Annotated in this window: 51 protein-coding genes (1 of these 51 only partly in view); 21 read left to right on the forward strand and 30 right to left on the reverse strand. The window is 62.3% G+C overall.

The window, feature by feature from the left end; genetic code table 11:
• From V3C40_RS23840 to V3C40_RS23855, 4 genes are all read right to left on the reverse strand, one after another.
• On the reverse strand, positions 1-168 hold a 168-nt coding region (locus V3C40_RS23840; RefSeq protein WP_442907310.1), incomplete at its 3' end, for a flagellin N-terminal helical domain-containing protein.
• Positions 169-310: 142 nt separating this feature from the next.
• Positions 311-1,039 carry an acetyltransferase gene (locus tag V3C40_RS23845; protein ID WP_072454557.1) on the reverse strand — a complete coding sequence of 243 codons (729 nt, stop codon included), beginning with the start codon at positions 1,037-1,039 and terminating at the stop codon, positions 311-313.
• Entirely contained in the window at positions 1,039-2,193 is a 1,155-nt protein-coding gene (locus tag V3C40_RS23850; protein WP_331778695.1) for a DegT/DnrJ/EryC1/StrS family aminotransferase, read from the reverse strand. The genes V3C40_RS23845 and V3C40_RS23850 overlap by 1 nt, the downstream gene beginning before the upstream one ends.
• The gene (locus V3C40_RS23855) at positions 2,190-5,399 is read right to left on the reverse strand and encodes a tetratricopeptide repeat protein (protein WP_331778696.1); all 3,210 of its coding nucleotides are present in this window, start codon (positions 5,397-5,399) and stop codon (positions 2,190-2,192) included. Before V3C40_RS23855 ends, V3C40_RS23850 begins: the two co-directional genes overlap by 4 nt.
• A 274-nt stretch (positions 5,400-5,673) precedes the next feature.
• Here V3C40_RS23855 and V3C40_RS23860 point away from each other — a divergent pair, with 274 nt between their 5' ends.
• Positions 5,674-6,336: an acetyltransferase gene (locus V3C40_RS23860; protein ID WP_034752356.1), complete on the forward strand. Its 663-nt coding sequence runs from the start codon at positions 5,674-5,676 to the stop codon at positions 6,334-6,336.
• A gap of 53 nt (positions 6,337-6,389) precedes the next feature.
• On the opposite strand, the gene V3C40_RS23865 is transcribed toward V3C40_RS23860, so the two are convergent.
• A complete protein-coding gene (locus tag V3C40_RS23865) occupies positions 6,390-8,066 on the reverse strand; it encodes an electron transfer flavoprotein-ubiquinone oxidoreductase (protein WP_175444538.1) in 1,677 nt (558 codons plus the stop codon).
• A gap of 264 nt (positions 8,067-8,330) precedes the next feature.
• On the opposite strand from V3C40_RS23865, the gene V3C40_RS23870 reads away from it, so the two are divergent.
• Positions 8,331-9,107, forward strand: coding sequence for an SDR family oxidoreductase (locus V3C40_RS23870; protein ID WP_034752351.1), 777 nt, complete (start codon positions 8,331-8,333; stop codon positions 9,105-9,107).
• Here the strand turns inward: V3C40_RS23870 and V3C40_RS23875 are convergent.
• Positions 9,104-9,670 (reverse strand): PAS and helix-turn-helix domain-containing protein, encoded by a 567-nt coding sequence (locus tag V3C40_RS23875; protein ID WP_034752350.1) that lies wholly within the window; start codon positions 9,668-9,670, stop codon positions 9,104-9,106. The genes V3C40_RS23870 and V3C40_RS23875 overlap by 4 nt on opposite strands.
• A gap of 147 nt (positions 9,671-9,817) precedes the next feature.
• Between V3C40_RS23875 and V3C40_RS23880 the strand changes: the two genes are divergently transcribed.
• Positions 9,818-10,519, forward strand: coding sequence for a CoA transferase subunit A (locus V3C40_RS23880; RefSeq protein WP_070303098.1), 702 nt, complete (start codon positions 9,818-9,820; stop codon positions 10,517-10,519).
• A gap of 20 nt (positions 10,520-10,539) precedes the next feature.
• Positions 10,540-11,190: a CoA transferase subunit B gene (locus tag V3C40_RS23885; RefSeq protein ID WP_072454554.1), complete on the forward strand. Its 651-nt coding sequence runs from the start codon at positions 10,540-10,542 to the stop codon at positions 11,188-11,190.
• A gap of 53 nt (positions 11,191-11,243) precedes the next feature.
• Here the strand turns inward: V3C40_RS23885 and V3C40_RS23890 are convergent, their stop codons facing one another.
• Both V3C40_RS23890 and V3C40_RS23895 read right to left on the reverse strand, forming a co-directional pair.
• The gene (locus V3C40_RS23890) at positions 11,244-11,654 is read right to left on the reverse strand and encodes a DoxX family protein (RefSeq protein WP_046684927.1); all 411 of its coding nucleotides are present in this window, start codon (positions 11,652-11,654) and stop codon (positions 11,244-11,246) included.
• A 233-nt stretch (positions 11,655-11,887) separates the two neighbouring features.
• Entirely contained in the window at positions 11,888-13,225 is a 1,338-nt protein-coding gene (locus V3C40_RS23895; RefSeq protein WP_331778697.1) for a dicarboxylate/amino acid:cation symporter, read from the reverse strand.
• Positions 13,226-13,484: 259 nt separating this feature from the next.
• Between V3C40_RS23895 and V3C40_RS23900 the strand changes: the two genes are divergently transcribed.
• Genes V3C40_RS23900 through V3C40_RS23910 form a run of 3 tightly spaced genes read left to right on the forward strand, consistent with a single transcriptional unit; the run spans position 13,485 to position 17,056 of the window.
• Positions 13,485-14,366, forward strand: a complete 882-nt coding sequence (locus V3C40_RS23900; protein ID WP_219328396.1) for an alpha/beta fold hydrolase — start codon at positions 13,485-13,487, stop codon at positions 14,364-14,366.
• A 47-nt stretch (positions 14,367-14,413) separates the two neighbouring features.
• Positions 14,414-14,764, forward strand: coding sequence for a RidA family protein (locus V3C40_RS23905; RefSeq protein ID WP_034752339.1), 351 nt, complete (start codon positions 14,414-14,416; stop codon positions 14,762-14,764).
• A gap of 39 nt (positions 14,765-14,803) precedes the next feature.
• Positions 14,804-17,056, forward strand: coding sequence for a RelA/SpoT family protein (locus V3C40_RS23910; RefSeq protein WP_034752338.1), 2,253 nt, complete (start codon positions 14,804-14,806; stop codon positions 17,054-17,056).
• Positions 17,057-17,129: 73 nt separating this feature from the next.
• Here V3C40_RS23910 and V3C40_RS23915 read toward each other — a convergent pair whose 3' ends face one another.
• The 3 genes from V3C40_RS23915 to V3C40_RS23925 form a co-directional block, all read right to left on the reverse strand.
• A complete protein-coding gene (locus V3C40_RS23915) occupies positions 17,130-18,086 on the reverse strand; it encodes a cation diffusion facilitator family transporter (RefSeq protein WP_331778698.1) in 957 nt (318 codons plus the stop codon).
• A gap of 118 nt (positions 18,087-18,204) precedes the next feature.
• Positions 18,205-19,080 carry a pirin family protein gene (locus tag V3C40_RS23920; RefSeq protein ID WP_072454022.1) on the reverse strand — a complete coding sequence of 292 codons (876 nt, stop codon included), beginning with the start codon at positions 19,078-19,080 and terminating at the stop codon, positions 18,205-18,207.
• 75 nt (positions 19,081-19,155) lie between these two features.
• A complete protein-coding gene (locus tag V3C40_RS23925) occupies positions 19,156-19,755 on the reverse strand; it encodes an FMN-dependent NADH-azoreductase (RefSeq protein WP_102294713.1) in 600 nt (199 codons plus the stop codon).
• A 115-nt stretch (positions 19,756-19,870) separates the two neighbouring features.
• Between V3C40_RS23925 and V3C40_RS23930 the strand changes: the two genes are divergently transcribed.
• Positions 19,871-20,776, forward strand: coding sequence for a LysR family transcriptional regulator (locus tag V3C40_RS23930; RefSeq protein WP_046684934.1), 906 nt, complete (start codon positions 19,871-19,873; stop codon positions 20,774-20,776).
• A 17-nt stretch (positions 20,777-20,793) separates the two neighbouring features.
• On the opposite strand, the gene asd is transcribed toward V3C40_RS23930, so the two are convergent.
• Positions 20,794-21,642, reverse strand: a complete 849-nt coding sequence (gene asd, locus V3C40_RS23935) for an archaetidylserine decarboxylase (protein ID WP_331778699.1) — start codon at positions 21,640-21,642, stop codon at positions 20,794-20,796.
• Positions 21,643-22,036: 394 nt separating this feature from the next.
• Here asd and V3C40_RS23940 point away from each other — a divergent pair, with 394 nt between their 5' ends.
• From V3C40_RS23940 to V3C40_RS23965, 6 genes are all read left to right on the forward strand, one after another.
• Positions 22,037-24,118, forward strand: a complete 2,082-nt coding sequence (locus V3C40_RS23940; RefSeq protein WP_331778700.1) for a TonB-dependent receptor plug domain-containing protein — start codon at positions 22,037-22,039, stop codon at positions 24,116-24,118.
• 119 nt (positions 24,119-24,237) lie between these two features.
• Positions 24,238-25,476, forward strand: coding sequence for a DEAD/DEAH box helicase (locus V3C40_RS23945; protein ID WP_070303106.1), 1,239 nt, complete (start codon positions 24,238-24,240; stop codon positions 25,474-25,476).
• A 66-nt stretch (positions 25,477-25,542) separates the two neighbouring features.
• Complete coding sequence (locus tag V3C40_RS23950; RefSeq protein ID WP_083292699.1) at positions 25,543-26,160, forward strand: LON peptidase substrate-binding domain-containing protein; 618 nt, start codon at positions 25,543-25,545, stop codon at positions 26,158-26,160.
• A gap of 142 nt (positions 26,161-26,302) precedes the next feature.
• Positions 26,303-27,046, forward strand: coding sequence for a DNA-binding protein (locus V3C40_RS23955; protein WP_034752328.1), 744 nt, complete (start codon positions 26,303-26,305; stop codon positions 27,044-27,046).
• A gap of 129 nt (positions 27,047-27,175) precedes the next feature.
• The gene (locus tag V3C40_RS23960) at positions 27,176-28,168 is read left to right on the forward strand and encodes a chemotaxis protein CheB (protein WP_072454017.1); all 993 of its coding nucleotides are present in this window, start codon (positions 27,176-27,178) and stop codon (positions 28,166-28,168) included.
• 52 nt (positions 28,169-28,220) lie between these two features.
• The gene (locus tag V3C40_RS23965; RefSeq protein WP_331778701.1) at positions 28,221-29,168 is read left to right on the forward strand and encodes a cupin-like domain-containing protein; all 948 of its coding nucleotides are present in this window, start codon (positions 28,221-28,223) and stop codon (positions 29,166-29,168) included.
• Here the strand turns inward: V3C40_RS23965 and V3C40_RS23970 are convergent.
• Positions 29,165-30,076 carry a DMT family transporter gene (locus tag V3C40_RS23970; RefSeq protein ID WP_331778702.1) on the reverse strand — a complete coding sequence of 304 codons (912 nt, stop codon included), beginning with the start codon at positions 30,074-30,076 and terminating at the stop codon, positions 29,165-29,167. The genes V3C40_RS23965 and V3C40_RS23970 overlap by 4 nt on opposite strands.
• Positions 30,077-30,127: 51 nt before the next feature.
• On the opposite strand from V3C40_RS23970, the gene V3C40_RS23975 reads away from it, so the two are divergent.
• Positions 30,128-30,685 (forward strand): helix-turn-helix domain-containing protein, encoded by a 558-nt coding sequence (locus tag V3C40_RS23975; RefSeq protein ID WP_331778703.1) that lies wholly within the window; start codon positions 30,128-30,130, stop codon positions 30,683-30,685.
• 8 nt (positions 30,686-30,693) lie between these two features.
• Here V3C40_RS23975 and V3C40_RS23980 read toward each other — a convergent pair whose 3' ends face one another.
• The 4 genes from V3C40_RS23980 to trpS form a co-directional block, all read right to left on the reverse strand.
• On the reverse strand, positions 30,694-31,425 hold the full coding sequence (locus V3C40_RS23980) for a class I SAM-dependent methyltransferase (RefSeq protein WP_331778704.1): 732 nt from the start codon (positions 31,423-31,425) through the stop codon (positions 30,694-30,696).
• Positions 31,422-32,663 carry a voltage-gated chloride channel family protein gene (locus tag V3C40_RS23985; protein ID WP_331778705.1) on the reverse strand — a complete coding sequence of 414 codons (1,242 nt, stop codon included), beginning with the start codon at positions 32,661-32,663 and terminating at the stop codon, positions 31,422-31,424. Before V3C40_RS23985 ends, V3C40_RS23980 begins: the two co-directional genes overlap by 4 nt.
• Positions 32,664-32,699: 36 nt before the next feature.
• The gene (locus V3C40_RS23990; protein WP_331778706.1) at positions 32,700-34,289 is read right to left on the reverse strand and encodes a pyridoxal-dependent decarboxylase; all 1,590 of its coding nucleotides are present in this window, start codon (positions 34,287-34,289) and stop codon (positions 32,700-32,702) included.
• Between the two features lie 119 nt (positions 34,290-34,408).
• On the reverse strand, positions 34,409-35,485 hold the full coding sequence (gene trpS, locus V3C40_RS23995; protein ID WP_217494627.1) for a tryptophan--tRNA ligase: 1,077 nt from the start codon (positions 35,483-35,485) through the stop codon (positions 34,409-34,411).
• Positions 35,486-35,803: 318 nt separating this feature from the next.
• Between trpS and V3C40_RS24000 the strand changes: the two genes are divergently transcribed.
• A complete protein-coding gene (locus V3C40_RS24000; protein ID WP_331778707.1) occupies positions 35,804-37,756 on the forward strand; it encodes a CocE/NonD family hydrolase in 1,953 nt (650 codons plus the stop codon).
• Here the strand turns inward: V3C40_RS24000 and V3C40_RS24005 are convergent.
• From V3C40_RS24005 to V3C40_RS24025, 5 genes are all read right to left on the reverse strand, one after another.
• Positions 37,753-38,610 (reverse strand): DMT family transporter, encoded by an 858-nt coding sequence (locus V3C40_RS24005; protein ID WP_331778708.1) that lies wholly within the window; start codon positions 38,608-38,610, stop codon positions 37,753-37,755. The two genes, V3C40_RS24000 and V3C40_RS24005, sit on opposite strands and share 4 nt — an antisense overlap.
• Before the next feature lie 7 nt (positions 38,611-38,617).
• Positions 38,618-39,439: a substrate-binding periplasmic protein gene (locus V3C40_RS24010; protein ID WP_331778709.1), complete on the reverse strand. Its 822-nt coding sequence runs from the start codon at positions 39,437-39,439 to the stop codon at positions 38,618-38,620.
• A gap of 100 nt (positions 39,440-39,539) precedes the next feature.
• Entirely contained in the window at positions 39,540-40,823 is a 1,284-nt protein-coding gene (locus V3C40_RS24015) for a TCR/Tet family MFS transporter (RefSeq protein WP_070303117.1), read from the reverse strand.
• Positions 40,824-40,942: 119 nt separating this feature from the next.
• Positions 40,943-41,593, reverse strand: a complete 651-nt coding sequence (locus V3C40_RS24020) for an HD domain-containing protein (RefSeq protein ID WP_331778710.1) — start codon at positions 41,591-41,593, stop codon at positions 40,943-40,945.
• A gap of 3 nt (positions 41,594-41,596) precedes the next feature.
• Positions 41,597-41,875, reverse strand: coding sequence for a hypothetical protein (locus V3C40_RS24025; protein ID WP_139143373.1), 279 nt, complete (start codon positions 41,873-41,875; stop codon positions 41,597-41,599).
• A 48-nt stretch (positions 41,876-41,923) separates the two neighbouring features.
• Here V3C40_RS24025 and V3C40_RS24030 point away from each other — a divergent pair, with 48 nt between their 5' ends.
• From V3C40_RS24030 to V3C40_RS24045, 4 genes are all read left to right on the forward strand, one after another.
• Positions 41,924-42,415 carry a chemotaxis protein CheW gene (locus V3C40_RS24030; RefSeq protein WP_034752308.1) on the forward strand — a complete coding sequence of 164 codons (492 nt, stop codon included), beginning with the start codon at positions 41,924-41,926 and terminating at the stop codon, positions 42,413-42,415.
• A 42-nt stretch (positions 42,416-42,457) separates the two neighbouring features.
• Complete coding sequence (locus V3C40_RS24035; protein WP_331778711.1) at positions 42,458-42,649, forward strand: hypothetical protein; 192 nt, start codon at positions 42,458-42,460, stop codon at positions 42,647-42,649.
• Between the two features lie 4 nt (positions 42,650-42,653).
• Positions 42,654-44,261 carry a methyl-accepting chemotaxis protein gene (locus V3C40_RS24040; RefSeq protein ID WP_219328412.1) on the forward strand — a complete coding sequence of 536 codons (1,608 nt, stop codon included), beginning with the start codon at positions 42,654-42,656 and terminating at the stop codon, positions 44,259-44,261.
• Between the two features lie 81 nt (positions 44,262-44,342).
• Positions 44,343-45,980 carry a methyl-accepting chemotaxis protein gene (locus tag V3C40_RS24045; RefSeq protein ID WP_331778712.1) on the forward strand — a complete coding sequence of 546 codons (1,638 nt, stop codon included), beginning with the start codon at positions 44,343-44,345 and terminating at the stop codon, positions 45,978-45,980.
• Here the strand turns inward: V3C40_RS24045 and V3C40_RS24050 are convergent.
• The 6 genes from V3C40_RS24050 to V3C40_RS24075 form a co-directional block, all read right to left on the reverse strand.
• Positions 45,977-46,543 carry a ribonuclease HI family protein gene (locus V3C40_RS24050; RefSeq protein WP_331778713.1) on the reverse strand — a complete coding sequence of 189 codons (567 nt, stop codon included), beginning with the start codon at positions 46,541-46,543 and terminating at the stop codon, positions 45,977-45,979. The two genes, V3C40_RS24045 and V3C40_RS24050, sit on opposite strands and share 4 nt — an antisense overlap.
• The gene (locus V3C40_RS24055; RefSeq protein WP_331778714.1) at positions 46,540-46,881 is read right to left on the reverse strand and encodes a hypothetical protein; all 342 of its coding nucleotides are present in this window, start codon (positions 46,879-46,881) and stop codon (positions 46,540-46,542) included. Before V3C40_RS24055 ends, V3C40_RS24050 begins: the two co-directional genes overlap by 4 nt.
• 36 nt (positions 46,882-46,917) lie before the next feature.
• Entirely contained in the window at positions 46,918-49,602 is a 2,685-nt protein-coding gene (gene mgtA / locus V3C40_RS24060) for a magnesium-translocating P-type ATPase (protein WP_331778715.1), read from the reverse strand.
• A 379-nt stretch (positions 49,603-49,981) separates the two neighbouring features.
• Positions 49,982-50,641, reverse strand: a complete 660-nt coding sequence (locus V3C40_RS24065) for an Asp/Glu/hydantoin racemase (protein WP_070304002.1) — start codon at positions 50,639-50,641, stop codon at positions 49,982-49,984.
• Entirely contained in the window at positions 50,638-51,255 is a 618-nt protein-coding gene (locus V3C40_RS24070; RefSeq protein WP_331778716.1) for a TetR/AcrR family transcriptional regulator, read from the reverse strand. Before V3C40_RS24070 ends, V3C40_RS24065 begins: the two co-directional genes overlap by 4 nt.
• A 25-nt stretch (positions 51,256-51,280) precedes the next feature.
• Entirely contained in the window at positions 51,281-52,498 is a 1,218-nt protein-coding gene (locus tag V3C40_RS24075; protein ID WP_219328417.1) for a Bcr/CflA family efflux MFS transporter, read from the reverse strand.
• Between the two features lie 144 nt (positions 52,499-52,642).
• Between V3C40_RS24075 and V3C40_RS24080 the strand changes: the two genes are divergently transcribed.
• On the forward strand, positions 52,643-52,801 hold the full coding sequence (locus V3C40_RS24080) for a hypothetical protein (protein ID WP_331778717.1): 159 nt from the start codon (positions 52,643-52,645) through the stop codon (positions 52,799-52,801).
• Between the two features lie 187 nt (positions 52,802-52,988).
• Here V3C40_RS24080 and gcvP read toward each other — a convergent pair whose 3' ends face one another.
• Both gcvP and gcvH read right to left on the reverse strand, forming a co-directional pair.
• Positions 52,989-55,889, reverse strand: a complete 2,901-nt coding sequence (gene gcvP, locus V3C40_RS24085; protein ID WP_331778718.1) for an aminomethyl-transferring glycine dehydrogenase — start codon at positions 55,887-55,889, stop codon at positions 52,989-52,991.
• Between the two features lie 118 nt (positions 55,890-56,007).
• Positions 56,008-56,211: the 3' portion of a glycine cleavage system protein GcvH gene (gene gcvH / locus V3C40_RS24090; protein WP_034752282.1), read on the reverse strand. It continues 177 nt past the right edge of the window; the window shows 204 of its 381 coding nt (coding positions 178-381); its start codon lies off the right edge, out of view; its stop codon occupies positions 56,008-56,010.

Raw genomic sequence — 56,211 nt, forward strand, 5'->3', positions numbered from 1 at the left:
TTGTGCTTTCAGGCGGGTGGCGATCTGCAGGCCTGCAGCGTCGTCCATGGCCGAATTGATACGGAAGCCGGTGCTCAGGCGCGTCATCGAAGTCGACAGTTTGGATTGGGTATTCGAGATCGAATTTTGTGCCGACAGGGAAGCAGCGTTAGTGTGAAGACTCAGCATGGTGTCATTCCTAATTGGGTGGTTATGGTGAGGAGCGACGGTTTATCTGCTCCTACCAGTACAAGACGACCATTCCTTCCGCTTTATTAAATGCCGCGTGGAAATATATTTTTTCTTTCCTTAGTGGCAAGTTGCATCAGGTTCAATCGGCCACGCCGCCGTGTTCCGCTTCCCATTGCTGGCGGCTGCTTTTCAGGATGTTAATGACCAGCAATGCCTTCGCTTCGTCTGCGCACAGGTCCTCCAGGAACATGGCGTTGTTGTTGCGTACCCATTCCAGCGGCATTTCCCACCAGGCCAGCTCCAGCAGCGCGGCACGGACTTTTTCCGTGAAGCGGTAGCGGATCAGGCGCGCTGGCGAACCCGCATAAATTCCATAGGGTTCCGAACGGAAATTCGGTGGCAGCAGCGAGCGGGCGCCGATGACGCAGCCGTTTTCGATCACGCTGCCGCCCAGCACCATCACTTCGTCGCCGATCCACACATCGTTCTTGATCACCGTGTCGGCATACTGTGGCGGCGGCGTATTTTTCAATCCGCCGCCAAGGATCGACAGCATGAAGGTCGAGACCGTGCGCATTTCATGCTGGCCATTGAGGATGAAACTCAGGCGCGAGCCACCGGCTACATAGCGTCCGACGCACAGGCTTTGCTGTCCGCTGTCATATTTCACCAGCGAACCGACGCCGAAACAGGAGCCGCGCCCAATATAAAAGTGGCCGTTCTCCGGTTCCTGGTCCAGCCAGTTGCGGAAAAATTGATGGGGCAGGGTGCTGATGGCGCCATCCGCGTAGCCCAGCACCGTGAATTGGCCCGACCAGGCATGGTTCTCCGCTACGCCGGAAAAATTGGTTTCGGTGGAAATTTGCATCAGGCGATGTTCCGTATCACTTCTTGTTGCAGTGCGGGCGCGGCGATCATGGCGATAATGGCGTCCACGGTCGCCATCTCCAGATCCGGATAGATGGGCAGGCAGATCACTTGCGATGAGGCGAGCCGCGCCACGGGCAGGTTCGCGTGCGCGGCGGACGACATGCCGCGGTACATGGGGAAGTCGCTGATGAGCGGGTAAAAATAGCGGCGCGCATAGATTTCCTGGTCGCGCAGCAACTGGAACAGGGCGTCGCGCGACAGCGGATAATCGGGGCCGACCAGGATGGGGAAATACGCGTTGTTGGCGGCCTCGGCATCACCTTGCTGCACGCAGGTGATGCCACCGATGCCGGCCAGCTGCTGGCGGTAATGCGCATCGATCGCCTTGCGCTTCTGGCGCGCGCCGTCAATGCCCTTGAGCTGCAGCAAGCCGAAGGCGGCATTGATTTCGCTCATCTTGCCGTTGATTCCAGCGGCCACAACCGTGACTTCATCGACGAAGCCGAAGTTTTTCAGATGGTCGATGCGTTGCTTGGTCTTGGCGTCGGGGCAGACGATGGCGCCGCCTTCGAAGGTGTTGAAGATCTTGGTGGCGTGAAAGCTGATCACGGAAAGGTCGCCGTGATTGAGCACGCTGCCGCCCCGGTGGCGCACGCCAAACGCATGCGCCGCATCGTAGATCACCTTCAGGTTGTAGTTGTCGGCAATTTTCTCGATGGCTTCGATGTCGCATGGCCGGCCGTAGCAGTGCACGGGCATGATGGCGGTGGTCTGCGGCGTGATGGCCGCCTCGATTTTGCTCGGGTCGAGGTTCAGGCTGTGCGGCTCGATGTCGGCAAAGACGGGCTTGATATTGTTCCACAGCAGGGAATGGGCGGTGGCGACAAACGAGTACGGCGTCGTGATCACTTCGCCATTGATGCGCAGCGCCTGCAAGGCCGTCATCAATGCCAAGGTGCCATTGGCGAACAGGCAGATATGCTTGACGCCCAGGTAGTCGCACAGCGCCTGCTCGAGCTGCTGGTGGAACGGGCCGCCATTGGTCAGGATCTTGTTATCCCAGATCGTTTCCAGATACGGCAGGAAATCCTCCAGCGGCGGCAGCAGGGGCTGGGTGACATAGACTGGTTTGTTTTTTTGAGTGCTCATCATAATCCGATCGGCGGGTTGGGCACGGCCACGGGTGCTTCGAACGAAACTGGCGGCAAGCCTTCGCACCAGCGTTGCCAAGCCATGCGCAGGCCATTTTCCAGCCCTTCCGTGATCAGCTTGGGCTTGCCCAGGATCGAGCGCTCCAGGCGGTGCCGCATGCTGAAACGGTAGGCGCCCAGCAGCATGGGGTTGGCCGCCATGGACACGCTCTTGCGCACGAAATCCTCTTCGTCAGTGGCGATGAAGTCATCGAGTTCGACCTGGCGCATGATCATGTTGCCGGCGCGGCTAGGCATGGTGCGACCTGCCGTCGTGAGCGTGGGCACGCCCATCCACAGCGCATGCAGGGTCGTCGTGCTGCCGCAATACGGGAAGGCATCGAGGCAGATATCGATGCGGTGATGGATGGCCATGAATTGGGCCATGCTCGTGCGTCCTTCGAAGGTCAGGCGCTCCGGCGCAATGCCTTCTTCCGCGAACCAGGCAGCCAGTTGTGGCGGCGCTTCCGATTTCGGCATGGCCGCCACGATCATTTTGGAATCGGGGACGGCGCGCAGCACCCTGGCCCAGCGCGCGATGACCTGGCGATTGATTTTGTTGGTACGGTTGAAGCTGCCAAACGTGATATAGCCATTTGCCAATACGGGCGCCGGCTCAATGCTGGGCGCAAGCTCGGATGGCAGGAATGGCACGCAGGCGGGGAGCAGCATCAGTTTCTCGGAGAACTGGCTGCCCAATTCGTCCGGTGGTGTGAAGTACTGATCGCTCAGATAGTAATCGATCGCCTGCAGTCCCGTCGTGAGCGGGTAGCCGATCCAGCTGGCCTGGACTGGGGCGGGCTTGGCGGCAAACATGAGCAGCCGGTTCTTGCCCGTGTGTCCGGACAAATCGATCAGGATGTCGATGCCATCGTCGTGGATCAGCTGGCCCAGGTCCGGATCGGACAGGTGCTCGACCTGGCGCCAGTGGGGAATGACTTCCCGCAAGCGCTCCGTGATATCGTCGTTTTGCGGATTGTTATGGTAGGCATATAGTGACAGCCGGGCGCCATCGGCGATATTTTCCAGGATCGGGATGAGGAAATGCGGTACCGGATGGTTGAGCAGATCGCCTGATACGAAGCCTACCTTCAAGGTGCGCAGCGGGTCGCGGGTATTGCTGTGCGGGAGCGTGTTCTTGATAACGTGTTTTTCGAAGGTATCGCTAAAGCGCTGATGCTCGGCAAACAGTGTCTCGGCGTCAATGTTGGCGCTATGCGACAGCAAGAACAGGTAGTTGCTGAACAGGGTTTCCCACAGCGGGCAAACGGCCAGCCCCTTGCGGCACGTTTCAATGGCTTCGTCTATCCGGCCGATATTGCTGAAAGTGGCGCTGATATTGACGTAGGCATCGCGATAGTCTGGGTTGATTGCCAGCGTCTTGTGATAGCACTCGAGGGCCAGCAGGGGTTCATTCATGATCACATGGCAATTGCCGAGTGCAAAGTGAGCGCGATCGAATTCGGCGTCGATAGCGAGAGCGGCAAGATAACTTTGCTTGGCCAGTTCGATTTGATTCTGCGCCTGCTGTGTCGATCCCCGGTTAATGAGCGCCGAGATGTTTTTTGGATTCAGTTCCAGCGCGCGCGCGTACGCAGCGGTCGCTTCGTCGTATGCCTTCAATTCCTGTAGAACGACCCCGAGGTTGTTATGCGTCTCGCTATTGTCTGGTTCATACTTGAGTGCCTGGCGATATGGCGCGACAGCTTGCTCGAAGCGCTTGATGTTGTTGTAGTAGTCGCCCAGATGCTTGTGCATTGCGGCGTTCTCAGGTGCGATATCGATGGCTTGCTGAAAGTACTTCAGCGCATTGTCCCTGTCCTCGGCGGCTCCGTAGGCGATGGCGAGCTGGGCGCTGGCTGGTCCATCGTCTGGTTGCAGGTGGTAGGCGCGCGTGCAGTACTCAATGGCTGCTGCGTAGTTTTTCTGTTTGCATTGAAGCAAGCCCAAATTGCTTAGCGCCTGGGGGAAATCGCCATCGAGCGCGATCGCCTGTTCATACGCGGCGATGGCTTCCTCAGCCTTCCCCAGCCACTGAAACGCGCGTCCCAGGTTATTGTGCAGCTTGGCGTCGTCCGCATGCAAAATGATGCCAGATTGGCAAATTTTCACCGCACTCTCGTACTCTCCGGCCTCATGCAGCGCCGCCGCCAAGTTGGCATGTGCCGCCTTGGTGCGTGGCGCCAGTTGCAGTACGGCCCGATAGCTGACGATGGCCGCTTGCCATTGTTTCAGGTCTAGCTGCGCATTGCCCAGATTCAGATAAATTTCCGCGTCGCCCGGCAGCAGGGCCAGCGCGCTTTGATAGCACGCGATGGCTTCGGCGCTGCGCTGCATGAGCTGTAATGTATTGCCGAGATTGAAGTGGCCCTTGGCATAATCGGGACGCAACGCCAGCGCTTGACGGTAGGCCTGTTCGGCCTGTTTCAGCTTGCCTTGCGCCTGCAGGGCCGCCGCCAGGTTGCCATGCGCCTCGACAAAATCCGGATTCAGTTCCAGCGCCCGGGCATAGCTGTCGATCGCCTGGTCGTACATGCCCCGTTCCTGCCATGCGGTGCCCAGGTTGCCATGCGCTTCGGCATCGTTGGGCGCCAGTTGCACGGTTTTTTGCAGGGCCTCGAAGGCATCCTTGCCCTGTAATTGCAGGGCGGTGCCCAGCACGCTCCAGGCAAAGTCCGAGTCGGGATAGCGCTGCGTCAGGGCGTGGCTGGCCATTTCCAGTTCGGCATGGTGGCCGGCTTGATACAGTGCAATGACGTGCTGCGTTTCCTGCGCAGTGGGCGTGCTGGCGATCGCCGTTTCAATGCGGCTGCGCAAGCCTTGCGACTGTTCGTTGTCGAGCCCGCGCGCGATGGCCGCCGTCACGATCTCCAGCGCCTGTTCGCGTTCGCCCGCCTTGAGCAAGCCATCCGCATACGACAGCCAGAACTGGCCTTCGTCGGGGTTCACCGACAGCGCCTTGTGCAGATACGGCAAGCCGGCCTCGTATTGCCCGACCTGTCCCGCCAATAAACCCATATTGTGGTTGGCGATGGCGTGATAGGGATGCGCTTGCAAAATCGCCAGGTAAAGCTCTTCCGCCTCGGCAAAACGGCCAGCCTGGTGTTCGGTAATTGCCTGCTGCAATTCGGCGTCGAGGGGCACTGCGGGAAGGGCGTTTGCGTTCATGGGCGGGCGGAAGGTGAAATAGTTAGCAGAGGGAATTGTAACTGGTGAAAGTGCTTCTGAGAAACTTTCCAGATGGAATTTATCCAGGAATGCTGTCGCAATGCAAACTTGGTGTTGCTGGCTGGTCAAAGCGCGGGGAAAAGTGGCTGTTTTAAAAACCTTGCAGGCGGATGGGCGGCATGCCTTGTGCCGGGCTGCTGGTATGATGCCCGTGAATTGGCGCCTTCCTTGCCGGGCGGTCGCTGTCCGATATCGTTCACTTTTCAGCTGGGATATGCAAAACATTTTAATCATTGGCTCGTCGGGCCATGCGAAGGTCGTCATTGACGTGGTCGAACGCCAGGGGGTCTTTCATATCGCCGGCTTGATCGATGCGTTCCGGACGATCGGTGAGGAAACCTCGGGCTATCGCGTCCTGGGCGCCGAGTCCGATCTACCGGTCCTGGTGGAGCAGCTGGCCGTGGCAGGATTACTGGTGGCCATCGGCGACAACTTCGTGCGGGCAAGCGTGACGGCCCGCGTGGCGGCATTGTGCCCGCAACTGCCATTCGTCAGCGCCGTGCATCCGCAGGCCTGTGTCGCCAGGACCGTGCACATCGGTGCGGGCAGCGTGGTGATGGCAGGGGCGGTGATCAATCCCGGCTGCGACGTCGGGCATGGCTGTATCGTCAACACGCGCGCCTCGCTTGATCACGATTGCGTGATGGAGGCGTTTTCCAGCCTGGCGCCTGCCGCTGCGACAGGCGGCAGTTGCTTCATCGGCACGTGCAGCGCCCTGGGCATGGGCGCCTTGCTGCTGCAGCGCATGCGCATAGGCAGTCACTGCGTGGTCGGCGCCGGTGCCGTGGTGACGCGGCCCGTGGCCGATTTGTGCGTCAGCTATGGCGCGCCGGCAAAAACGATACGCAGCCGCCTGGCTGGCGACAAGTATCTGTAAGCTCGCGGCAGCCGCAGCGCGGTAGCGCTGCCGCTGCATGCCGGGCGACCGGCTTACATATTCGGATAGTTCGGCCCGCCGCCGCCTTCCGGTGTCACCCACACGATGTTCTGCGTCGGATCCTTGATGTCGCAGGTTTTACAGTGCACGCAGTTCTGCGCATTGATCTGCAGGCGTTCGGCGCCGTCGTCGTTCTTCACGAACTCGTACACGCCGGCGGGACAGTAACGCGCTTCCGGACCCGCATACGTGGCCAGGTTGACGTCGACGGGCACGCTGGCGTTCTTCAACGTCAGGTGGATGGGCTGGTCTTCCGCGTGGTTCGTGTTCGAGATGAACACGGACGACATCTTGTCGAAAGTCAGCTTGCCGTCGGGTTTCGGATACACGATCTTTTTCGACTGGGCCGCCGGTTTCAGGCATTCGTGGTCGCCATGCGAGTGGTGCAGGGTCCATGGCGCCTTGCCGCGGAAGATCAGCTGGTCGATGCCCGTCATCAGGCTGCCCAGGTACAGACCTTTCGACAGCCATGGCTTGACGTTGCGCGCCACGTGCAGCTCTTCATGCAGCCAGGATTTTTCAAAGGCGACAGGGTAGCTCGTCAGTTCATCGTGCTGGCGCTGTTCGCCCAGCGCGCCAAAGGCCGCGTCCGCCGCCAGCATGCCGCTCTTGATGGCCGCGTGGCTGCCCTTGATGCGGCTCATGTTCAAAAAGCCCGCATCGCAGCCGATCAGCGCGCCGCCGGCAAACACCAGTTTCGGCAACGATTGCAGGCCGCCGGCCGCGATCGCGCGCGCGCCGTAGGAAATACGCTTGCCGCCTTCGAAGAACTTGCGGATTTCCGGATGCGTCTTGTAGCGCTGGAATTCCTCGTACGGCGACAAATACGGGTTTTCGTAGTTCAGTCCGACCACGTAGCCCACCATCACCTGGTTGTTTTCCAGGTGGTACAGGAAGGAGCCGCCATAGGTTTTCGTATCCAGCGGCCAGCCGCTCGAGTGGATCACCAGGCCAGGCTTGTGCTGGGCCGGGTCGATTTCCCACAATTCCTTGATGCCGATGCCGTACGATTGCGGATCCTTGCCGGCGTTCAAGTCATACTTGGCCATCAATTGCTTGCCCAGGTGGCCGCGCGCGCCTTCGGCGAACAGCGTGTACTTGGCGTGCAATTCCATGCCCAGCTGGAAGTCGGGACCCGGTTCGCCATCGCGCTTGACGCCCATGTTGCCGGTCGCCACACCTTTCACGGAGCCGTCGTCGTTGTAGAGGATTTCCGCGGCAGGGAAGCCCGGGAAGATTTCCACGCCCAGGTTTTCCGCCTGCTGGCCCATCCAGCGCACCACATTGCCCAGCGAGACGATGTAGTTGCCGTGGTTTTCAAAGCAGGCCGGTACGGCGAAGCCTGGCGTTTTATACGCTTTCGTTTCGGTCAGGAACAGGATGCGGTCTTCCGTCACTTCCGTGTTCAGGGGCGCGCCCAGTTCTTTCCAGTTCGGAATCAGTTCCGTGAGCGCTTTCGGGTCCATGATGGCGCCCGACAGGATATGCGCGCCCAGTTCGCCGCCTTTTTCCAGCACGCAGACGGACACTTCCTGGCTCTTTTCAGCGGCCAGCTGCTTCAGGCGGATCGCCGCGGCCAAGCCTGCGGGGCCACCGCCGACGATCACCACGTCATACTCCATGGTTTCGCGCGGTCCGTACTGTTCAACTAAGTTATTAGGCTGTGTCATGGTCTCGATTGTCAGTCACTCAATTAGGTAGCAAGGATAGGGAATAAAGCATCATCGGGGAAATTTAAGCACGAGTGTGCTTGTTTTTGGCGAGGATTGCAACTTTGGCGCCATTTTGCGTGACATTGCCCCTCGCCGCAATCTAAATCCGGCCATTTTGTGTAATGATGGCGTTTACTTTTGCTCGAGTGCGCTGCGGGGGAATTTGCCCGATTGCCATAGGCACGGCGTAAAGTGTTGTCTAAAATAAAACAGGAGTAGCTCGTGGGCATAGAAGTCAATTTCGAGGGCAAGATTGCCCTGATTACCGGCGCATCGAGCGGCCTCGGCGCGCGCTTTGCAAAAGTGCTGGCCCAGGCCGGCGCACAGGTCGTGCTGGCGTCGCGCCGCACCGAACGCCTGAAGGAATTACGCGCCGAAATCGAAGCGGACGGCGGCGCCGCGCACGTGGTGTCGCTCGACGTGACCGACTTCGCCAGCATCAAGTCGGCCATCGCGCACGCGGAAACGGAAGCGGGCCCCATCGATATCCTCGTCAACAATTCCGGTGTCTCCACCACGCAACGCCTGGTCGACGTCACGCCCGAAGATTACTCGTTCGTGATGGACACCAATCTGCGCGGTTCGTTCTTCGTGGCCCAGCAAACGGCCAAGCGCATGATCGCGCGCGCCAAGGGCGACCCGAAGAAACAGCACCGCATCATCAATATCGCTTCGATGGCGGGCTTGCAGGTGCTGCCGCAGATCGGCGTGTATTGCATGAGCAAGGCGGGCATGGTGCACATGACGCGCGCCATGGCCGTGGAGTGGGGCAAATACGGCATCAACACGAACGCCATCTGCCCCGGCTATATTTCCACGGAAATCAATGAAGATTACTTTGCCACCGAGCAGGGCAAGAAGCTGATCGAAATGCTGCCGAATAAACGTCCGGGCAAGCCGGAAGACCTCGACGGCCTGCTGCTGCTGCTGGCGGGCGAGGATTCGCATTTCATCAACGGCGCCATCATTTCCGCTGACGGTGGCATGAGTACCTTCTAGCGCTGCAGCTGCAGTCCCACCAGCTTGTGCACGAGCTCCGATGATGTCGATGCAGCGAACTTGCGCATCAGCTTGGCGCGGTGCATTTCCACCGTGCGGGGGCTGAGGTCGATCTGGCGGGCGATGACCTTGCTCGTCTTGCCTTCCACCAGCAGGGCGGCGATTTCGCGCTCGCGCGGGGTCAGTTCCGCCGTCACGGGACGTTTCTCGCTGACATCCTCGAACGTCCAGATGCCCGGCCCCAGCGGTTCCTGCGGCAGCATGGCGTGGCCCGTGACGTGGCACCAGAACAATTCTCCATTACTGCGGCGCATGATGCGCTCGTCCGAATAGCGTCCCCTGGCGTTCATGATGGGAATGATGCGGTCACCGGTGCGCAGGAATTCGTCGTGCGTGGGGTAGAGTACTTCGAACGACTGGTCGTCCAGTTGGGCGCGCGCATAGCCGAACATGGCCGCCAGCGCTTCGTTGCAGCTACGCATGATACGGTTTTCCGACATGCACATGCCCACGGGCGCGTGCAGGAAGATGCTTTCATAATCGATGGCTGACGCGGCGTTCATCTGATACGTATCACTCTCACAGGGGGATTGCCGGCACGGCGCCGGTAGTTCTACGGTATTGTACTTTCCACTCGCGTATTTTATGCTGAGTCGCTGCCTGAGTCATGGACTCAAGACCAAAGCTTAACAAAAGATAGAGGGACACCCATGAATAAAGTTTATCCTGACGCCGCCTCGGCGCTGGCCGGTATCGTCCAAGATGGCCAGACCATCGCCGTCGGCGGCTTCGGCCTGTGCGGCATTCCCGAAGCCCTGATCGGCGCCTTGCGCGATTCGGGCGTGACGGGCCTGACCGCCATCTCCAACAATGCAGGCGTGGACGGTTTCGGCCTGGGCCAGCTGTTGACCACGCGCCAGATCAAGAAAATGATCGCCTCCTACGTGGGTGAAAACAAGGAATTCGCGCGCCAGTACCTGGCCGGCGAACTGGAACTGGAATTCACGCCGCAAGGCACCCTGGCCGAAAAACTGCGCGCCGGCGGCGCGGGCATCCCGGCCTTCTTTACCAAGACGGGCGTGGGCACCATCGTTGCCGACGGCAAGGAACTCCGCGAATTCGACGGCGAGCAATATGTGATGGAGCGCAGCCTCGTGGCCGACGTGGCGCTGGTCAAAGCCTACATGGCCGACCGCGCGGGCAATTTGGTCTACCGCAAGACGGCGCGCAATTTCAACCCGAACGTGGCCATGGCCGGCAAGATCACCATCGTCGAAGTGGAAAAACTGGTCGAAGTGGGCGAGATCGACCCGGACCAGGTCCACACGCCGAGCATCTTCGTGCACCGCATCGTGGTCAACGCGAACCCGGAAAAACGCATCGAGCAGCGCACCGTGCGCACCGAAGCATAAAACAGAATACGGAGATTACTATGGCTTGGACACGTGACGAAATGGCCGCGCGCGCGGCAAAGGAATTGCAGGATGGTTTTTATGTGAACCTGGGTATCGGCTTGCCGACCCTGGTCGCCAACTATGTGCCGGACAACATCGAAGTATTCCTGCAGTCGGAAAACGGGTTATTGGGCATCGGCCCGTTCCCCACCGACGCGGAAGTCGATGCCGACCTGATCAACGCCGGCAAGCAGACGGTGACGGCCTTGCCTGGCGCCGCCTACTTCAGCTCGGCTGATTCGTTTGGCATGATTCGTGGTGGCAAGATCAACCTGGCCATCCTGGGTGCCATGCAAGTGTCGGAAAAGGGCGACCTGGCCAACTGGATGATTCCAGGCAAGATGGTCAAGGGCATGGGCGGGGCGATGGACCTCGTCGCCGGCGTCAAGAGAGTCGTCGTGCTGATGGAACACGTGGCCACGGCCAAGGATGGCACGACGTCGCACAAGCTGCTGAAACAGTGCGACTTGCCGCTGACGGGCGTGGGCGTGGTCGACGTCATCATCAGCGACCTGGGCGTGATCGACGTGACGGAAAACGGCTTGAAGCTGGTGGAACTGGCGCCGGGCGTGACCAAGGAGCAGGTGCAGGCGGCCACGGGCGCGGAACTGGACGTCTCCGCCGTGTAAGCTCGGCGGATCGTCGTATCGAAGCGGGGCGGACAGCGATGTCCGCCCTTTTTTTATGCGCTCGCCTTGCCGCGCAATGCGTCCAGGCTGTAGGCGCCGGCGCCCGCTGCCGCGAAGTACAGGAAGGTGAAGCAATACATGACGGCCATTTCGCCGCCGTTCAGGATCGGCAGGAAGCCGGCGGGCGCGTGCGCCATGAAATAGGCGGCCGCCATCTGTCCCGACAGGATGAAGGCGACGGGGCGCGTGAACAGGCCGACCAGCAGCAAGGTGCCGCCGACCAGCTCGATGACGCCGGCCGCGCCCATCACGGAAAACAGTTGCAAGCCGTCGAACATGGCCACGTGCGGCGCGCCGAACAGCTTGGCCGTGCCGTGTTGCAGGAAGAGAAAGCCGAGGATGATGCGCAGCAGGCCCAGCAGGCGTGGGCTCCAGGTGGCGTAAAAGGCGGGCGAGAGGGACATGCGTGCTCCATTCAAAAGTGAGGATGGTTCGGTGTCAGGCTTGCATTAGCGCAATGTCATTATGCGGGAGCTTGACGGCGAACAGGTGACAGTACTGTAATAGTTTTTCATTCATTGATCATCGTAATAAATATTGATGCATGATTTACTGTATGTTGATGATGCGAGAAGCGCGCGCACAACGAAAAAGCCCCGCAGATCGCTCTGCGGGGCTTTGCAATGGAGAGTACGGCTTACTTGACGATATTCACGGATGGGGCGACATACGCGTCTTCGGTCGGGTGGGTGGGGTGGGCCAGCTCGCTATGCAGCTTGTCCATGTCCAGTTCTTTTTCCCATTTCGACACGACGATGGTGGCCACGCCGTTGCCGACGAAATTCGTCAGCGCACGGCATTCGCTCATGAAGCGGTCGATGCCCAGGATCAGCGCCATGCCGGCCACGGGGATCGTCGGCACCACGGCCAGGGTCGCGGCCAGGGTGATGAAGCCGGCTCCCGTGATGCCGGACGCGCCTTTCGAGGTCAGCATCGCCACGCCCAGGATGGTCAGTTCCTGCCAGATGGTCAGTTCCGTGTTGGTCGCTTGCGCCACGAACAGGGCGGCCATGGTCATGTAGATATTGGTGCCGTCCAGGTTGAACGAGTAGCCGGTCGGCACGACCAGGCCGACGACCGGCTTGGAGCAGCCCAGGCGCTCGAGTTTTTTCATCAGGGCCGGCAGGGCCGATTCCGACGAGCTGGTACCGAGCACGATCAGCAGTTCTTCCTTGATGTACAGCAAGAAGCGGCCGATCGAGAAGCCCGTGTACTTGGCGATCAGGCCTAGCACGACGAAGACGAACAGGAAGCAGGTCAGGTAGAAGGAACCCATCAGCTTGGCCAGCGGAATCAGCGAAGCCAGGCCGTATTTGCCGATGGTAAAGGCCATCGCGCCGAATGCGCCGATGGGAGCGACTTTCATGATGATGTTGACCATGCCAAAGATGGCATGCGACAGTTCGTCGATCAGCTTGGTGACCGGACGGCCGCGCTCGCCCAGCAGGGACAGCGAAAAGCCGAACAGGATGGCGATCAAGAGCACTTGCAGGATGTCGCCCTTGGCGAAGGCGTCAACGAAGGTTTTCGGGATAATGTTCATCACGAAGTCGATGGTCGACATGCCTTCGGCATGCGTGTATTGCGCGATCGACTTGGCGTCGAGGTGGGCCGGATCGGCGTTGAAGCCGGCGCCCGGTTTGAGGATGTTAGCAACCAGCAAGCCGATGGCCAGCGCGAAGGTGGAGACCACTTCAAAGTACAGCAGCGCCTTGCCGCCCACTCGGCCGATTTTCTTGACGTCCTGCATGCCGGCGATGCCGGAGACCACGGTACAGAAGATCACCGGGGCGATGATCATCTTGATCAGTTTGATAAAGCCGTCACCCAGCGGTTTCATGTCGACGGCGTTCGAGGGGTAGAACACCCCCAGCAGCACGCCGGCCACGATGGCGAACAGCACCTGTACGTACAGGATTTTATAGAATGGTTTTTTCACGAGTGGTCTCCTCTTGCGGGTTGATGCTGCGATCATCCGCGCATTGCCAGGCCGGCTCAATTGTGGATAACCGCAGATATGCATTTTCGCTATATCGGGTATTGCGCCATGGCGAGCGTGCCAGTAGTGTGCTGCGGCGCAGCATTTCAGCCGCGCGCTTGGAGCATTGCCCGCGCTGCGCTACACTGCCGAAGAGTCGCGCGTGGGGCATCCGGCAAATTGCCGGTTTCTTTGTTTTTTACTACCAAATAACGACGCCGGACAAAACCGTAGCTCCGGTGTTATAAGGAATCGCATGATCGAAGCGAGCATCAAATCCGTGCAATGCATCTCCCCCGCAGGCTTGCATACCATGTCGTACAAGGAGTGGGGCGCTGCCGATAATCCGAACGTGCTCGTTTGCGCCCACGGCGTGACGCGCGTGGCGGACGACTTCGACAACCTGGCGCGCGCCATGGCCAGCGATTACCGCGTGATCTGCCCCGACGTGGTGGGCCGCGGTCGCTCGGGCTGGCTGGCCAATCCGCAGTTCTACCGCGTGCCGCAATATGTGAGTGACATGGTGACCCTGCTGGCGCGCGTGCTGGCCAATGGCGAGCGCCAGACGGTGGACTGGTTCGGCACGTCGATGGGCGGCTTGATCGGCCTGGGCCTGGCATCGTTGCCGCACAGCCCGATCAGCAAGCTGGTCCTGAACGATATCGGCCCGACCCTGGCGCCCGAAGCCTTGCAGCGCATCGGCGACTACATCGGCCAGGACTTGCGTTTCGAGACGTTCGAGCAGGGCGCCAAGTTCGTGCGCGACGTGTCCGCCAGCTTTGGCCCGCACACGGATGCGGAATGGCATAAACTGGCGGTGGATGTGTTGCGGCAAGACAAGGATGGCCACTGGCGCCGCCACTATGATATGGGACTGGCCATGCCGTTCCGCTCGGCCACGCCGGAATCGGCGGCCAGCGACGAAGCCATGCTGTGGGCCGCGTATGATGCCGTGCGCTGCCCGACTCTGTTGGTGCGCGGCTCGGAATCCGATTTGCTGTCGCACGAAACGGCCACGCGCATGCTCGGTCGCGGTCCGAAGGCGGAACTGGTGGAAATCGCCGGCGTGGGCCATGCGCCCACTTTCGTCCACGACGACCAGATCGCCATCGCCCGCAAATTTTTGCTGGGCAAGTAACACAGGTAATACGCTGTACAGATTTTGAAACAACCGAAAGAAGAAGCATGGAAATTACACGACTGCACGTAGGCAAACGCCTCTCCGAAGTAGCGATACACAACAACACCATCTACCTGGCTGGCCAGATCGCCGAAGACACCACGCAAGGCATCGTCGGCCAGACGCGCGAAGTGCTGGGCCACGTCGACCGTTTGCTGATGGAAGCGGGCAGCGACAAGACTTGCATCCTGTCGTGCCAGATCTACATCGCCGACATGAAGGATTTCCCCGGCATGAATGAAGTGTGGGACGACTGGGTCGCCTCCGGCCACACGCCGCCGCGCGCCACGGTGGAAGCGAAACTGGCCAATCCGGCATGCCTGGTTGAAATCGTCGTCATCGCTGCAGAACGTTAAGTTTTCAAGTTGTTCAGTCATTAAGTTTAAAGGTAATACATGGTTTCCATCTCGGCCCCGAATAGCGCCACATCGGAACAACTGGTAGAGGGCTTGAGTGCGCCGGACTGCGCGCGCGTGCTGGACGCGCTCGCGTATGCCACCGAAGCGTATGGCGACAAGCAGACCTTTGCCGGCCGCTCCGCGCTGGAGTTCGCCATCGGCGTGGCCACCACCCTGGCTTTCCTGCGCAGCGATGCGGAAACGCGCATCGCCGGCCTGATGTTCGAGCTGACCTTGCTGGAACCCGATACGGCGGCCGACATCGAACCCCGCTTCGGCAAGCAGGTGTGCGACCTGGCAACCGGCGTGCGCCAGCTGATCCGCTTGCGCGCGCTGACTCAGGCGCAGCACGGCAGCGCTGGCGGGCGCGGCAAGAATGCGGCGCAGCAAGCCGTGGCCCAGGTGGAAACCTTGCGCAAGATGTTGCTGGCGATGGCTTCCGACATGCGTGTCGTGCTGGTGCGCCTGGCCGCCTGCGTGACGACCTTGCGTTACTTTGCCGACTTGAAGCTGTTCAACGAAATGACGTGTGAATACGGCAAGGAAACCCTGGACCTGTACGCGCCGCTGGCCAACCGCCTCGGTATCTGGCAGCTGAAGTGGGAACTGGAAGACTTGTCGTTCCGCTTCATCGAACCGGAAGCGTATAAACGCATCGCCAAGATGCTGGAAGAAAAGCGCATGATGCGCGAGGGCTTCGTGTCCTCGGCGATCTTGCGCCTGCAGACGGAACTGGCTTCGGCCGGTATCCAGGCCGAAGTATTTGGCCGCCCGAAACACATTTACAGCATCTGGAACAAGATGCGCGGCAAGGAGCTCGATTTCACGGCCCTGTACGACGTGCGCGCCTTCCGCGTCATCGTTGCCGACGTGAAAACCTGCTACACGGTGCTGGGCGTGGTCCACAATATCTGGACCCCCATCCCGAAAGAATTCGACGATTACATTTCACGGCCGAAACCGAACGGTTACCAGTCGCTGCACACGGTGGTGACCGCCGAAGATGGCCGTCCGCTGGAAGTGCAAATCCGCACCAATGAAATGCACAGCTTTGCCGAATACGGTGTGGCCGCGCACTGGCGCTACAAGGAAGAGGGCGGCTCGAACTTTGCCGGCCAGAAATACGACGAAAAGATCGCCTGGCTGCGCCAGCTGCTGGCCTGGAAAACGGAGGTGGCCGACGCCGTCGTGGGCCAGGAAGAAATCCAGCGCGAGTGGGTGGAAAAGTTGAAATCCGCCACCCTGGACGACCGCATCTTCGTCATGACGCCGCAAGCGCGCGTGCTGGAATTGCCCGTGGGTGCCACGCCCGTCGATTTTGCCTACCACCTGCACACGGACGTGGGCCACCGCTGCCGGGGCGCCAAGGTCGACGGCATCATGGTGCCCCTGAATACCCAGCTGAAAAACGGCCAGACCTGCGAAATCATCACGGCCAAAGGCGCGCCGGGCACGGCCGGACCGTCGCGCGACTGGCTCAGCGCCGGCTATGCCGTCAGCACGCGTACGCGCTCGAAAATCCGCGCCTGGTTCCACGCGATCGACATGCAGGAAACCCTGGCCCACGGCCGCGCGCTGGTGGAAAAGTCGCTGCAGCGCGAAGGCAAGACGGCCGTCAACCTTGAGGCGCTGGCGCAAAAACTGGGCTTTGCGAAAGTCGACGAGCTGTTCCTGTCGGTGGGCAAGGATGAATTCAGCCTGCGCCACGTGGAGCAGGCGCTGCACGACAATGGCGAAGTGGTGGTGCCGGAAGACGCCGTGCTGGTCGGCAAGAGCCGCGCTTCCAGCGTGGAACAGGGCGCCAAGTCCGGCGTGCTGGTGGTGGGGACCGAGGGCCTCATGACCGTGCTGGCCAAGTGCTGCAAGCCGGCGCCGCCGGACAGCATCGTCGGTTTTGTCACGCGCGGCAAGGGCGTGTCGATTCACCGCGCCACCTGCAAGAACTTTGAGGAAATGCGTGCCAAGTCGCCCGAGCGTGTGATCTTCACGGAATGGGGCAGCACGGGCGGGCACGACACCGTGTACCCGGTCGACATCTTTATTCTCGCCGGTGACCGTCAGGGCTTGCTGCGCGACATCTCCGAAATCTTTTCGCGCGAAAAAATCAACGTCATCGGCGTCAACACCCAAAGCGCCAAGGGCCAGGCCCGCATGACCTTTACGGCCGAGATCAGCTCGACGGCGCAGTTGTTGAAGGCGCTGAATGTGATCAAGGATGTGAGCGGGGTACTTGAGGCAAGGCGCAGTTAGACTTGGAACCCAAAGGCTGACGCCGGGGTCGTACCCTGAGGGACTCGGCGTCCCCGTTCGCCCCCAGTCCTTGCTAGTGGGTTTTGTCACCCGCATGCAACCCCGCCATTGTGGCCGTCTCCGGCTGCAAAGTGATGTGGTCTATCCCATGCTTGGCTAACAGCATCTTCTTGATCGCCCGCAATACCTTCGGCCAATGGTCGAGGTGTTCGATTTCCACGTGGCCGATCAGGGCTGGCTGGCCGGGCGACATGTCCCATACGTGCAGGTCGTGCACGGAAATCACGCCGTCCACCTGCTCCACGTCCGCGCCCACCTGGACGTAGTCGATGTGCATGGGCACGCCTTCCATCAGGAAGTGGTACGACTCTTTCAATACCCCGAACGTGGATTTCAGGATCAGCAGAGACACTAGCACGGACAGCAGCGGGTCGATCTGCATCCAGCCCGTGAAGTAAATCACGGCGCCGGCGACGATGGCGGCGACCGAGCCCAGCAAATCGCCCATCACGTGCACAAGGGCGGCGCGCGTGTTCACGCTTTGCTTGTCTTTCGACAAGACCCACGCCACCACCAGGTTGATCGCCAGGCCGATGAAGGCGACGATGAAGACCATGCCGCCTTGCACGGTTTGCGGGGCGGAAAAGCGCAGCACGGCTTCATAGCAGATCCAGCCCACGACGCACAGCATGGCCAGGCCGTTGACGAAGGCGGCCAGCGCTTCGGCGCGGCCGAAGCCGAACGAGTGGCGCGGCGACGGCGGACGGCGGGCGATCAGCTGCGCCAACAGGGCCAGGCCCAGCGCGGCCGCGTCCGTGACCATGTGGCCCGCATCGGAAATCAGGGCCAGAGAATTGGACAGGAAACCGGCGATGACCTCGATGCCGGCAAACGACAGAGTCAGCCCCAGCGCCCACGCGAGGATGCTCTGGCTGCGCCCCTCGAACGAGTGGGTGTGCTTGGCGTCGCCTTTCAGGTGGGCGTGTAAATGGGTGGCGTCGTGTTCGGTGTTGTCGTGCGTGGGATGCATGGAATGCTTTGTGGAATGATCTTGCCGTCAGTGTAATTGAAAAGCAACAAAACAGTCGGCGCGTAAAAAAACCTGCAGGCCGCGAGGCACTGCAGGTTTTACCTGGAGCAAATAAATTTTACTGTGCCGCCGTCTCGCCAAATTTCCCTTCACGGAAATCCTGCACGGCCTGGAACACTTCCGCCTGGGTATTCATGACGAACGGGCCGTACTGCGCGATCGGTTCATTCAAGGGCTGGCCGGCGACGAGGATCACGCGACCGCCTTCGGGCGCCTCGATGCGCACGCCGTCGCTGCCCGGCGTGTTGGCAAAGATCGCCATGCGCAGGGCGGGCACGGCCTTGCCGTCGACCTGCACTTCGCCACGAAACGTGTAGATGAAAGCATTATGGCCTGGCGGCAAGGGTTGCTCGAAGCTGGCACCGGCCGGCAAGTCGATATCGAGGTACAACGGTTCCGTTAGTTCGCGCTGCACGGCGCCCGTCACGCCATGGCTCTCGCCGGCGATCACTTGCACGGCCACGCCAGCGTCCGTCGTGTAGCGGGGGATCTCGCTGCTCGTGAAATCGCGGTACCACGGCGTGCGCATCTTGTCGCGCGCGGGCAGGTTCAGCCACAGCTGAAAACCTTCCATCACGCCTTCTTCCTGCTCCGGCATCTCCGAGTGGATCACGCCGCTGCCGGCCGTCATCCATTGCACGCCGCCCGACGTCAGCAAGCCTTCGTTGCCCGCGCTGTCCTTGTGGCGCATGCGCCCCGTGATCATGTACGAGACCGTTTCAAAGCCGCGGTGCGGATGCTCGGGGAAGCCGGCGATATAGTCGTTCGGCTTGTCGCTGGCGAAATTGTCGAGCATCAAAAACGGGTCGAGACGGCGCTGCAGCTGCTGCGTCAGCACGCGGTTGATCTTCACGCCGGCGCCATCCATGACGGCTTGGCCGGCGATCACGCGCTCGACGGCGCGTGGCTTGTTGACGGTGGTGGTATCGCTCATTGCTTTCTCCTGTTTGGGGTCAGACCCGCCGGAACTCGGCGTCCCCGTCTGACCCCTTGTTGCGGCAGTCAGCTATTACACCAGGATCGCGTTGATCTCGGCGTCCGCCTGGGCTTGCGCCTTGGCCACGGCTTCCGGACCCATGCCCATGCCTTCCGAATACACATATTGCACGTCGGTCATGCCCAGGAAACCGAACATGGTGTTCAGGTAAGGCACCTGGCTATCGTTGGCGCTGTCGCGGTGCAAGCCGCCGCGGGACAGGCCCACATAGACTTTCTTGCCGCTCAGCAGGCCAACTGGGCCGTTTTCCGTGTACTTGAAGGTGACGTTGGCGCGGGCAATTGCGTCGAACCAGCTTTTCAGTTGCACGGTGATGCCGAAGTTGTACATCGGCGCGCCGATGACGATCACGTCAGCTGCTTGCACTTGCGCAATCAGCGCGTCGTCCAGGGCGATGCGGGCCGCTTGCTCCGGCGTGCGTTTATCGGCCGGCGTGAACAGCGCTTGCAGGGTCGGTTCGTCGAGCACGGGGTGCGGTGCGGCAGCCAAGTCGCGGCGGACGAGGGCGGCACCAGGGTTGGCCGCTTGTACGCGGGCGACGATGGCGTCAGCCAGGCGGGTCGAGGCGGAACCGGTGCTGCGGGCGCTGGAATTGATTTGCAGGATGTTCATCTTGTTTTCTCCGTTGTGAGGTGTCTTGCGATGAATGAACTATAGCAATTCCAAAATTGATGCGGAAGCCGTTAAAATGGATAACATTAATCCACCAATGGAACAATGAGGTTGTATGGATATCGATCCCGGAGATTTGCTGCTGTTTGCCAGAGTCGTCGAATGCGGCAGTTTCAGTCGCGCCGCCGTGCGCGTGGACTTGCCCAAATCGACCCTGTCGCGGCGCATCTCGCTGCTGGAAGCGAAACTGGGTGAACGGCTGCTGCTGCGTACGACGCGCAAGCTGGCGCTGACGGAGTTTGGCGCCAGCCTGCTCGAGCATGCGCGCAAGGTGGTCGAGGAAACGGAGGCGGCCGGCGCCCTGGCACAGCACCGCCAGGCGGGGCCCAGCGGCTTGCTGCGCATTTCCATGCCGGCCGATTTCGGCGACACCCTGATGCGCCAGGTGCTGGCCGAGTTCGTGCGCCGCTATCCTGCCATTTCGCTGGAGCTGGACTTGTCGGCGCGCCGCGTGGATTTGCTGGAAGAGAATTTCGACCTGGCCATCCGCATGGGCAATTTGCCCGACGACGCCAGCCTGTCCGCGCGCCGCGTGGCGTTCAGCACCTTGGCGTTGTATGCCTCGCCGCAATACACGAGCGTGCACGGCTTGCCCGAGCATCCCGACGATCTGTACGGCCACGATCTGCTCAGCTTGCCGCGCGCCGTGCATGGCCTCGTGCACTGGACTTTGATCCGAGGCAAGACGACGTGGGAGCGCGATCTGCCCGTGCGCCTGTTGGCCAATTCGCCGGAATTGCTGGTGCGCATGGCGTGCACGGGTGTGGGCATCGCGGCCAGCACGGACCGCTTTGCCAAGGCCTATGTAGCGACGGGGGAATTGGTGCGCGTGCTGCCGGAGTGGAGTTTTCCGCTGGTCACGGGCTGGGCCGTGTTTCCCGGCCGGCGGCTGATGCCGGCCAAGACGCGCGCGTTCCTGGACTTGATGGAAGAAATGTACAAGACCGACGCGCCCGTGTAGGCGCGCGTCCCGTTGGCTTACTTGGGCAGGTTGCCCATGACTTCGCCCAGCTGCACGGGGCCGGCCGGTTGCCAGCTGGCGTTGAATTGCACGGTGTCTTTCGGGAACAGCATGACGACGGTGGAACCGAGCAGGAAGCGGCCCAGTTCTTCGCCCTGTTTCAGCACGACATTGTCGTTCGCATAGCTCCAGTCGCGCACCTGGCCCGTGCGGGGCGGGTTGACGACGCCGTGCCAGACGGTGGCCATGCTGCCGACGATGGTGGCGCCGACCAATGTCATGACGAAGGGGCCGTTGGCCGTGTCGAATACGCAGACGACGCGCTCGTTGCGGGCGAACAGGCCGGGAATGCCGCGCGCCGTCGTCGGGTTGACGGAAAACAGTTCACCGGGTACATAGATCATGCGCGTCAATCGGCCGTCGCACGGCATGTGGATGCGGTGGTAGTCGCGCGGGCTCAGGTACAGATTGGCGAAGCTGCCGTGTTCGAACTGGGCCGCCAGGGACGCGTCGCCGCCGACCAGGGCCGTGGTGCTGAAGTTATGGTCCTTGGCCTGGAAGATCTGGTCCTTGTCGATCGTGCCGAACTGGCTGATGCGGCCATCGACGGGGCAGATGTAGTCGGCCTGGGCCAGCGGACGGACATCGGGGCGCAGCGCGCGCGTGAAAAAGTCGTTGAAGCTCGTGTAGTGCGTGATGTCCGGGTCCAGCGCCTCATCCATGTTGACGTTGTAGCGGCCGACGAACCAGCGGATCAAACGCGTGGTCATGGCGCCGCCTTTGGCGCCGGCGATCCGGCCGGCAAAGTTGGTCAACGCTCCTTTTGGAAGCAGATATTGAGGCAGGACGGCAAGACGGTCAGACACGATGGGAAGCCTTTGACGGGATGATGGGAACAATGGTGAAAACGCATTATAGCGGCGATGTGGCGCGCAATGATATGCGCCGTATGCAAGGGTGCGTATCGCAGTCCGCCGCCGAATTTAATTTGCTGTAAGAAATATTTTCGGGAAACTGCGCCACTCGGAAAAAATTGCAGCACAATACGGCGGCCTGTTTTTTAGCTTTTAGCCATTTTTATTCAGCCAACTTTTTTTCAGCCAGGTCATGATGCCACGCCGTTGCCTCCGCCTTACCGTCCTTTGTTCAGCCGTTTTACTTGCCTGGAATGCCCAGGCCCAGCAATCTGAAGCGCCAGCCGACACGGCCGCTGCCGCCACCACTGCGCCGCCGAAGGCTGAAAAGTTCGCCGCACCGGCCATGCAAACCGTCGAAGTCAAGGGGAGCGGCTACGATCCGCGCCGCGACGATACGGCCAGCAAGATGGTCGTGGGCAGCGAGGAAATCCTCAAGTATGGCGACACGAATGTCACCGACGTGCTCAAACGCTTGCCCGGCATTACCGTCTCCGGCGCGGCCGGGCGCTCGGGCGGAGAAATCCGCATGCGCGGGCTGGGCAGCGGTTACACGCAGATACTGCTCAATGGCGAGCGGGCGCCGGCCGGGTTCTCGCTCGACACCCTGTCGCCGGACGTGATCGAACGCATCGAGATTCTGCATGCGGCCAGCGCCGAATACAGCACGCAGTCGATCGCCGGCACCATCAATGTGGTGCTCAAGAAAGCCGTGAAGACGGCGCAGCGCGAGCTCAAGCTGGGCGTGCAGGGCAGCGACGTGAGCTTCTCGCCCAGCGTCAACGTGCAGCTGTCCGACCGCGACGGTAATTTCTCGTACTCGCTGGCCGGTTCGCTGTTCCGCTACGACTACCATTACGACAATCCGGGACTGGAACTGGGCTACGCGCCCGATGGCCGGCAAAACCTGCTGCGCCGCACGAATGGCACGGGTGACGGCCGTCCGGAAGGCATCAATCTGTCACCGCGCCTGAACTGGGTGCTGGCCAATGGCGACAATGTGACGGCGCAATTCTTTTTCAATGGCGGGCGCTCGAATCACCGCAACTTCAGCCGCGCGGAAACGGAGCAGGGCATGCGCCCCGACTACGATACCAATACGGGCAGCTCAAGCAACCACAACGCCTTCGGCCGCAGCGACCTGACGTGGATGCACAAGCTGGCCGGCGGCGCCAAACTGGAACTGAAAATCGGCGCCTCGGCCGCACGCAATACGTCCGACAGCCTGCAGCAAGGCTTTGTCGATGGCAGCGGCCTGGCGCTCGAACGCAAGGTGGGCGTGAAGGCGACGGAAAACGGCGTCAGTTCGACAGGTAAATATTCTTCCCCCTTGCTGCCCGGCCATGCCCTGTCGATGGGCTGGGACGGCGCCTACACGGAGCGCGATGAAACGCGCCGCCAGCGTGAAGCGGCGCTGGCTACCTTGGGCGCGCGTCCACCCGTCAACAGCGACGAAGGTTTCGACGCCACCATCAAGCGCCTGGCCCTGTACGTGCAGGATGACTGGGAAATCACGCCGCGCTGGTCGATGTATGCGGGCGTGCGCTGGGAAGGCATCGATACGCGCAGCGCGGGCGATACCTATGACGAAGTGAACCAGCGCACCAGCGTGTGGAGCCCGCTGCTGCAGACCCTGTGGAAGCTGCCCGATACCAAGGGCGACCAGGTACGTTTGGCCCTGACGCGCACCTACAAGGCGCAGCCCACGGCGAGCCTGATTCCGCGCCGCAATACCTCGACCAACAATAGCCAGACGGACCCCGACCGCGAAGGCAATCCCTACCTGAAACCGGAGCTGGCGCTGGGCATCGACGCCTCGTACGAGCACTACTGGGCCGAAGGCGCCTTGCTCAGCGCGCGCGCCTCGGCGCGCCGTATCGATGGCTATACGCGCCAAGGCTTGCTGTTCATCAATGACCGCTGGGTATCGACGCCCGTCAACGATGGCCGCGCCAATACTCAGACATTGGAACTGGAAGCGAAGTTCCCGCTGCGTGCCGTGATGGTCGCGCCCGTGCCAGCCATCGACTTGCGCGCCAGCATCAGCCGCAACTGGTCGCAGGTGGACCAGGTGCCGGGACCGAACAACCGGCTCGACCAGCAAACCCCCGTCAGCGGCAACTTCGGTCTCGACTACAAGACGCCGGACGGCGTGCTGACGACGGGTGGCAGCTTCAACTTCCGCAATGGCGGCCCCGTGCGCATCACCGAGCGCCAGAGCGCCTACACCTCGCCGCGGCGCGACGTCGACATTTATGCGCTGTGGAAATTTGATGCAAAGAACCAGCTGCGTCTGGCCGTGTCGAACTTGCTGGCGCAAGACTTCGAAAGCACCACCACGTATGCGGACGCCAGCGGCACGATAGCCCGCAACAGCATTTCGCCGAGTTCGCCGCAGGCGCGCGCGACCCTGGAAATGAAGTTCTGAGCGCGCTGTTTCTATACTGAAAACCCCGGCCGGCATCCCCGCTGGCCTATAATCTCGGCAATTGCGCGCACGGCCAGTCCGTGCGCGCCACCTTTTACTTTGCCAAGATTGCTTTTCCCATGACGTTTTCCTCCCTCGGCCTGATCGATCCCCTGGTCCGCAAACTTGACGAGCTCGGCTATGCCAAGCCCACGCCCGTGCAGGCGCAAGCGATTCCTGCCGTGCTGGCCGGGCGCGACCTGATGGCCGCCGCCCAGACGGGGACGGGCAAGACGGCCGGTTTCGCCGTGCCGCTGCTGCAGCGCCTGACATTGGAAGGCGTGGTGGCGCCCCAGTGCGTGCGCGTGCTCGTGCTCGTGCCCACGCGCGAACTGGCCGAGCAAGTCTATGCCAGCTTCCGCAGCTATGGCGGCAACCTGCCGCTGCGCAGCTTTGTCGCGTATGGCGGCGTGCCCATCGAGCCGCAGATCAGCAAATTGCGCAAGGGCCTCGACGTGCTGGTGGCCACGCCGGGCCGTTTGCTGGACTTGCAGACGCAGGGCGCCGTCAAGTTCGAGCAAGTGCAAACCCTGGTGCTGGACGAGGCCGACCGCATGCTGGACCTGGGCTTCGAGCGCGAGCTCGATATATTGCTGATGACCATGCCCAAGCAGCGCCAGACCCTGCTGTTCTCGGCGACCTTCTCGGACGCCATCCGCGCCATGGCGAAAACCATGTTGAAGGATCCCGTCTCGGTCGAGGTCAGCGCGCGCAACAGCACGGTCAAGGCCGTCAAGCAATCGGTCATCGTGTGCGACAAGAAACGCAAGCCGGAACTGTTTTTGCACTTGCTGAAGAAAAAGCGCTGGGGCCAGGTCCTGGTCTTCGTCAAGACGCGCAAGGGTGTCGAGCTGCTGGTAAACACCTTGCTGGAGCAGGGCGTGCGCGCCGATTCGATTCACGGCGACAAGACTCAGCCGAACCGCCTGCGCGCGCTGGCCCGCTTCAAATCCGCCGAAGTGCAGGTGCTGGTGGCTACCGACGTGGCCGCCCGTGGCCTCGATATCGACCAATTGCCCGTCGTCGTCAATTTCGACTTGCCCACCGTGGCGGAAGACTATATCCACCGCATCGGCCGCACGGGCCGCGCGGGCGCCTCGGGCGAAGCGATCTCGCTCGTCTGCGCCGACGAGGTGGAATTGCTGTCGGCCGTCGAAGCGCTGACGCGGCAAACCCTGAAACGCAATGAGGAAGCCGGTTACGAAGCCGAGCACCGCGTGCCGGGCACGTCCGCCGGCGGCACGATCCAGAAAAAGGCCGTGAAAGTGTTGGCGCCGAAAGCGGCGGAGCGAGCCAAGAAAAGGCGCTTCTACAAATAATCGGCGCAGTTAAGCTGACAAGGCAAAGCGCGCTGCACGGATATGCCATTCGTGCCATCATGCGCCATGACCTCGATACCTTTGTTCCCGCTCAATACGGTGCTGTATCCCGACGGCTATCTGCCCCTGCAGATCTTCGAGGTACGCTATCTGGACATGATACGTCAGTGCATCATGGGCGAGCAGCCGTTCGGCGTGGTGCAGCTGCTGGACGGTGCGGAAGTGCGCAAGCCGGGCCAGCAAGAGACCCTGGCGCCCGTGGGCACCCTGGCGCGCGTCGTCGACTGGGCCGCGCCCCTGTCGGGCTTGCTGCAAATCAAATGCATGGGCATGCAGCGCTTCCACATCGTCTCCAGCGAACAGCTGAAGCACGGCTTGTGGATGGCGCAGGTCGACACCTTGGCGCCCGATAAAACCATCCCCATCCCGCAAGAGCAGCAGAATGTGGCCGACGCGCTCGGCGCCCTGATCCGTACCTTGCAGGAGCAAAAGATCCCGCCCGATCAAATGCCCCTGCAGCCGCCATACCGCCTCGACGAGTGCGGCTGGGTGGCGAACCGCTGGTGCGAACTGTTGTCCTTGAGCGCCATGCAAAAACAGCTATTGCTGAGCCAGGACAATCCCGTGCTGCGCCTGGAACTGGTGCAGGATATGCTCACGGAAAATGGTCTGCTCGAAGAGTAAAACATCCCAGGCCGCATGTTTGCACAACGTTCTGTTGTGCAATTGCAATCACTATTGAGAAATACTTTACGCTTTGCCGCCGCTGGCATAAGATAATGCCCCTGGGCAAGATTGCCCTGGGCAACATTCAAGAGCACACGACATGGCAAAAGTAAGCGCGGAACAGATCAATGCGGCAATGGAAGCGATGGCCGGCGAAGGCCAGTCCATCACGGTGCGCGCCTTGCGCGAACGGCTGGGCAATGGCGCCTGTCTGGGCACCATCAGCAAGCTATTGCAGCGCCGCAAGGCCGGTGCGCAGCGCCAGATCGCTGCCGCCGCCGAACTGTCGCCCGTGCTGCAGCAAGCCATCCTCGATTATGTAGGACAGGAATTAAGCGCCAGCCACAGCGCGCATGAAGCCGAGATGAACGACAATCAACAGGAATTGATGGACCTGGCCAGCGAGAACGAGCGCCAGCAAGAGTTGCTCGACCTGCAGGCGGGCGAGCTGGAAACCTTGCGCGAGGAGCTTGAACGCGAGCGGCAAGTGGCGAACCAGGCCCGCACGGATCTTGCCAAGGCCCAGCTCCGCCTGGAAGGCTTGCCGCGCCTGGAAGAGGCGGCCGAGCAGGCGCGCATGGACCTGGCCAAGGCGCAATTCAAGCTCGAAGGCATCCCCCGCCTGGAAGAGGCCGCCGAAGCGGCGCGCGCGGAACTGATCCAGGCCCAGTTGAAGCTGGAAAGCCTGACACGCGTGGAAACGGAACTGGCGGCCGCGCGCCTGGAACTGGAAGCGGAACGCGAAGAGCTGGGCGAAACGCGCGCCGAGCTGGACGAAGAGCGTACCTTGCGCATCAAGGCGCAGCAGTTCATCGTGGATCCAATATTCAAGACGCCAGTCTGAAGACACCCTGACCAAACCTGCTGCGCGTCGTCCCTGAGCTGACGCTTCTTATAGTGTTAGTCGGCGCACTGAATCGTGTTACCAGGCGCGGCAAAATAGTTCAGTGATCCGGGCGCGAAAGGGGCAGGCATGGAAACGCTGATCGTCATGGGGGCCTCGGTGGGCGGCGTAAGCGCGCTGTCCACCATCTTCGCCACCTTGCCGGCGGACCTGCCCGCGGCAATCCTGGCCGTCATGCACGTGGGGGCGCGCAACAGCGTGCTGCCCGAGATCCTCGGCAAGACCTCCGCCTTGCCCGTGCGCTTTGCCGAAGAGCGCGAACCCGTGCGCGCGGGACGCATCCTGCTGGCGCCTCCTGACCGGCACATGCTCGTTGCCAACCTGGCCGGCCAGGCGATGGTCGAGCTGACCCGGGGTCCGAAGGAAAACCATACGCGTCCCGCCATCGATCCCCTGTTTCGCAGTGCGGCCGCCGCTTTTGGGCCGAAGGTGGTGGGCGTGGTTCTCAGCGGCTACCTCGATGATGGCACGGCGGGCTTGCAGGCCATCAAGGCCTGCGGCGGCAAGGCGCTGGTGCAGGAGCCGCAGGACGCGGTGGCGCCGTCCATGCCGCAAAGCGCGATCGACCATGCCGGAGTGGACTGGTGCCTGCCGTCCACCGAGATCGGGCCGGCCCTGCTGGCGCTGGCCAGCGGCGCGCCGGCGCCAGCCGTCGCTGCACAGTCCTTGCCGCCCGTGCCCCAGTGGGTTGCCGTGGAAAACCGTTTTGCGCGGGGAGTGGGAAATATGGAGCAACTGGAAAAAATTGCCACGCCATCGACGTTCACCTGTCCCGAATGCCAGGGCACGCTGTGGGAGCTGCATGGCCAGAAGCCGCAGCGTTTTCGCTGCCATACGGGCCACAGTTTTACGGCGCAGACGCTTGGCGAGTTGCAGCATGAAAAGGCGGAAGACGCCATCTGGGCCGCCGTCAGGGCGCTGCAGGAAAAAGAAAAACTGTACCTGAACCTGGCCGCCAAGGCCCAGGCTTGGTTGCATCCGGGCACGGCCAGCGAGTATGCAGCCAAGGCGCGCCAGGCAGGCGAGCAGGCCGATATGCTGAAACGGGCCTTGCTGGCTTAAAATAGCGCACTGTCGCGCCATGCCGCGCGGCGCCTGATCGCAAAGAAGGTTTATGTCCGCAGAAAAAAAAGAGCCGCTCCCGCTTGCGGCAGCCCCCGTATTGCCACGTGCACTGCCGCCGAGGCCGCCAGCCGAATTCAGTTCGCCCGAAGCGGCCCTGGCCCGCAAGCAGGCGCGCGAAGACAAGGATGCGCAAGTGCGCGGTGTTACCTCTATCGACGCCATGCGCGAGGCCATCAAGCAGGCGGCGCGCGGCTTGCCTGCCATCACCGAGGTGCCGCGCCTGGCCATGCTGGACGCCGCCGCCTTCCGCGCGCGCGCCGCGCAGGGCTTGCCTTTCCTGATGCGCGGACTGGTGCGGCGCTGGCCCTTATCCAAGCTGGGGCCTGACGTTTTGCGCGAGCAGTTCAGCCACGTGCCCGTGCGTGCGCGGGTGGGCGACTACATCAACACGGCCTTTGCGGCCGATCGCGCCATGCAGGATATGTCGATGGGGCAATATCTGGATCTGGTGGCAGAGGGCAAGTATGTGCTGCCGCCCTACCTGGGCAACCTGGAATTACGCGAGCTGAACCGTTTGTGCCACTGGCCCACGTATTTCGACAAGATGGGCCCGCCGCGTTTCTGGGTCGGGCCGGCCGGCACGGTGACGCCCTTGCACTGCGATTACGACGACAATATCTTCGCCCAGGTGTGGGGCCGCAAGCGCATCTTTTTATCGCCGCCGCACCACGATGCCTTCCTGTATCCGAGCGAAGCGAACGCCATCCTGTTCGGTTCGCCTTTCGACCCGGAAGCCCCCGATTTTCAGCGTTTTCCCCTGGCACGCCAGGCGACGATGATCGAATGCATCGTCGAGCCCGGCGACATGCTGTATGTGCCCGCCGGCTGGTACCACCAGGTGCGTGCGCTGACGTTTTCGCTGTCCTCTAACCGCTGGGCCAGGGCCGTGCCGCTGGCCTTGCATGGGGATACGGCGCTGCGGCGTACCGACGCTTAATCTGATGGCACGATGGCTTTGCCGTCGGCGCGCAGGCGTTTCGGCCGCCACTCGCTGAGGATGCCCGCACAAATGATCAATATCGCGCCGACGATGGCCAGGGCCGGCAGCCGTTCGCCGGCGGTGCGCCCGATCACGCCCGCCCAGACAGGCTCGCCCGCATAGATCAGGGTCGCCTTGGTGGCGGAGATGCGCTTTTGCGCCCAGTTCATCACATATTGGATCAGCGCGCTGGCGCAGCCCAGGGCCAGCACGCTGAGGATGAACGTCTTGCTGAGGACAGGTGGCGCTTCGCCCATGACGGGCATTAGCAGCAGGGCGATCAATGACGCCGTCGCTAGTTGCACGATGGTCACGCGCAGGATATTCATTTGCGGCGAGACGCGGCTGATGAGGATGATTTCCAGCGCGATCGCGATGGCGCCCACGGCCGTGATCAGCTCGCCCGTGCCGAAGGCCATGTTCAAGCCGTCCGTGCCCGTGAGCAGCAGCAAGCCGACGAACGCCAGCACGACAGCCGCCCACACGGCAGGGTGAGGCCGCTGCTTGAAGACCAGCCACTGCACCAGCGGCACGATGGGCACATAAAAGGCCGTGATGAAGGCCGATTTGCTGCTGGAAATATGCATCAAGCCATAGGTTTGCAGCGCGTAGCCGCCAAAGATGCTCACGCCAATGGCCATGCCCGTCAGCAACTCCGCCTTCGTCAAGTGCCGCAACTGGCCCCGGCAAATCAGGGCGCCGATGCTGGCGGCCACGGCAAAGCGGGCGGCCACGAAGGCCAGCGGGCCGCTGACCGTCACGGCATGTTGCACGACGAGAAACGTTCCGCCCCAGATGAAGGTGATGGCGATCAGGGCCAGTTCGGGCATGCCAAAGGCGGGCGGGGGACTTGCGTGTGTTTTCATGGGGCGCTATGCTATGAGCAAAATATTTCCCATCATCATAGGAGCAATATATTGCGCAGTCAAGCCGAGGCCGGTGGCGTGCTGGCACACCTGGCCACCAATCTGCGGCGCTTGCGCCTTGCCGCCGGCCTTAGCCAGGAGGAACTGGGGCGCCAGTCTGGCCTGAGCCGGCGCATGGTCAACGGCGTCGAGGCGGGCAGCACCAATATCAGCCTGGCCAATCTCGACCATGTGGCGGCCGCCTTGAATGTGGCCTTTGTCGACCTCGTCCAGCCGCCGCAGCAGCCGCACGACAGCCTGCGCGTGCTGATGTGGCAAAGCGCATCGCAGGCCAGCCAGGCCGTGCTGCTGGGCGCGGCGCCCGCCAGCCGGCAGGTGGAACTGTGGTCGTGGACCCTGGCGTCAGGCGAGCGCTACGATGCGGAAGCCGATCCGACCGGTTTCAGTGAAATGCTCTACGTGCTGGAAGGAACGCTGCAGCTCGTGCTGGCGGCGGAAACCAGGCAACTGGCTACGGGCGAATTTTTTGTGTTCAGCAGCGCGCAAGCGTATGCGTACGTGAATGCGGGCGCGTCGACCTTGCGCTTTACGCGCAATGTGGTCAGCTGACGGCGCGGTTACTTGAGGCTACACCCCACCAGCAACAGCATCGGCCGCTCGCGCTCTTCGGCCAGGGCCGGTTGCTGCGCGAGCTGTTCGTCGCTGGGTCCCCATTCTTCCACGTGTTCCAGCTGGAAACCAGCGCGTAGCAAAGCATTCAAGGTCGTGCCGAGGGTGCGGTGCTGCTTGATCACGCCGGGCGCCAGCCAGTCCGACACGCGCGGGCCTTGTAGCTGGTAGTTGTCGACGGGCCAGGTCTTGCGGCCTTGCGCATCCGTCAGCCAGCCGGGCTGGCGCGGCGCCATGAAGATCGGGTGCTCGATGGAAAACACCAGCTTGCCGCCAGGCTTCAAGCCGTGGCGGATGGCGGCCAGCAGGGTGTCGAAACCTTCGATGTAGTGGAACGCCAGCGAACTGTAGACGAGGTCGTAGCTGGCTGGCGGCAAGGTCAGTTGTTCCAGATCAAGCCGCGCATAGCTGACCGTCGGGTGTTCTCCCATGGCGCTTGCCTGCGCCAGCATCTTTTCCGACACGTCCACGCCCAGCACGCGTGCCGCGCCAGCCTCGACAGCCCAGCGGCAGAACCAGCCATAGCCGCAGCCCAGGTCCAGCACGCTTTTTCCTTGCAACCCGGGCAGCATGGCGCGCAGGGCAGGCCATTCCGGTGCGCTGTCGAGGCCGCCGACGGAGCGCGGCAGCTGGCTGTAGGCCGTGAAGAAGCCGTCGTTGTCGTAGATATTCTGTGTCATGCGTCGATGTTCTTGGGGGGCATGCGCTTGGCATGCCCGCCCCGTTGCGCCCGGTAAATGCCCGCGTGGCCGGAAAACAGGTAGGCCACGACGCAGGCGATGGCCGCGTACACGCCGATCTCGGCGCCGAAAAGTTCCATGGCCATCAGGGTCGAGGCGATCGGCGTGTTGGCCGCGCCCGCAAAGACGGCGACAAAGCCGATGGCCGCCAGCAGGGTGACGGGCTGGTGCAACAGCGGGCCCAGCGCATTGCCCAGGGTCGCGCCGATGTAGAACAAGGGCGTCACTTCGCCGCCCTTGAAACCTGTGCCCAGTGAAACAATGGTAAACGCCATCTTGCCGAGAAAATCCCAGGCGGGCAGCGGTTCCTTCAGCGCGTCGGCGATGGTGGGAATGCCCAGGCCGATATACTTGTCTGTGCCGATCAGCCACACGGCGACGGCGATGATCACGCCGCCGGCTAGCGGACGCAGCGGGGCGTAGGCGATCCAGCGCTTCATCAGGCCGCTCAAACCGTGCGTGGTTTGCGCAAACAGTTTACCGGTCACGCCGAACAGCACGCCCGCGGTCACCATGGCGCACAAGGTCCAGGCGGAGAGGGCGGGGATCAACGGCACGGCGTAATGCGTATGGTGGACTCCCCACAGCAAGCCCACCTGGTCGGCGATGATGGCGGCTAGCAGGCAGGGCAGCATGGCTTCGTAGCGCAGGCGGCCGATGGCCAGCACCTCCAGGCCGAAGATGGCGCCCGCCAGCGGCGTGCCGAAGACGGAGGCAAAGCCGGCGCTGATGCCGGCCATCAGGATGATGCGGCGGTCTTCGTTGTTCAGGCGGAACAGGCGCGTGAGCTGGTCGGCCAGCGCGCCGCCCATCTGCACGGCCGTGCCCTCGCGTCCGACGGAGGCGCCGAACAGATGCGAGATGACGGTGCCGCCCAGCACCAGCGGCGCCATGCGCAGCGGAATGATTTTTTTCGGGTCGTGGATTTCATCGATCAGGAGATTCGCGCCGCCTTCGACGCTGCTGCCGTAGCGCAAATACAGCCAGCCGACGGCAAAGCCCGCCACGGGCAGCAGCCAGATCAGCCAGGCGTGCGCCAGGCGCGTGCGCGTGGCCCAGTCCAGGGCGAACAGGAATAAGGCCGAGGCCGATCCCGCCAGCACGGCCACGACCAAGGCCAGCAGCAGCCATTTCAACAGATGCTGTAGTAGATCGGTGAGGGCGCTAAGACGCTGCATCGTGCATCCATTCAAAACTGATGGGTGGGGGATTCCTTACAGGCCCAGTTCCGCCACCAGCACCAGGCCGATGGCGCGCTGTTCGGCCAAAATGGCGCGCAAGTGGTGGGGGCGCGTCTTGACATTCGTCATGACCACGCGCAGCACGTTGGTCGGGCCAGGGTAGCGCGTCGATTCCAGCACCGTGCGCGAAACAAAGCTGTGGCCCTGCGCCTTTTGCCGGTTTTGCAGCTTGGCGTTCAAGGTGTTCAGTTGCTTGTTCAGTTCGGTGGCAGCGTCCACCTGGCCGCCGGCCAGCAAGGCCTCCATGCGCTGGCGCAAGTGCACGGGCACGTAGCGGTAGGTGAGAATGAAGGTATCGGAGCGCGTGACCAGTTCGAAATCCTGCTGGTCGGCCAATAAATCCTGCAACTGGCCGGACAGGGTGGCCGCCTGCTGCAGCAAGGTCGTGTAGCCGGACACGCCCAGAACCTTGAACGAGGTCCACAGTTTCAAGGCATCGAAGCGGCGCGAGCCTTCCAGCGACGTCTGGCCCAAGTCGCCCGAGTTGTCGCGCAAGATGTAGTTGGCATTGTGCTTGAGCAAGTTCAGGCTGGCGCTATCCTTGAACAGCACCATGCTTTGCGCCATCGGCACCCATAGCAATTTGTGGCCATCGATGACGACGGAGTCTGCCAGCGCAATCCCGTCGTACAACGCGCGGTACTGTTCCGCGATCAATAGGGCGCCGCCCCAGGCCGCATCCACGTGGAACCAGATGCTTTCTCGCGCGGCAATGGCCGCCATCGCGGCCAGCGGGTCGATGGCGCCCGTTTCCGTCGTACCGGCGATGCCGATCATGGCGACGACTTTGATCTTGCGCAGTTTTAAATCGGCAATGGTCGCTTCCAGCGCGGCGACGTCGATGCGGTTGTCGCGGTCGACGGCCACCAGCTGCAAGGCGTTTTCGCCGAGGCCCAGGGTTGCCAAGGCCTTTTTCACGGAGTAATGGCTGCGCGCCGAGCCGATCACGGCCAGCCCCGCGTAGCCCGATTCCTGCATGGCGGCGAACAGGCCCCGCTTGCGCGTGCCCGGTAATTGTTTTTCCAGCGCCACGGCCAGCGCCGTCAAGTTGCCCATGGTGCCGCCGTTGACGACATTGCCCAGCGCGCCGCTGGTGGCGGCCATGGCCTGCGTGTAGACAGCATCGGGCTGCTGGTAGACCTGGCGGTGCAGCCAGCCGAGGATCTGTTTTTCGATCAGGGTCGACACGTACGCCGTCTCGATCTTGACTTGGTTCTGGTTCAGGGTGGCTGTAAACGCTTCGGCCAGCACGCTGATCCACGGCAGGGCCTGCGTCATGTGGCCGATGTATTGCGGGTGGTTCAGCTGGGCCGTATTGGCCAGCACGGTGGTGTCGAGTTCTTGCAGGAAATCCGCCACGGGCATGCCGTGCGCGGGCAGGCAGGTGTCGGACAATTGCGTCAGCAGTTTCGCATACGGCGTGTGCGGATAGGGCGTGTCGCGTTCGGCGGCCAGCCAGCCGCCCAGCATGCCCAGCGCCTGCTGCAGGGGCGCGGGTGCCTGCTGCAGCGCATCGATGGAAAAATGCTGCTGCAGCAGCTGTTCGATAGGGGTATCGGTCATGGCGCGTTGTCTTCTCTACGGATTGCTGGTGCCACGGTGACACAAATGCATCGCGCCCAGGCGGAAGCGGGATTTTACCCGACTCCGCCTGAGCGCATCAGTTTGCTGACTGTCTGTGATCAGAAGTAGTTGAGGCCCAGCGCCGACTTGACTTCATCGGCCGTGCGGGCCGCCACTTCGCGTGCCTTGAACGTGCCTTCCTTCAGCATCTGGATGACTTGCCCCTTGTCCTTGGCGAACTCTTCACGGCGGGCGCGGATCGGTGCCAGCATTTCCTGCAAGACCACGTCCAGGCGCTTCTTGACGATGCTGTCGCCCAGGCCGCCGCGCACGTAATGGGCTTTCATTTCGGCCAGCGCCGCTTTTTCCGGATCGAAGGCGTCCAGGTACGTAAAGGCGATATTGCCTTCCAGGTGGCCCGGGTCTTCCACGCGCAGGTGCAGCGGGTCGGTATAGACTTTTTTCACGGCGGCCGTGATTTCGGCCGAGGTCGCGCCCAGGTTGATGGTATTGCCCAGCGACTTGCTCATCTTCGCCTTGCCGTCGATGCCGGGCAGGCGGCCGATGTCCGGTACTAGCGCCTTGCATTCCATCAGCACTTCGCGGTTGTACATGCGGTTGAAGCGGCGCACGATTTCATTCGTTTGCTCGATCATCGGGATCTGGTCTTCGCCCACGGGCACCACGCCTGCCTTGAAGGCCGTGATGTCGGCCGCCTGGCTGGCAGGGTAGGTCAAAAAGCCCGCTGGAATGTCGCGCTCGAAGCCGCGCAGGCGGATTTCTTCCTTGACGGTGGGATTGCGCTCGAGGCGCGCCACGGTGACGATATTCAGGTAGTAAAAGGTCAGCTCGGCCAGTTCCGGGATTTGCGACTGGATGAACACCGTGGTTTTCGTCGGGTCGATGCCGACGGCCAGGTAGTCGAGCGCCACTTCGACGACATTGCGGTGCACCTTGTCGATGTCGTCCATATTGTCCGTCAGCGCCTGCGCGTCGGCCAGCATGATGAATTGCTTGTAGCTGTTCTGGTAGCGGACCCTGTCGCGCAGGCTGCCCACGTAATGGCCCAGATGCAAGGGACCGGTCGGGCGGTCGCCCGTCAGGATCACGGATTGCGAAGCGATGGCGGCGGGCGACAGCGGTGCTGCCGGTGCGTCATTCTGGTCTTGGGTATCTGGGGTGTTCGGCAAGCTCATCAAGTTTCCTTTTGAGCCGCCTGCATCGGGGATGATCCAGGCTGAGCCTGTTACGCCACCGATCGAGGCGGCGTGGATCTAATTCACATCACTATACAGTGGCCGCGCGAAAGTGAGCGGGACCACCAATTCAAGCAGGCGTGTTGTGAAGGGATAAATTTCATGGCGTTATGGTTGCAGTTTGGGCGCGTTCTGTCAAGTTTGCGGCCCGATTTATCTGCTGTGCTGCGTCAGAGGCTAGCCTACTGTGGAACTTGCTTTCCGGGTATTATTGCCATTCGGCCACTTTTGCGTGGCATGAATCCATTGGAGAACAGTATGCGCGTGTCGTCCCCCGTCCGGCTCACCGGCCTGGCCCTGGTTATCAGTTCCCTGTATGCTGCGCCCGCGATGGCGCAAACGCCGAAAACGCCGCCCATGACGCCCGATATCGGCGCCAAGCTGGTGATGCCCGACGTGAATGATTACGTCAAGCGCGTGGTGATGATTCCCATGCGCGATGGCGTCAAGCTGTACACGGTCATCGTCGTGCCGAAAGACGCCAAACGGGCGCCTATCATGCTCACGCGGACGCCCTATAACGCTGCCCGCCGCGCCCAGCGCGCCACCAGCGCCAGCATGCTGGCCACCTTGCCGCAAGGCGACGACACCCTGGTGGAAAACGGCTACATCCGCGTATTCCAGGACGTGCGCGGCAAGCATGGCTCGGAAGGCGATTACGTGATGACGCGCCCCGTGCGCGGCCCGCTCAACAATACCAAAGTGGACAATGTCACGGATGCGTGGGACACCATCGACTGGCTGTCGAAGAATATCCCGGAAAGCAATGGCAAGGTGGGCATGCTTGGTTCCTCGTACGAAGGGCATACAGTGCTGATGGCCCTGGTCGACCCGCATCCGGCGCTGAAGGTGGCCATTCCCATGAGCGCTATGGTCGATGGCTGGCGCGGCGACGATTGGTTCCATAACGGCGCCTTCCGCATGCCGAGCTTGTCTTACCTGGCATGGCAGACGAGCGTGCGCGGCAGCGGCGAGGCGCCCGTGCTGGGCGCCTACGACGATTACGATGCGTATCTGCGCATCGGCTCGGCCGGCGACTTTGCAAAGAAATTCGGCATCGACAAGCTGACCTATACGAAAAAGCTGTTCGAGCACCCGGCTTACGACAGTTACTGGCAAGAACAGGCGCTCGACAAGATCCTCGCCAAGCGCCCGCTGATCGTGCCCACCATGCACGTGGTAGGGCAGTGGGACCAGGAAGACATCTATGGCCCCTACGCCAGCTACTGGGCGATGGAAGGGCGCGACACGCGCAACAATCTCAATTACCTGGCCATCGGCCCGTGGCGCCACAGCGGCGTCAACTACGAAGGTTCCAGCCTGGGGGCCCTGAAGTTTGACGGCGACACGGCGCGCCAGTTCCGTGAAAAAGTCATGCAACCATTCCTCAATCAATACCTGAAGGATGGCGCGCCGGAAGCGCCCACGGCACCCGTCGTGTCGTACCAGAGCGGCACGAACCAGTGGCAGCGCCTGCAGCAGTGGCCGCTGGCCTGCGAGACCTGCGACACCAAGCTGACGCCGATCTATCTGCAGGATGGCTACAAGCTAGGCTTTGCCGCGTCATCGGCCACAGCCGATGCAGCCAGCGGCGCGTTCGATGAATACGTGGCCGATCCGGCGAAACCCGTGCCTTTCGTAACCCGTCCCGTGCGCCTGAACGATGCAGACGTGTGGAAGCCATGGCTGGTCAGCGACCAGCGCGGCTATGCGGACCGTACGGATGTGCTCAGCTATGTCTCGGAACCGTTGAAGACGGCCGTGCGCATCGCTGGCGCGCCGATGGTCAACCTGTTTGCCGCCACCAGCGGCACGGATGCCGACTGGGTGGTGAAGCTGATCGACGTGTATCCGGACGAAGTGCCGTCGCAGCCGGCCATGGGCGGCTACCAGCTTGGCGTGGCGATGGACATCTTCCGCGGCCGCTACCGTGACAGCCTCGAACATCCGACCGCGATTCCTGCCGGCAAGATCGAGCGCTACCGTTTTGCCTTGCCGAACGCCAACCATGTGTTCCTGCCCGGCCACCGCATTGCCGTGCAAGTGCAGTCGAGCTGGTTCCCCCTGTACGACCGCAATCCGCAAACCTTCGTGCCGAATATCTTCCTGGCCCAGCCAGGCGATTATAAAAAGGCGACGCAGCGCGTGTACCACGCGGCAGGGGCGGCCAGCGCCATCGAGTTGCCGATCGCGCCGCTCGACGCCCGCTAGGCCATTCGCATGAGCACGGCGCCTGCCGCTATCAGGGCGATAGCCAGATAGCGGCGGGGGCTGATTTTTTCGCGCAGGAACAGCGCCGCAATGGCGATGGCGAACAGGATCGATGTTTCGCGCAGGGCCGCGATGGCGGCCACGGGCGCTTGCGTCATGGCCCACAGGGCCAGGCCGTACGAAGCGAGCGTGCCGAAACCGCCAAAGGCGGCCAGGCGCCATTGCGTTTGCGCATAGTCAAGCAGGTCGGCGGGGCGGCGCAACGCCGTCCACAGCAGCAGGCCCGTTCCGTTCAAGACAAAAATCCACATCGTGTAGGCGGCCGGCGCGCCGGACAGGCGCACGCCAATGCCGTCGATCAGGGTATAGCTGGCGATGACGCAGGCGTTGCCCAGCGCAAAGGCGGTGGCGCGCCCTGTTTGTTTCGTGGTGCCAGCCGTGGCGGGCCGGCGCGCGGCAACATACAGGCCGAGGATGCCCGCGCAGATGCAGGCGACGGCGCCCATTTGCATGGCGGACAGGCGCTCGCCGATCAGCGGCCAGCTGGCCAGCGCCACGATGAGCGGCGCGCTGCCGCGCATCAATGGGTAGGCATGGCTCATGTCGCCGGCCTTGTAGGCGGCCGCCAGCATAGAGTAATAGGCCAGCTGCGCCACGGCCGAGGCGGCCAAGTAGGGCCAGCTGGAGGGCGCGGGAGAGGTGACGAAGGGCAGCACGGCCAGCGAGATCAGGGCCGCGCCCACGGAGACGAGCACCGTGCTGAGAAAGGTATCCTTGCCCGACTTGACGATGGCGTTCCAGCTGGCGTGCAGCAGCGCGGCAAACAGGACGATGGCGACGACCAGACCGGACATGCTGGCCTTAACGGGGACGTATGCTCTGCGATAACAATTCCTGGCGGTGGTGGCGCTGGAAACCTTCCATCAGGACGCCCGAGCGGCCCGCCTTTTCCAGCAGTTCGCGCAAGGTGGCCTGATCTTCCGTCGTCAGCGACTTGCGCGACAGGTAGGCGCCGCTCATGCCCCACGGCAATTCCGGCAGCGCTTCCAGGCGCAATCGGTCGGCCAGGCCATACACGCGCGCATCGTTTTGCGCCACGCCGGCGAGGATGGTGGGGGCCATGATGGTGGCATCGATGAAGCCGCTTTGCATCAGACGTGCCACGGAGAGCGCGTCGACTTCGTAGAACAGGCGTCCCTGGCTGCTCAATTCCTTGGCCAGCGCCTGGTACGGTGCGCCATAGTCGTAGCCGCGCACGAGCGCCACGCGCAATTCGCGCCGGTCGATCAGTTCCTGCATGGTGTTGATGGGTGCGCGCGTGCCCTGCAGCGAGATCAGCAGCGGACGGCTGCCCATCAGCGGGATGAACAGGCCATGCTGGTCGCGCCGCGGCGTGCTGCTGGCCGGGATCAGCAAGTCGGCCTTGCCCGCTTCGAACATCGCTTCCAGGCGCGCGCGGGGCACGGCCGTGAAGACAAAGTTGCAGCCGAGCTTGGCGCCCATGCTGCGCAGCAAGTCGGGATAGATGCCGCTGATCGTGGCGCCACTGACGACCACGCTGGCGCCGATCGCCGAGACGGGCACCTGGATGTCGCGCGAGCATTGCGCGCCCGCCAGGGACGGCAGCGCCAGCGCCAGCATGGCCATGGTTCGGCGCCAGGCGCTGGAATAAAAGTCAGTCATACCCATCCTTGCTTGCCATCGAATGCCGGGCGTCGGTAACGCCCCGCTGATTATCCCATTCTCGCCTATTTATTTCTCAAATACAATATTATCCCCGCGGCTACTTTGTGGTGGAAACCGCAAGTCTGGCCAGGCGCTGCGCCTTGAAGTAGCGCCAGGCCACGAGGATGCCCAGGGTTTGCATGATGGCGCACAGGTAGAAGGTGCTGCCGATGCGCCAGTCCTGCGGCGGCAAATGGCTCACTTCACCGAGGATCATGCTGCCCAGCAAAGGCATGAGGATGATGCCCAGGCTGCTGATCGATTGCAGGGAGCCCATCAGTTCTCCCTGTTCGCTGGCGTTTGATGACTTCGAGATGATGCCTTGCAGGGCCGGGCCGGCGGCAAAGGCCAGCAGGTTGCACAGGATGAGCGCATACATCATCCAGCCTTGCGTGGCCAGTCCGTACAGCAGGTAGGTGAGGGCGCCCGACGCCATGCCCAGCAGGGATAAGCGCACTTCGCCAAAGCGTTTGATGAGTATGCCCAGCAAGCCCGCCTGCACGACGGCTGCGCACAGGCCCACGCAGAACAGGGCGATGCCGTTCTGGCGCGGCGTCCAGTCGAAGCGGAAGTGCGTGTACAGCACCCACGTAGTGTTGAGCATCATTTGCGCAAACGTCATCAGGCCGAAGGCCAGCACCAGGCCGCGGATCTCCACGCGGCGCACCAGTTTCAGCAGCGCGGCAAACGGGTTGATGCGGGCCAGGGTGAACGGCGCGCGCGGGCCCGGCTGCAGCGATTCGGGCACACAGAAATAGCCGTAGATGAAATTGGCCGCCGACAGGCCAGCCGCCACGTAAAACGGCAGGCGCAGATCGATTTCGCCCAGCAGGCCTCCCAGCATGGGCCCGCAAATGAAGCCCAGGCCGAAGGCGGCGCCGATCTTGCCGAAGCTCTTGGCCCGGTTGTCGGGCGTGGAAACGTCGGAGGCATAGGCGGACGCGACCGACATGCTGGCCGACGAGACGCCGCCGATGACCCTGCCGATGAACAGGCAGGCCAGGTTCGGCGCCCAGCCCGTGGCGAGAAAGTTGATGCCCATGCCGGCCATCGAGTACAGCAGCACGGGACGGCGTCCCACGCGGTCGCTGATGGCGCCCAGCATGGGCATGAAGATGAACTGCAGCAAGCCGAAGAGGGCCGCCATGATGCCGTACCAGAACGCCTGCGCATCCTTGCCGTCGACAAAATTGCCGATCAGGATGGGCAGCACGGGCACCACGAGGCCGATGCCCAGCATGTCGATGAAGACGCAGACGAGGATGAAATTGAGGTTGCCGGCGCGCGCGGGCGCGGCGGGCGATGACGGGGAATGGCTGTCGGGGCTGGTTTGATCGGACATGCATGCTTTCGGCGCGTTGGTATTGCGCCGGCGTCTTGCAGTTTTCTGCTGACGCGCGGCGCGATAGCTGAGGCTTGCATTATAGATAGCATGCGTGCTGCTGGCTATCGCCACCAGGCTTATGTGCTCATTCCCCATTCGTCAGCGAAGGCGGCGCGGAAATCCGTCAGCACGGCCAGCCGCCGTTCGGCCAGCGCGCGGCCCGCCGCCGTCTGCATCTTGCCGGGCAATTTGTCGAGCTTGGTGACGATATGGTCGAGCGCGTAGGCCTTGTCATCGAGCGGGCGATGCGCGGCCAGCGGATCCGTGCCGTGCGCGAGCGCGCTATTCATGCGCGCGGCCGTATAGAACAGGCGCGCCAGTCCCACGGCGCCCAGCGCGTCGATGCGGTCGGCGTCCTGCACGATCTGCGCTTCGATCGTGTGCGGCGGCAGGTTGGCGGAAAAACTGTGTGTCTCGATGGCGTGGGCCACGCCGGCCAATTTTTCTGCAGGGAAATCCAGTTCCGCCAGCTGGCGGCAAGCCAGCGCGGCCGCCTGGCGCGAGGCCAGGTGGCGCTCGGGATGGTTTTTCGGCAAGTTGACCAGGTCGTGCAGGTAGCACGCTGCCATCACGGTGAGGGCGTCGGCCTGCGCATATTCTTCCAGCAGGACGCTGGCATTGCGCCAGACACGGTGCAGATGGCTGATGTCGTGGGCGCTGTCATCGCCCAGGCCGGCCGTGGCCAGCGCCAGCAGACGTGGTTGCCATTGGGAAAGCAAAGAATGCATGGTTCAAAGTCGTAAAAAAGCAGGGGCCGCCAGTGTGGCATAAAACGCCGCCGCGTGGGGCGGGGCGCCCGGCACTTCGGCGTGCCGTATTTGCCACATAAATTGTATTTTTGAAAAGCACTGGTCAGACGAATGCTCTTTTTTAGTGCATGTAAAATTTACATGGGGTAACATTGCCGCACGGAAATTAGAAGCATAAGCTAATTGCGAGAAAGTATTTGCAAAAACATACAAGTGACAGCCATTCCATCGTGCTTGGCGCGTCACATCCAGGGCTTGCATGCAGCGCGCCCTGGCCTGCGCCCCAGGCGAGTTAACGAAAGGATTATCATGAACACCAATTCCAGCGATACTGGCGCAACCGTTGCCAAGGCTGCCGAATACCTGGCCTTTACCCTGGGCCAGGAAGAATATGGCATCGACATCCAGAAAGTCAGCGAAATCCGCAGCTACGAAACGCCGACCCGCATCGCCAACGCCCCCGAGTTCGTCAAGGGCGTGGTCAACTTGCGCGGCATCATCGTGCCGATCGTCGACATGCGCATCAAGTTCAACCTGGGCACGCCCAGCTATGACCAGTTCACCGTCGTCATCATCCTCAACATCGGCAACCGCGTCGTCGGCATGGTCGTCGACCGCGTTTCCGACGTCACCACCCTGATGCCCGAGCAGATCAAGCCGGCGCCGGACATGGGCCGTTCGATCAACACGGAATACGTGATCGGCCTGGGCACCATCGACGAGCGCATGCTGATCCTGGTCGATATCGACCAGCTGATGTCTAGTGCCGACATGGGCTTGATCGAAAAATTGGCCGCCTGATTTTTCCCCGCCGGTCATTTTGATTGGCTTTGTCGGAAACAATTGACTCTCGACATTGCTTGGTTTTTCTGCAAGGCGCACGCTAGCGCCTTTCCTGGCGCACGGTTCAGCCGAACCGTGCGCCAGTTTCACTTTGGTTTCACTTTTCATGCCCGCATTGATAGCGCAGCCACGCAGCGCTTCAAGGGATGCCATCAGCCGTTCGGCGCGCTGCATCAGGGCTTTTTAGGATAGTCACATGAATGTATTACGCAACGTCAGCATCGGCGTCCGCCTCGGACTCGGTTTTGCCGTGATCTTGCTGTTTTCCATGCTTATTACGGGCATCAGCGTCTGGCGCCTGCATGACGTGGCCAGTTCCACGCGCGTCATGATGGAGCAGCCGCTGGCCAAGGAACGCTATATTTCCGACTGGTATGGCCGCATCGACAGCGCCGTGCGCCGTACCATCGCCATTGCCCGCAGCAGCGATACCTCGCTCAGCGGCTATTTCGCCGAAGAATCGAAAGTGTCGTCGTCCAGCTCGGCTGAACTGCAAAAGAAAATCGAGGCGCTGATCGACAAGCCGGAAGAAAAAGCCATGTTCGCGGGCTTGCTGGAACAGCGCAAGGTGTATATCGGTTCGCGCGACCAGGTCTACAAGCTGAAGGGCGAAGCGCAGGTCGATGCCGCCAACGAGGTGTTTGAAAAGACCTTCGTGCCGGCCGCCGCCAAGTACCAGAAGATGGTGCTGGACTTGCTGGAACACCAGCGCGCCAGCATCGACACGACGGCGCGCGAGATCGACGCCGTCGCCACTACCAGCCGCAACCTGCTGCTGGTGCTGGCCGTGCTGGCGCTGGGCTTTGGCGTCGTCTGCGCCTGGTTGTTGACGATGGGCATTGTGCGTCCCTTGCGCACGGCCGTGGAGATTGCCCGCAAGGTAGCCGATGGCGACTTGACGGCGCAGATCGACGCCAGCGCCAACGATGAAACCGGGCAATTGCTGCAAGCGTTGAAGGACATGAACACGAGCCTGCTCAACATCGTCGGCGAAGTGCGCAGCGGTACGGACAGCATCGCGACCTCGTCGACACAGATTGCCGCAGGTAACCAGGACCTGTCTTCCCGCACGGAAGAGCAGGCCGGTTCGCTGGAAGAAACAGCGTCATCGATGGAAGAGCTGACCAGTACCGTGAAACAGAATGCGGACAATGCGCGCCAGGCGAACCAGCTGGCGGCATCGGCCGCGCAAGTGGCCGTCAAGGGTGGCGAAGTCGTGGCGCAGGTGGTGGGCACGATGGAATCGATCAACGCTTCGTCTAACAAGATCGTCGACATTATCAGTGTCATCGATGGTATAGCCTTCCAGACGAATATCCTGGCCCTGAATGCGGCCGTGGAAGCGGCGCGCGCCGGCGAGCAGGGCCGCGGCTTTGCCGTCGTGGCGTCCGAAGTGCGCAACCTGGCCCAGCGTTCGGCTTCGGCCGCAAAGGAGATCAAGACCCTGATCGGCGCTTCCGTGGAGCAAGTCAACGCGGGCAGCATGCTGGTGGCGCAAGCCGGTTCGACCATGACCGATATCGTTGACAGTGTGCAGCGCGTGAGCGACATCATCACGGAAATCACGGCGGCCAGCAGCGAGCAAAGCGTGGGCATCGACGAGATCAACCGCGCCATCGGCCAGATGGATGCCGTCACGCAGCAAAATGCGGCCCTGGTGGAAGAGTCGGCCGCCGCCGCCGAATCGATGCAGCACCAGGCGCATAACCTGGCGCAAGTCGTCAGCGTCTTTAAATTGAATGGCCAGCAGACGCTGAGACGCCCGGCAACTTCGCAAACCGCCTTGCGCATCGGCACACGCTGATGGCGCCGCGGCTGCCCCGTGCAGCCGCTTTCTGCTGTTCCCCTTTTATATAGTCTGGTTCCGCTTTTTTAGGATATTCACATGAATTTGTTAAGAAACGTCAGTATTGGTGTGCGCCTCGGCCTGGGTTTTGCCGTGATCTTGCTGTTTTCCATGCTCATCACGGGCATCAGCGTGTGGCGCTTGCATGACGTGGCCACGGCCACGCGTTCCATGATGGAATTGCCGCTGACGAAGGAACGCTATATTTCCGACTGGTACGCGAAAATCGACAGCGGCGTGCGCCGTACCACGGCCATCGCGCGCAGCAGCGATACGACCTTGGGCGCATATTTTGCGGAAGAGGCCAAGCAATCGTCGGTGGTTTCGGGCGAATTGCAAAAGAAAATCGAAGCCTTGATTTCCAGCCCGGAAGAAAAGGAACTGTTCCGCCTCGTGAGCGAACAGCGCAAGGTTTACCTCGATTCGCGCGCGCAAGTATCGAAGCTGAAGGCGGATGGACAGGAAGCGGAAGCGGAGCAAGCGTTCCAGGGCATCTTCGTGCCCGGTTCGACGAAGTACCTGAAAGTGGTCAACGACATGCTGCAGCACCAGCGTGCCAGCATCGATAAAACCGCGCGCGAGATCGACGAGGTCGCCAAGACGAGCCGCAACTTGCTGCTGACCCTGGCCGTGCTGGCGCTGGTCTTTGGCGTCGTCTGCGCTTGGCTGTTGACGATGGGCATCGTGCGTCCCCTGCGCACGGCCGTGGAGATTGCCCGCAAGGTGGCCGATGGCGACTTGACGGCGCAAATCGACGCCAGCTCCAAGGATGAAACCGGACAATTGCTGCAAGCGTTGAAGGATATGAACACGAGCTTGCTGAACATCGTCAGCGAAGTGCGTACGGGCACGGACAGCATCGCCACCTCGTCGACGGAAATCGCCGCCGGCAACCAAGATCTGTCTTCCCGCACGGAAGAGCAGGCCGGTTCCTTGGAAGAGACAGCGTCGTCGATGGAAGAGCTGACGTCGACCGTGAAACAGAATGCGGACAATGCGCGCCAGGCCAACCAGTTGGCGGCATCGGCCGCGCAAGTGGCCGTCAAGGGTGGCGAAGTCGTGGCGCAGGTGGTGGGCACGATGGAATCGATCAACGCTTCGTCGAACAAGATCGTCGACATTATCAGTGTCATCGACGGCATCGCCTTCCAGACGAATATCCTGGCGCTGAACGCGGCCGTGGAAGCGGCACGCGCCGGCGAGCAGGGCCGTGGCTTTGCCGTCGTCGCGTCCGAAGTGCGCAACCTGGCGCAACGTTCCGCTTCAGCGGCGAAAGAAATCAAGACCCTGATCGGCGCATCCGTGGAGCAAGTCAACGCGGGCAGCATGCTGGTGGCACAAGCCGGTTCGACCATGACCGATATCGTTGACAGTGTGCAACGCGTGAGCGACATCATCACGGAAATCACGGCAGCGAGCAGCGAGCAAAGCGTGGGCATCGACGAGATCAACCGCGCCATCGGCCAGATGGATGCCGTCACGCAGCAAAATGCGGCGCTCGTGGAAGAGTCGGCGGCCGCCGCCGAATCGATGCAGCACCAGGCGCATAACCTGGCGCAAGTGGTCAGCGTATTCAAACTGAATGGCCAGCAGGCCAGTGTCAGCGGTTTGAAGGGTGCCAAGCGCCCGGCAGCCAAGGCGCAGCGAGAAGCCTTGCGGATCGGCCGCGTTGCTTAATTTGATGGTTGCCGGGGGGACTTAGGCCCTACATCAACTGCTGGGGTCAGACCCGGCGGGTCTGACCCCCGATCGACCGCCAGCTGCGACAGCCGGTCCGCCTCGCCATTGCGGTGGCGCGGCAGCCAGCGCAAGCTGACCTCATTGAATTGTTCCAGCAGGGCCACTACGGTGGCCCTTTGCGTTTCCAGTCCCTTGGCGCCGACCGGCGTCGTTCCCAGCACGTCATTGATCACCACCTGGCTGTCGCCGAACAGCAGCAACTGCACGGGCGGCGGGCGCACCTTGAGTGCCGCTTGCAGCACGGCCGTCAGGGCCGCGTATTCCGCGTCGCTGCTGCTGCCATACCCGGCCGACTCGCTCACTTCGATGCGTTCGCCGTTCGGCCCCAGGAGCAGTGCGCCTATGCCCAGTTTGCCCGGATTCGGGTGGGCGGAACCGTCGAACCAGCCGCGCCAGGCCAGCGGGCCGCCGTGGTCCTGGCGGCTGAGCGCCTGCTGCGCGCGGCGCGCCTGCATCTTGGCTTCCTTGCGTGCTTTGCGCGCGACCGCTTCTTCCGTCATGGCTTGATCAGGAAGGTGTCGATGAGGCTGGCTACCCAGCACGCCACCATGACGCCCACGGCCACTGTCATGGCCGGGCCGTCATTGGCGGACAGCGCATCGACCTTTTCCACGATCAGCTGCACGTCGAGAGGCAGGGCGCCGCTGTCGATCTGTGCCATTACCTGGTCCAAACGTGCCATGATCTGGCGTAATACGAGCACGAGCGCGACCAGGGCCGGCACGAGGAAGAGGCAGCCGCGCGCCTTGCGTTTCAATACAAAATGCCCGCTGCCGGGAAACACGAGACCCGACAGCAGCAGGGCGAGATTACGTTTGTAAAGGGGGGAGCCGCTCATGCGTACCTTTGTGAGGAGAAAGAGCGGCTCATCATACTATTGCCAGCCGAATTTGCGCAGATACACGCGCTTCATGAACGTTGTCAGCACCGTGTAGCAGACGAGGATGCCCAGCAGCCATGGGAAATATCCGAGCGGCAAGGCTTGCAGCTTGAAGTAGGTCGCCAGCGGACCCATCGGCAGGAAGACGCCCACGGCCATGATGGCGGTGGTGGCCACCAGCAGGGGCACGGATGCGATGCTGTCGATGAACGGCAGCTTGGGCGTGCGGATCAGGTGCACGATCAAGGTTTGCGTCAGCAGCCCCACGACGAACCAGCCGGACTGGAACAGTGTCTGCTGCTCGGGCGTATTGGCGCCGAACACATGCCACATCAGGATAAACGTGCTGATGTCGAAGATCGAGCTGATGGGTCCGAAGAACACCATGAAGCGGCCGATGTCGCGCGGATTCCAGCTCAGCGGCTGCTGGATCAGCTCGGCATCGACATTGTCGAACGGGATGGCGATCTGCGACACGTCGTACAGCAGGTTTTGCACCAGCAAGTGCAGCGGCAGCATCGGCAGGAACGGTAAAAAGGCGCTGGCCACCAGCACGGAAAACACATTGCCGAAGTTCGAGCTGGCCGTCATGCGGATATATTTGAGCATGTTGCTGAAGGTGCGCCGGCCTTCCAGCACGCCTTCTTCCAGCACCATCAGGCTCTTTTCCAGCAGGATGATGTCGGCCGCTTCCTTGGCGATATCGACGGCCGAATCGACGGAAATGCCGATGTCGGCCGCGCGCAGGGCGGGCGCGTCGTTGATGCCGTCGCCCATGAAGCCGACGATATGGCCATTGCCGCGCAGCGCGCGCACGAGGCGCTCCTTGTGCAGCGGGCTGAGCTTGGCAAACACGGTGTTGTCCTCTGCCGCCTGCGCCAGGGTGGCGTCGTCCATGTCATCGAGCTGCGGGCCTTGCAGCACGCCATGCACGGCCAGGCCCACTTCGCGGCAGATCTTCGCCGTCACGAGGTGGTTGTCGCCCGTCAAGACTTTCACGGTCACGCCGTGTTCGGCCAGCGCGCGCAGGGCGGGTGCCGTCGATTCCTTCGGCGGATCGAGGAAGGCCACGTAGCCGATCAGGGTCAGCGCCGTTTCATCGGCCACGCCATACACGGTTTTATGCGGCGGCACTTCCTTGACGGCCACGGCCACCACGCGCAAGCCTTCCGCATTGAGGCCATGCGTGGTTTCCAGCACCTTGTCCAGCAGGGCAGGATCGAGGGGAATGTTCACGCCGCCCAGGCGCAGATGGCTGCAGGCGGCGAGGATTTCCTCGACGGCGCCCTTGCAGATCAGCTCATGATGATCATTTTTTTCGGAAACGACGACGGACATGCGGCGGCGCACGAAATCGAACGGGATTTCATCGACTTTCACGTAATCGCGGGCCAGCTGCATTTCCGTCTGCAATTCCACATGGTCGAGCACGGCGCGGTCCAGCAGATTTTTCAGGCCGGTCTGGTAGTGGCTGTTCAAATAGGCAAATTGCAGCACTTCATCGGACGGTTGGCCGAACACGTCCGTGTGACGCTCAAGCACGATCTTGTCTTGCGTCAAGGTGCCCGTCTTGTCCGTGCACAGCACATCCATGGCGCCGAAGTTCTGGATCGCATCGAGGCGCTTGACGACGACTTTCTTTTTCGATAGTTTCACGGCGCCCTTGGCCAGGGTGCTGGTGACGATCATGGGCAGCATTTCCGGCGTCAGGCCGACAGCGACAGAGAGGGCAAACAGGAAAGCTTCCATCCAGTCGCCCTTGGTCCAGCCATTGATGAGGAACACGAGCGGCGCCATCACGAGGGCGAAGCGGATCAAGAGCCAGCTGACGCTGTTCACGCCCGCCTCGAACGCCGTCGGCGTGCGCTCGGTGGCCGTCACTCTCGTGGCGATGGTGCCAAAATACGTGCGATTGCCCGTGGCCAGGACCAGCGCCGTGGCGGCGCCCGAAATCACGTTCGTGCCCATGAACAGCAAATTGGCCAGTTCCATGGGATCTTTGCCATGGGCGTCGGCCAGCTCGGCCATCTTTTCCACCGGCAAGGATTCACCGGTCATGGCGGCCTGGCTGACGAACAGGTCTTTTGCGGAAAGCAAACGGCAATCGGCGGGGATCATGTCGCCGGCCGACAGCACGATGATGTCGCCCTGCACCAGTTGGCGGATCGGCAGTTCGATCTGCTGGCCGTTGCGCAGCACGGTGGCCGTATTGCTGACCATGGCTTTCAGGCGCTCGGCGGCGCGGTTCGAGCGGCCTTCCTGCACGAAACGCAGCAAGGTCGACAAAATCACCATGGTGCCGATGACGATGGTCGCCTTCGGATCTTCCGTGAGGTAGGACACGATGGCCAGCACGGTGAGCAGCAGGTTGAATGGATTCTTGTAGCACAGCCACAGGTGCTGGTACCAGGCCAGCGGCTTTTCATGCTCGACCTCGTTCGGGCCCGTTTGCGCGCCGATGACTTGCGCCTCGGCATCGCGCAAGCCTTCGACGCGCGTGTGCAGGCGGTTCAGGGCGCTGTCGAGGTCTTCATGGGCGGCGGCCAGCAGCTGGCGCGCCAGGTGGTCGGGCACGGGGCGGGCCGTGCTGTTTTCCAGCGGCATGGCGCGGCGGCGGAAATGACCGGCCGTATGGCGTTTGCGCAGGAACGATTCGAATAAGCGGGTGAAGAGATTCATGGCTCTTCCTTTCACGGCGAGGTGTTGACGGGCGGCGCAGCCGCAGGCAAGACTTGCGTGCCGCCGACGCAACATGGCGAACCATGACGCAGGCGGGCAATCCGGGTCAGTAGCCGGTCGCGATCGGAAAGAGGGAGGAGGCGCGCAGCCGGACTGGCCGCGCGAGACACCGCACCTTGCTCAGCAAGGCACGGAGGAAAGAGAGTTCCGCGTTGCTTGCTGTTTAGCTGCCGAGGCAATCACCGATACAAGATCGGCTACTGTCACTAGAACAAGTACCCACGTGGGACTCCGTAAATGAATAATGAGGGCATCTTATGGATGGGCTGCAAGAGTGTCAACTGAAGAAATCTTAGGTTTCCAAAGTGTAATGTTGACGTCAAGGTGCCTGCAATTGCGCGAGCGCCCGCGCCACACCGAGCGATGGGCTCGACAGCACCGGCACGCCCAGTTCCTGCAGTGCCTGCGCTGCCGGCGCCATCGACGCTTGCGCCAGCACGATCACGTCGGCCGCCGGCGTGGCTGTCATTATGCAGCCGGTGATGGCGCCGATATACGCCGCGTGATCGCCAGCCTGGAAGTGCGTCCACGCGCCTTCGGCCAGCAGCGACTGCAACTGGATAGGCCTGTCCAGCGCGGCAGCCGATTCCTGCAACAGGCGCGTGGTGGGCGCCAGCGTGCTGGCCAAGGCCGCCACGACCAGGATGCGCGGGCCTGCCAGCACGGCGGTATCGGCCATGGCGCGGTCGATGCGCATGGCGGTGTAGCGTCCGCCGGTCGGCGTGCGTTCGGCGGCGGCTCCGATGGTGGAGCACGTGCAGACCACGACGGCCGCCCCGTTGGCAGCGGCAGCCGCCATGGCGGCGTGGATGCGCCGTTCCAGCGCGGCCTCATCGGCGCCGGCTTGCTGCGCCGCCGCCAGCAACGCTTCATCCACATGGTGTTCGGCGACCATGCCTGGCGCCTGCGTGTCGAGAAGGCGTGCGAAGCTGGCCACATGCACGGGAGACGTGTGCAGGAAGGAAATGAATGATGTCATGAGGAAGGCGTAGCCGTTTGCACCATCGCCAGTGAATCGGACAATATCTGCCACAGGGCTGCATGGCGCTGCTGCAGCGCGGCGCCGCCTGCGTAGATCAGTTCCACGTGCAGGCTGTCGACGATGCCCAGGTAGGCTTGCGCGTACAGGTCGACGCGTTGCGGCGCCAGGGCGGGCGCCATGCGGCCCAGGCTGGCCACGTAATGCTGCTGCAATTGCGCAAGCAGGGCTTCATATCCCGTGCCGACTTCGATGCGCAAGGGCGCGGGCGGTAAATATGCCGTGCGCAGCAAAAAGCGCAGATGGGCCGAGTCGGCGTAGCGCTGCGCCATGCGGTCGCAATACAGGGCGCCGGCCTGCAGGCCGCCGGGCGCCGTCAGCGCCGCTTCATCGGCGAAGCAGCTATCCATGAACGCTTGTTCCTCGGCCAGCGCGTCGGCAAACACGTCGAGGAAGAGGGCGTCCTTGCCGGCGAAGTGCGAATACAGCGAAGCCTTGCGCATGCCCGACTGCGCGGCAATGTCGCTGAGCGACGAGGCGTCGTAGCCGTGTTCGGAAAAATGCACGACGGCGACGGCGCAGATGTTATCGGCCGAGGCCGAGCGTTTCTTCATATGAGGCTAGTGGTTGGGTGAAGCGTCAGTGCGCTCCCAGGCTGCCGGCATGGACCGGATGGATGCGCGCAGTGGCCAGGGTCAGCCATGATACCAGCAGGCCGGCCACGGTCAAGAACAGCAGCCAGGGCAGCGGCCCCCATTCGGACAGGCTGGCCGCCAGCGGCGTGGCCAAGGACGACAAGGTCATCTGGATGGCGCCCAGCAGGGCGGCCGTGGAGCCGAGTGCGCGCTGCTGCGAACCCATGGCCATGGCCATCAGCGCCGCTTCCGCGATGCCGAGGCCAAACAGGGCCACGAACATGCCCGGCACGACGGCGGCGATGCCCGCTCCCGCCCACGCGCCGAGCAGGGCCAGTGCCGCGCCGCCCAGCATGGCCACGCTGCCCGCCAGGCTCAAGCGCGCCACGCCATGCTGTTCCACCATCCGGCCGCTGGCCATGGCGCCCAGCAGCACGGCCACGCCCGTCGCGCCAAAGACGAGGCCGAAACTGCTGGCGGACAGGCCGAAGTCGCGCTGGTACACGAGCGACGCGCCGCCGATATACGCGAACAGGAAAAAGAAAGTGGCGGACAGGGCCAGCGCGGGCAGCAGGAAGGCGCGGTCCAGTGCGATGCGCGCATAGGTACGGTGCATGCCTCGTGGCGAAACGCGGCGGGCACGGGGCAGTGTTTCCGGCAGGAACAGCGCGCTATTGAGCAGGGTCAAGGCGCCCAGCGCGGCCAGGGCCAGCATCACGGCGCGCCAGCCGTAGTGCGCGTCGAGCAAGCCGCCCACGGCGGGCGCCAGCACGGGCGCCAGACCGACAATGGTCATCAACAGGGCAAACAGCTGCGCCGCTTTGACCCCATCGGCCACGTCGCGCACCATGCTCATCACCACGACCAGGGTCAGCGCCGCGCCCAGGCCCTGCAAGGTGCGCGCCAGCAGCAGGGTGCTCAATTGATCCGCCTGCGACGCCCATACGGCCGCCACGATGTAGACGGCGATGCCGGCCAGCAGCGGACGGCGCCGGCCCAGCATGTCGGTGAGCGGCCCGCACAGCAATTGGCCTGCGCCGAGTGCCAGCAGGAAGAAGGTCAGGCTCAGCTGCACATTCGCATACGAGGTGTGCAGCTCGCGCGCCATGGCGGGCATCGAGGCCAGGTACATGTCGATGCCTGCCGGACCAAGCACGGCCACGAGAGCCAGGGAAGCCGCCAGCCCGAGACTGGCGGCGGGGAGAGTGGTTTGCTGCTGCATTGCGATTCCTTTTATCGTCAAAAAACAGGGCATGGACGCCGCCGTGTTTTTTATTGTACACTTACTGCCTACCGGTAGGTAGCTTGTTCAATCAATGAAAAGGATGAGAGCGATGAAGGAAGAGACAATGACGGGAGAGCTGGCATGACGGAAGTGGGAATTTCGCTCAGCGGCGTTGCCGTGGCGCTGCTGTTCGCCGCCTGGAGTTCGCACCGCGCCCGCTGCGAGCGGCGCGATGTCGTGTGTCTGATGATACTTGGCACCGTGCTGGGCTTGCCCGGCGCGGTCTTGCTGGCGTTGTAGGCCGCGTAGGTCGGATTAGCGGAGCGTAATCCGACAACATTGTTGGCGAGGCCGGTGGTGGTGTCGGATTACGCGCTTGCGCGCTAATCCGACCTACGCAGTGATGTTCATGCGAACATGAAAAAAGGCAGGCCGCGTGGCCTGCCTTTCTGTCGCTGACATGCCCGCCTAAGCGGGCGCGTGGCGCTTACTCTTCTTCGTAAGAGCTGATCGGAGCGCAGCCGCAGAACAGATTGCGGTCGCCGTACACGTTGTCGGCGCGGCCGACCGGCGGCCAGTATTTGCGCTGGCGCAGGGACGCGACCGGATAGGCCGCGATTTCACGGCTGTACTTGCGATCCCAACTGTCCGACATCAAGACTTGTGCCGTGTGCGGCGCGTTCCTCAAAGGGTTGTCGTCGTGGTCGAATTCACCGCTGGCGACCTTGGCGATTTCCGCGCGGATGGCGATCATGGCGTCGATGAAGCGGTCGATTTCCACTTTCGATTCGCTTTCCGTCGGCTCGATCATCAGCGTGCCCGGCACGGGGAAGCTCATGGTTGGCGCATGGAAACCGAAGTCCATCAAACGCTTGGCCACGTCTTCGTTGCTGATGCCGGTGGCGTCCGTGATCGGGCGCAGGTCCAGGATGCACTCGTGCGCGACCAGGCCGTCGTGGCCCGAATACAGCACGGGGTAGTGCGGCGCCAGGCGGCGCGCGATATAGTTCGCCGCCAGGATCGCCGTCTCGGTGGCCGCCGTCAAGCCTTCCGCGCCCATCATGGCGATGTACATCCACGAAATCGGCAGGATGCTGGCCGAGCCGAATGGCGCGGCGCTGACGGCGCCGATGCCGGCGGCGTCGCGCTGGTAGCCGCTTGAACGCTGGTTCGGCAGGAATTTCGCCAGGTGGGCGCCCACGCCGATCGGGCCGACGCCTGGTCCGCCACCGCCGTGCGGGATGCAGAAGGTCTTGTGCAGGTTCAGGTGCGACACGTCGCCGCCGAACGAGCCGGGAGCGGCCACGCCGACCAGCGCGTTCATGTTGGCGCCGTCGATGTAGACCTGGCCGCCGTGCGAGTGGATGATTTCGCACAGTTCCTGGATGCCTTCTTCAAACACGCCGTGGGTCGATGGGTAGGTGACCATCACGCAAGCCAGGTTGGCGCTGTGCTTTTCCGCTTTGGCTTTCAGGTCGGCCAGATCCACGTTGCCGTTGGCGTCGCAGCTGGTGACGACGACCTGCATGCCGACCATATTGGCCGATGCCGGGTTGGTGCCGTGCGCCGACGATGGAATCAGACAGATGTTGCGGTGGCCTTCGCCGCGCGATTCGTGATACGCCTTGATCACCAGCAGACCCGCGTATTCGCCCTGCGAGCCGGCGTTCGGCTGCAGCGAGACGGCCGCGTAGCCGGTCAGCGCGCACAGCATCTCTTCCAGCTGCGAGATCATTTCGCGGTAGCCAACCGTTTGTGCATCCGGCGCGAACGGGTGGATGTTCGAGAACTCTGGCCAGGTGACGGGAATCATCTCGCTCGTGGCGTTCAGCTTCATCGTGCACGAGCCGAGCGGGATCATGGTGCGGTCCAGCGCCAGGTCCTTGTCGGCCAGGCTGCGCAGGTAGCGCAGCATTTCGTGTTCCGAGTGGTAGCTGTTGAAGACGGGGTGGGTCAGGTAGGCGCTTTCGCGCGCCAGGTTGGCCGGCAGCGCGCTGGTCACATTTGCTTCAACGGCGTCCAGGTCCGGGGCGGCAGGCGCGTTGGCCAGGCCGTGCGCGAAGACCTTCCACAGCAGCGCGATATCATCGCGCGTGGTGGTTTCGTCGAGCGACACGCCGACATGGGTGTTGTCGATCTTGCGCAGGTTGACGCCGTGGTGCATGGCCGTCGCGTGCAGCTGCGCCGCATCGGCGACATTGATGGTCAGGGTGTCGAAGTAGCTCGCGTTGACGACGCCATAACCGAGCGTCTTCAGGTTGGCCGCCAGCACGCCCGTAAAGCGGTGCACGCGCTGGGCGATCTGCAGCAGGCCGGCAGGGCCGTGGTAGACGGCGTACATCGAGGCCATCACGGCCAGCAGCACTTGCGCCGTGCAGATGTTGGACGTCGCTTTTTCGCGGCGGATATGCTGTTCGCGCGTCTGCAGGGCCAGACGATACGCCTTGTTGCCTTGCGCATCGACGGTCACGCCGACCAGGCGGCCCGACATATTGCGTTTGAATTCATCGCGCGTGGACAGATAGCCCGCGTGCGGGCCGCCGAAACCGAGCGGCACGCCGAAGCGCTGGCTGTTGCCGACGACGACGTCGGCGCCCCATTCGCCCGGTGGCGTGAGCATGGTCAGGGCCAGCAGGTCTGCCGCGACGATGACCATGGCGCCATTCGCATGCAGTTTTTCCACGCCGGCGCGGTAGTCGCGCACGACACCGTTCACGCCAGGGTATTGCAGCAGCACGCCGAAACAGGCGTCGAGCGACTCGATTTCAGCCGGGTCGAACGTACGCACCTCGATGCCGATCGGCTGGGCGCGCGTCTGCACCACTTCCAGGGTTTGCGGCAGCACGTCGTTGGCGACGTACAGCACGTTCGACTTCGACTTACCCACGCGCTGGATCAGGGTCATCGCTTCGGCGGCGGCCGTGCCTTCGTCCAGCATCGAGGCGTTCGAGATGCCCATGCCGGTCAGGTCCGTGATCACTTGCTGGAAGTTCAAAATCGCTTCCAGGCGGCCTTGCGAAATCTCTGGCTGGTAAGGCGTGTACGCCGTGTACCAGGCCGGGTTTTCAAAGATGTTGCGCAACACGACGCCAGGGGTGAACGTGTTGTAGTAGCCCTGGCCGATCAGGGATTTGAGCACCTGGTTCTTGCCGGCGATGGCTTTCAGGCGCGACAGCGCTTCCTGTTCCGGCATCGGCTGCGAGTACGCGCCCAGGGGCAGGGCGCCCTTGTTGCGGATGTTGGCCGGTACCAGGGCGTCGATCAGCGCGGCGCGCGATGGATAGCCGAGGGTCGCCAGCATGGCTTGCTGTTCGGTGGCGGAAGGGCCGATGTGGCGGGCGATGAAGGCATCGCGTGCTTCGAGTTGGGTCAGGCTGGTGCGGGTCATGATATAGAGGCCAAAAAAGACTGAAAAACCGGGATGCGGCGCGCGGGCGCGGCGCCGGGGCATAGCTACAAAATTAAATGCAAACGGGCCGCAAACGCGGCCCGTGAGTCAAACGCGATTACGCGCTGGTGGTAGCGCCATAGGCGGCAGCGTCGAGCAAGCCGTCCAGGGCCGACACGTCGGCTGGCTTGATCTTGAACAGCCAGTTGGCGTAGGCATCGGCGTTGATCGATTCAGGCGCATTGACCACGTCGTCGTTGACGGCCACGACTTCGCCCGACAGCGGCGCATAGATGTCGCTTGCCGCCTTGACCGATTCCAC

The sequence above is a fragment of the Janthinobacterium sp. LS2A genome (assembly GCF_036543145.1).
GTDB classification, from domain to species: Bacteria; Pseudomonadota; Gammaproteobacteria; order Burkholderiales; family Burkholderiaceae_D; genus Janthinobacterium; species Janthinobacterium aestuarii.

Excerpts from the sequence above, each read along its gene's own strand:
- V3C40_RS23905 (WP_034752339.1), top strand. The coding sequence starts at position 14,414 with ATGGAAATTACACGACTGCACGTAGGCAAACGCCTCTCCGAAGTAGCG.
- V3C40_RS23880 (WP_070303098.1), top strand. The coding sequence starts at position 9,818 with ATGAATAAAGTTTATCCTGACGCCGCCTCGGCGCTGGCCGGTATCGTC.
- V3C40_RS23915 (WP_331778698.1), bottom strand. The coding sequence starts at position 18,086 with ATGCATCCCACGCACGACAACACCGAACACGACGCCACCCATTTACAC.
- V3C40_RS24010 (WP_331778709.1), bottom strand. The coding sequence starts at position 39,439 with ATGACTGACTTTTATTCCAGCGCCTGGCGCCGAACCATGGCCATGCTG.
- V3C40_RS24055 (WP_331778714.1), bottom strand. The coding sequence starts at position 46,881 with ATGAGCGGCTCCCCCCTTTACAAACGTAATCTCGCCCTGCTGCTGTCG.
- V3C40_RS23965 (WP_331778701.1), top strand. The coding sequence starts at position 28,221 with ATGTCCGCAGAAAAAAAAGAGCCGCTCCCGCTTGCGGCAGCCCCCGTA.
- V3C40_RS24070 (WP_331778716.1), bottom strand. The coding sequence starts at position 51,255 with ATGAAGAAACGCTCGGCCTCGGCCGATAACATCTGCGCCGTCGCCGTC.
- V3C40_RS23985 (WP_331778705.1), bottom strand. The coding sequence starts at position 32,663 with ATGCAGCGTCTTAGCGCCCTCACCGATCTACTACAGCATCTGTTGAAA.
- V3C40_RS23920 (WP_072454022.1), bottom strand. The coding sequence starts at position 19,080 with ATGAGCGATACCACCACCGTCAACAAGCCACGCGCCGTCGAGCGCGTG.
- V3C40_RS24075 (WP_219328417.1), bottom strand. The coding sequence starts at position 52,498 with ATGCAGCAGCAAACCACTCTCCCCGCCGCCAGTCTCGGGCTGGCGGCT.
- gcvP (WP_331778718.1), bottom strand. The coding sequence starts at position 55,889 with ATGACCCGCACCAGCCTGACCCAACTCGAAGCACGCGATGCCTTCATC.
- V3C40_RS23895 (WP_331778697.1), bottom strand. The coding sequence starts at position 13,225 with ATGATCGCAGCATCAACCCGCAAGAGGAGACCACTCGTGAAAAAACCA.
- V3C40_RS23855 (WP_331778696.1), bottom strand. The coding sequence starts at position 5,399 with ATGAACGCAAACGCCCTTCCCGCAGTGCCCCTCGACGCCGAATTGCAG.
- V3C40_RS23910 (WP_034752338.1), top strand. The coding sequence starts at position 14,804 with ATGGTTTCCATCTCGGCCCCGAATAGCGCCACATCGGAACAACTGGTA.
- V3C40_RS23930 (WP_046684934.1), top strand. The coding sequence starts at position 19,871 with ATGGATATCGATCCCGGAGATTTGCTGCTGTTTGCCAGAGTCGTCGAA.
- V3C40_RS24050 (WP_331778713.1), bottom strand. The coding sequence starts at position 46,543 with ATGACGGAAGAAGCGGTCGCGCGCAAAGCACGCAAGGAAGCCAAGATG.
- V3C40_RS23860 (WP_034752356.1), top strand. The coding sequence starts at position 5,674 with ATGCAAAACATTTTAATCATTGGCTCGTCGGGCCATGCGAAGGTCGTC.
- V3C40_RS23960 (WP_072454017.1), top strand. The coding sequence starts at position 27,176 with ATGGAAACGCTGATCGTCATGGGGGCCTCGGTGGGCGGCGTAAGCGCG.
- V3C40_RS24080 (WP_331778717.1), top strand. The coding sequence starts at position 52,643 with ATGACGGAAGTGGGAATTTCGCTCAGCGGCGTTGCCGTGGCGCTGCTG.
- V3C40_RS23850 (WP_331778695.1), bottom strand. The coding sequence starts at position 2,193 with ATGATGAGCACTCAAAAAAACAAACCAGTCTATGTCACCCAGCCCCTG.
- V3C40_RS23885 (WP_072454554.1), top strand. The coding sequence starts at position 10,540 with ATGGCTTGGACACGTGACGAAATGGCCGCGCGCGCGGCAAAGGAATTG.
- V3C40_RS23955 (WP_034752328.1), top strand. The coding sequence starts at position 26,303 with ATGGCAAAAGTAAGCGCGGAACAGATCAATGCGGCAATGGAAGCGATG.
- V3C40_RS24030 (WP_034752308.1), top strand. The coding sequence starts at position 41,924 with ATGAACACCAATTCCAGCGATACTGGCGCAACCGTTGCCAAGGCTGCC.
- V3C40_RS23945 (WP_070303106.1), top strand. The coding sequence starts at position 24,238 with ATGACGTTTTCCTCCCTCGGCCTGATCGATCCCCTGGTCCGCAAACTT.
- V3C40_RS24065 (WP_070304002.1), bottom strand. The coding sequence starts at position 50,641 with ATGACATCATTCATTTCCTTCCTGCACACGTCTCCCGTGCATGTGGCC.
- V3C40_RS24000 (WP_331778707.1), top strand. The coding sequence starts at position 35,804 with ATGCGCGTGTCGTCCCCCGTCCGGCTCACCGGCCTGGCCCTGGTTATC.
- trpS (WP_217494627.1), bottom strand. The coding sequence starts at position 35,485 with ATGAGCTTGCCGAACACCCCAGATACCCAAGACCAGAATGACGCACCG.
- V3C40_RS24020 (WP_331778710.1), bottom strand. The coding sequence starts at position 41,593 with ATGCATTCTTTGCTTTCCCAATGGCAACCACGTCTGCTGGCGCTGGCC.
- V3C40_RS24045 (WP_331778712.1), top strand. The coding sequence starts at position 44,343 with ATGAATTTGTTAAGAAACGTCAGTATTGGTGTGCGCCTCGGCCTGGGT.
- V3C40_RS23900 (WP_219328396.1), top strand. The coding sequence starts at position 13,485 with ATGATCGAAGCGAGCATCAAATCCGTGCAATGCATCTCCCCCGCAGGC.
- V3C40_RS23925 (WP_102294713.1), bottom strand. The coding sequence starts at position 19,755 with ATGAACATCCTGCAAATCAATTCCAGCGCCCGCAGCACCGGTTCCGCC.
- V3C40_RS24040 (WP_219328412.1), top strand. The coding sequence starts at position 42,654 with ATGAATGTATTACGCAACGTCAGCATCGGCGTCCGCCTCGGACTCGGT.
- V3C40_RS23845 (WP_072454557.1), bottom strand. The coding sequence starts at position 1,039 with ATGCAAATTTCCACCGAAACCAATTTTTCCGGCGTAGCGGAGAACCAT.
- V3C40_RS23875 (WP_034752350.1), bottom strand. The coding sequence starts at position 9,670 with ATGAACGCCGCGTCAGCCATCGATTATGAAAGCATCTTCCTGCACGCG.
- V3C40_RS23940 (WP_331778700.1), top strand. The coding sequence starts at position 22,037 with ATGCAAACCGTCGAAGTCAAGGGGAGCGGCTACGATCCGCGCCGCGAC.
- V3C40_RS23865 (WP_175444538.1), bottom strand. The coding sequence starts at position 8,066 with ATGACACAGCCTAATAACTTAGTTGAACAGTACGGACCGCGCGAAACC.
- V3C40_RS24005 (WP_331778708.1), bottom strand. The coding sequence starts at position 38,610 with ATGTCCGGTCTGGTCGTCGCCATCGTCCTGTTTGCCGCGCTGCTGCAC.
- V3C40_RS23950 (WP_083292699.1), top strand. The coding sequence starts at position 25,543 with ATGACCTCGATACCTTTGTTCCCGCTCAATACGGTGCTGTATCCCGAC.
- V3C40_RS23990 (WP_331778706.1), bottom strand. The coding sequence starts at position 34,289 with ATGACCGATACCCCTATCGAACAGCTGCTGCAGCAGCATTTTTCCATC.
- V3C40_RS24025 (WP_139143373.1), bottom strand. The coding sequence starts at position 41,875 with ATGCAAGCCCTGGATGTGACGCGCCAAGCACGATGGAATGGCTGTCAC.
- mgtA (WP_331778715.1), bottom strand. The coding sequence starts at position 49,602 with ATGAATCTCTTCACCCGCTTATTCGAATCGTTCCTGCGCAAACGCCAT.
- V3C40_RS24015 (WP_070303117.1), bottom strand. The coding sequence starts at position 40,823 with ATGTCCGATCAAACCAGCCCCGACAGCCATTCCCCGTCATCGCCCGCC.
- V3C40_RS23980 (WP_331778704.1), bottom strand. The coding sequence starts at position 31,425 with ATGACACAGAATATCTACGACAACGACGGCTTCTTCACGGCCTACAGC.
- V3C40_RS23970 (WP_331778702.1), bottom strand. The coding sequence starts at position 30,076 with ATGAAAACACACGCAAGTCCCCCGCCCGCCTTTGGCATGCCCGAACTG.
- V3C40_RS23890 (WP_046684927.1), bottom strand. The coding sequence starts at position 11,654 with ATGTCCCTCTCGCCCGCCTTTTACGCCACCTGGAGCCCACGCCTGCTG.